This is a genomic window from Gottfriedia endophytica (genome assembly GCF_017814275.1).
Classification (GTDB): domain Bacteria; phylum Bacillota; class Bacilli; order Bacillales; family Bacillaceae_G; genus Gottfriedia; species Gottfriedia endophytica.
Map to the genome: position 1 here is coordinate 115,344 of NZ_JAGIYQ010000008.1, position 57,671 is coordinate 173,014.

Consider the following 57,671-nt stretch of genomic DNA (forward strand, 5'->3'; position numbering starts at 1 on the left):
TTATGAAATTAATTCATCCAGGATCAATCATCTTAATGCATACTGTTTCAAGGGATAATGCAGAAGCAATTGATGCCGTTATCACTCAGCTTCATAAAAGAGGGTATACCTTTAAAAGTTTAGATGATTTAATGCTTGAGAAAAGCGGGTTTAATCCGTATTTTTATATGCAAAAATAAAAAAAGGCTATTTCTTTAGGAAGGTGATTACACTCCCTAAAAGAAATAGTCTTTTCCTTTTGTTGTATCAGTTTATAGATTAACGATTTTTAATGGCTTCGTAATTTAATTTTGCATGTTGTTTTGGCGTTCTGATTACATAAGGATTATCTTTAGTATTTGACATAAATTCTTCGTCTTTGTTTACAAATTTTTGAATTCCTTTTAAAACTTGTTCTTCCTCTGTAACAACTTCACCAAATAGTAAGTCTTGTGTAATTGGCCCTTGATTATAGTGCTCATAATAGAAACGGTCGTAATCAAATTGGTAGAAGATTACTGGCTTTTCCATATAAGAAAAATCAAATGAAACTGTTGAATAATCCGTAATTAATAAATCTGAACGCTTTAATAATGACTGAACTGTTTCTTCCCCTTGACGAACAATCTTAATGCGAGGGTGGAAATCTGGAACTTCCTTCATATATCTTTGCGTCTCATAATGTGGATAGAACAACATTGTTAAATCATTTTCTTCTAACATGTGATGTAAATGTGGATTGCTCAGTAAAGACATGTAACGATTAAAATAGTCAGAACTCATCAATAGCGGAGTACTTTTATTCCAATTACGCCATGTCGGCATCAACAGAATGGTTTTTCCATTTCCAACGTCTTCTAACTGATCCCATCTTGCTAAACCAGTAATAGCAACCTCATTTTCATCATATCCAAACTCTGACACAATATGATCTTTCTCAAATTGTGAAGATACGATAAATAACGAATAATCCATTCTGTTTTTATTTAAGACATGGTTTACTCGACTAACTCCGATTACGCCATGTTGGAGGAAAATCTTTTGATTTTGTTGCCATTCTGGATGACATTTTAATACTTGAATGTATTCATTTGTATACATATTTGCACGTTCAGAATATGCGTTGATCGATTTGTCACATGTTAAAAGGTAAAGTGTATGACGTATACTACCATATTGAATGGCATTGCCTAAATCTTTAATTCGCTCATAATCTTTTGCGTTCTTATCGATTAAGTAGTAACAATTTTCCACAAGATTATTTTCACGAATGTATTTAAACAAATGATATGAATTATCTTGGGCTGTATCTTTTCGCTCTCCAATAAACCAAATATGCTTTTTACGTAAACGCGCTTGTGTTAGACGATACAAGTAAAAAATAAGAAATGCTTTCCATTCTCTTTTTAGAACAAGTAATCCAACTTCAAACATAAAATCTCGGGAAATTCTTTGGATGTTTGTCTGTAACTTTCCAAAAAGGCCAGCTTTTTTAATACGAATGTGCAAATTTTTCTTTGGAAAATATGGAACTATACTATGCGTACGTGTTGTAGATGGTTTCGTACTTGCTTTTGTTGAAAAATAAAAAATGTGAAGAGGTTTCTTTAGAACAACATCGCCCAATTGTACAACCAACAATACTTCATAGTCTCCATCAGGTAATATTTCTGATAGAGATAATGTTGTTGTTTTAAAGCCACTATGATCATAATCGACACTATTTTTTGAAAGCACGTAGGAAATATCAGATCGCACTAATGTTTCTAAAGGAGCCTTAATCACTTGTCCATTTGATTTATTTACAAAATGTAGCTCTTTGATTGAGCCAGTATTATTTAACTCTTCAATAAATGCATATCCACCTATTTGAAGCTTATCACCACGCAATGAAAGAATTTCCACTTTTTGATTAAGTTTAAATTCTGTAATTTGGACACATTTTTTATATTGTGGATAGTATTTTGCGAAATAGTTATAGTATTGATTATCCATTTTGAATGCAGTTTTGTTTAACTTTTTGTCGCGTAAAAGCTCAAAATAGGTTTGCATTTCAGTAAGTTGATTGTTTTTAAAAATGTGATATAAAATACCAGGCTCCATTTTTAATGCTGTTAATATGTCTTTTGTATAGACGCTTTCGACATACTCGTGACCTACTTCTAGAAATGATGCGATATCATAATCTGGAAGATGAGCAGCTTTTTTAAGAATAGACGCAACTAAGAACTCCCACTGTCTATTTTCGATCGGCTCAATTTTATTTAAAATCTCTTTTTCCTTGTAAAAACTAACTAATTCTTTTTGTGTTTCTAGTAAATCGCGAAAGAATCGGATACTACTACTTTGAATTAAGCTATCACCATTTGAAAGAACACGATAATTTAATACTGTTCTCTTATTAACAACTGTTTTATTTGAACAGATGAGTGCCTGTTGTGTGAACAACAAGTCCTCGCCAACACGTAATTCTTCATTAAATTGGATGTTATTATTAGTTAACATGCTTCTATTAAAGAGTTTGTTACTAGCTGAAGGACTAAAATTTAATTCAGGATTCTTCAGAATGTGTCTTACTTTCGGAAGCCCCTTCTTAAATAGTCTTTTCATGTAGGGTAATTTCCACTTTTTAGTTTCATTAAAACATTGGATATCTCCAACAAAAGTATCTGCCTGAGCTTTTTTCGCTTCACGATACATGAATTCATATGTGGTCGGATCAACTGTATCATCTCCATCAAGGAAAGCGACGTATTCACCTGTGGCATGACGTAAACCAGTATTTCGTGCAGCACTTGGTCCGCTATTTTCTTGTTCGATATAGATTAGTTGAGGGGATTTTTGAGTATACTCTTTTATAACTTCTTTACTATTATCAGTTGAACCATCATTTACAATGATTATTTCAATGTCATTTAATGACTGATTTAAAACGCTATCTAGTGTTTCGTGTAGTATATCTTCTTTGTTATAAACGATGACAACTACACTTACTTTCATACTTTTCATTGCAAAAATACTCCTCTGCAGTTTATCTCTTAAGCCTTCAAATAGTTTATCATAAGTTGAAATAAATTTGGCTGTTTTTAAGTAGATAGGATGTCTTCTTAGAATGGGAATGAAAAGTTAAATAAAGAGAGGTTCTCTATTAATTTGCTACATTTTCTCGATTATCCTCATTATGCTATAATATCACTCAGAGTATTCAGGGAGAGGAAGCGGGGATATGTGGAAAGTGGAAGTAAAGCTTGCATCGCCATATAAATGGAATGAAGTCATAAAGAGACTTGTTGATGAGCCAACCTTTTCGGTGTATTTAGAAGAGGAAATGATCAGTATCCCTTTACGAATCGATGGAGAAAAAGCGGTTGTAAAAGTAAAGCAATTAAATGAAGAACCTTGTTTATTTGAAATTACTTCATCTCATTTAAATAAAGAAACGATTTTAAAGAAGGTATCACATATTTTGCAATTAGATACATCATTTGAAAAAGTCAATCAATCACTTCAAGAAACTACGGTTGCACCTTTGCTAACATTATTTCAACATACACCTTTAACCGTTTCGAATGATCCATTTGCAACGTTGATTTCCTGTATTATTCACCAACAAATTCAGCGCTCATTTGCGATTCAGATTACAAAACGATTTATTCAAACATATGGTGAACAGGTTGAAAATGAATGGTTTTTTCCTACACCTGAAACAGTTGCCTCTCTAACTGTAGATGAATTACGAACGTTACAATTAAGTTTTCGAAAAGCTGAATATATGATTGGGATTGCCAAAGCATGGTGTGATGGTACGCTAAACCATCAAAACTATCAAACTTTGCCTACTAATGAGATTTTAAAAGAATTGATCGCATTAAAAGGTGTTGGCCCGTGGACAGTGGAAAACTTTCTATTGTTTGGTTTAGGTCATAAAGATGTGTTTCCAGTAGGAGATGTAGGTATCCAAATCGCTTTACAAAAATTATTAAAATTAGAAGAAAAACCATCTAAAGATATACTGGAGCAGGTAAAAGAACAAGTGTCACCGTTCGGAAGCTATGCGGCATTATATCTTTGGAAAAGCATAGAATAATGGAGCTGTATATATGAATAAACAAGATACAAATAGTTTAGAAGTTGGACAATCAATTCCTTTAACGATTAAACGAATTGGGATTAATGGTGAAGGAGTAGGATACTTTAAACGCCAAGTTGTTTTTGTTCCTGGGGCTCTTCCTGGTGAAGAGGTTGTTGCAGAAGTAACAAACATACGAAATGGATTTGCTGAGGGGAAAATTCAGCGTATTCGTAAAACTGCACCTGAACGAGTGGAATCACCTTGCTCAGTCTATGAACAATGTGGTGGATGTACATTATTACATGCCTCTTATGAAGGGCAGCTTGCATATAAAAAAGATATCGTCATCCAAGCGATGGAAAGACATGCAAGAGAGTTGCTAGAATCAACGCCAATCAAAGACACACTTGGCATGAAAGAGCCATGGAATTATCGAAACAAAAGTCAGCTACAAGCAGGACTACAAAAAAACAAAATTATTGCCGGCCTTTATGGTCAAAAATCTCATAATATTGTTGATATCGGCCACTGTCCAATTCAACATCAAGATTTAAATAAAGTGACTGGGAAAGTTAAAAAAATCCTTACACGTTTAAATATACCTGTTTACAATGATCGAAAAGGTTCTGGAATCATTCGTACAATTGTAACAAGAGTTGGTGTCCAAACAGGACAAATTCAATTAGTGTTAATCACAGGTAAAAAGGACTTCCCACAAAAAGATCAATTAGTAACTGAAATCCAAAGAAGAATTCCAGAAGTAACAAGTCTAGTGCTCAATGTGAACGGACAAAATACATCAACAATCTTTGGTAAAGAAACGGTATTTTTAGCAGGAGAAGAAGTGATCCAAGAAAACTTAGGTGATCTATCATTCGAGTTATCTGCAAGAGCATTCTTCCAATTAAATCCGATTCAAACTGTTACTTTATATGATGAAGTAAAAAAAGCAGCAGCACTAACAGGAACTGAAAATGTTGTCGATGCATACTGCGGTGTTGGTACAATAGGATTGTGGCTTGCAAAAGATGCAAAAGAAGTACGTGGTATGGAAATCATCGAAGAAGCTGTTGAAGACGCAAAACAAAATGCCCTACAAAACGGCTACACAAACGCATACTACGAAGCAGGAAAAGCAGAACAAGTTTTACCAAAATGGCTAAAACAAGGCTGGAAACCAGATGTTATCGTAACGGATCCACCTCGTACAGGTTGTGATCAACAGTTTATTGATACTGTTCTTCAAGTCAAACCTCAAAAAGTAGTTTATGTATCTTGTAATCCTTCTACTTTGGCTAGGGATTTGAAGACATTAAGTAAAGCTTATAAGATTGAGTATATTCAGCCTGTGGATATGTTTCCGCATACTGCGCATGTTGAGTGCTGTGCGTTGCTAATATTACGTTAAATTAAAGCAGATGGAACAGAGAATCTATAAAAGATTCTAGCTGAACCATCTGCTTTAATTTCAATCCTTTCAATTATTCGATGTAATAATTCAGGTGTTAAAGTATCAATCTTAGTAAATTAAGAAAGAATTTTTTGAAGAGTGCGGATTTGTTCACGTTTATTTGAATCAAATAAATTCTCTTCCTGCAACTTTCGCTTATCGAATTGCTGTATTTTCAGGCGGAATATTAAATGTAAAGGAAGTAACTGGCATCGAATGAACACGTTTGTCATTTATTTTCCATACAGTTAATATTGGTTTAACTGTATATGTTCCTGCAGGTACTCTCTTGCCATCATTCGTTTTGTAATTCCACGTACTTTTCCATTGAATTTGTTCCCCGCCGTTTAACGACTTATGTTGAATCACCTGTAAAAAAAATCTCCCTTTACTAAAATGATACACCGGTTCTCCTTGTGCATTATACACGGTATAATCATAAGCCTGGCTTGTTGGAAACTCTATAAGAATTGGCTGATCACTATTATTTTTAAACGTAAAAATAAATGTGGCTTGTTCCACATCTGCGATGACCTCTCCAACCCATATCCAATCTGTCATGCCTCTAACCTCCTTAGCTAAGATTAATCGATTCCCGCAAACAAAAATCATCCAAAAACAAAATTCTCAAAGGTGATACTCTTTCTTAATGTATAGAAGTATCCCTTTAATATTGCTTATTACTTTATAAAAAACAACAATCTGTCTAGTTAAAAGATAAAAATAACCTATCAATTAATTTGATCTATTCCTTCTATTCCTCCTAAGAAACACCAATATATCAATATTTTTTATTATTACTTGTATAATAAAAGTGCCAGGCAAAATACCTGACACTTTTTCATAACTATTTCTTACTTGGTTTGCAATTTACATATAGCTTTCCTACTGCCGTGGAACTTAATGAATTTCCATACATATCTTCTACTTTTACCACTATTTGTGCACCGTCTAATGTAAGCTTCTTAGTTGCTGTCCAGTAGCCCTCATAGTGTCCAGTGCCATTTCCCTTTGCATCCTTTACTTCTGACATAACTACGTCAAAGGTGCTTAAACTTGTTGTTGGCACAGATACTGCACTTGTTATGCCATTAATCGGAGCGTTAATTGTAAATACTGCCTTTTTTAATCCAGGCTCACTGTCGAACTCAACCTTTAATGTTTGATCTGACTTTATTATTACATCACTCGATGGCATTAAATTTTTAATTTCACGTATTGAGTATTTTACATTAACTGTTATGCTCTTAGCAGTTAAATTGCCAGCTTTGTCTCTAGCAACAACATTTATTACATTTTGCCCTTCCTTGGACATAAGCTTTACTGTCCAATTCCCATTTAAATCTATGTCAGCCTTTGTTCCATTAACATCAACATTATCTAAATAATTATCTTTAGCTGTTCCCGTTACAGTTATAACCTGATCATTTTTATTTGCGTTATTTTGTGGGCTTGTAATTTCTAAAACTGGTGCTGTCTTGTCTACTATAACCTTTACTTCACTCGAATAAGGAGTAGATCCGATATCTGTAATAGTTTTCGCCTTCAGAATATTAATTCCCTCTTGAAGTACAGCATCAATTGAGAAGCTTCCATCATCATTTGTCTTTCCAGTTGCTATATCTTTATCACCGCTAAATATATGAACGTCCATTCCTGGAGCTGCCATACCTTTTATTGTTACGTTTTCACTATTAGAATATGGAATGTTTACTGGTGAGGTTATAACTGGAGCCAGTGCTCCAAGCCTAACTGTTGCCCTAATCATCATGTTTCCATACTCTTTACCCGCTAAAGTGAATTGGCCATTTATAAACTGCCATGATCTTCCTGCTGCAATTGAATTTTTATCCAATTGAATTGCTGGGCTTATAGGAGCATACTGATCCTGTATTAAAACCATATAAAAATCACCTGTTACAACTATTTGCTGCGCGGATAAATCAACGACTGTCCATTTCCCTTTCTCATTAGAGGCAGTTGCTTTAAACGGCCCTGCTATCATTTTTCCAGGGGAGCCATCCTTTCCACTTGCATCATAAACTGCCGCCTTAAATGTTTTTCCAAATGTTGTATCAAGATTAAATAATCCAGAGGTTACTATTCCTGTAGTCTGTCCCGCCGGAAGTGACATTCTTACTGCATAGCCACCTCCTGGTTCCCATTGAGCCACTGAATATTCTGGTGTTCCATCATCATAACCTATCTCTGCTGTAAAATTTATAAATGGTTTTTGCTGAATATCATGTGTAACATTTTGATTACCCGTGATATCTACAGTAAAGCTCTCATCAAAATAGTTATCTGCTGTAACCTTTACTGTATATTTACCTTCATATGCATTTATTGAGTAATTACCCTCTGCATCAGTTGTAACTGGTGCTACTGCTGCGTCCTCAATTAAGTAGATTTTAGCGTTTGTCACAGGTTTTCCTGTTTGGGCATTAGTGATTTTTCCTGTCAATGTTCCCTTAGGTATTGGAACCATTGTAAAGTTTTGATTTTCAAGAACTTGGTTAGCTGCTACTTGAACCGTTTTATCCTGTGGATAGAATCCATATTGTTCAGCTCTTAATGTATAATTTCCTGCTGCAACCTTAAAACTATATGAGCCGTCTTGAGGATTTGTATTTGTTGAACGACCATTTTCAACAATAGATACTGTTGCTGATAATGGAATTGTTGCTATATTTGCATTAGGATTTATTATTTGTTGTTTTGGGCTGTTGCTTACAGGTAGATCTGTTAAGCTAATATGTTCTTTAGGGCCATTATTGCTTAAAACTGATGTATTACCTATTGCTGCAGATTTATCTGTTAATTTAAAATCATCTATAAACCATCCCTGATGATTGTTGGAGTTATTAGAATAAAATAGAAATGCGATATTTATTTTCTGTCCCGCATATTCGCTTAAATCTATTTCTTCATCTGAATATCCACCTGTCTTAGTGCCTGTATATTCTGCTACTTTATAAAAATCAGTGCCGTCAGTTGAAACCAAAACTTTTCCCTTGCCAATATTTTCTGCTATATCATACCAATTTTTAAACTGTAAATAAGCAGGTCCTTGCGGCAGGACAATAGTAGGCGATACCAATCCCATTATTTGATTTTCTGAATACGTTCCTTCAAGATTAGTAGCTAAAACCTTTTCTCCCGAGGCTGCTTTCATAGGTCCTGTCGTTGGTTTTCCCCACTGCCAATCAGAGGTCCCGAGGATTTGCCAACCTGTTATCTCTGTTTCAAAATCATTAGAGTATCCTATTGTAAGTGCATCTTTAACAATTATTGTATAAACATCACTTATAACCTCATTTTTTCCATAGTCAACTATTCTCCATCTGTAAGTTATATTTTTTCCAGATACTACTTTATCAGCTGGAATTACAGCTTCATAGCTTCCTGACTTGTAGTCCCCACTCTTCCTTTCAGTTGGAACTGTTGTCCAATCATCTGTTGGATTATTTTTATATTGAAGCTCAACTGAATCAACGCTTATATTATCTTGTACATCTATTTTTAATTTTTGATCCAATCCTGCGAATGTATCTGTAATAGGTATATGGTTAAATGTTGGTGGAACTGTATCCTGGGCATCTTGTGATACTTGGCCTTTAATATCAGAAAGTCCTTGCATAACTGATGTTACAGCCTTAAATGCATTTATAACACCATATCCATATCCGTTGTTAGGGGTTTGAGGATATTGAGAGTCAGTACAAGGAGTTGCTGTTTGCTCTATTATTTTTTCCATATCATCAACTTTTAAAGATGAATTGGCCTGTAGAAGTAATGCTACAAGTCCTGATACTTGTGGAGCTGCCATCGAAGTTCCATTCCATCCACCCTGATAATCACTTCCTGGAACTGAGGATCTTATATTAACTCCAGGTGCTGAAACTTCTGGCTTAAGTATTCCACCATATGCTGATGGCCCCCTTAATGAGAAATAGGCTAACTTGTTGTTTATGTCAGTTGCTCCTACTGTAAAGGATTCTGGATAGTTTCCTGGATTTGCAACTGATCCTGGCCCACCAGGATTGTAAGGGGTTGTATTTCCTGCTGAAAATACTGGGACTATATTTGCTGCTCTCCAGTTTGTTACAATAGTTCTATACCAGTCATTTACTTCAGGACCGCCTCCCCATGAGTTATTAATAACATTAGGAGCCAATTCTGGATGTGGTACTCCATTTTTATCCTTTGGAGCAAGCATCCATTCACCAGCTGCTATTAAATCAGCATCTGTTCCGCCATCTTTTGTAAATGCCTTAGCAGCTATCCACTTTGCTCCTGGCGCAACACCTATCTTATTTGTTCCATTTGGTTCTGAGCCAACCATAGTACCCGTTGTATGGGTTCCATGACCAAGATCATCGTAAGGTGCTGAACCATGAGTCGCGGTTGCATCAAACCAATTGCATTCATTATTTGGATTATTCGGATTATTTGGGTCATATCCTCTATATTTTGTCTTTAATGCAGGGTGATCCCACTGAACTCCTGTATCTAAGCTGCCAACAACTATTCCTGTACCATCTATTCCCAAACTCCAAACGTCAGGCGCCCCAATTTGTTTAAGACTCCATTCTACATTATCAGTCGCTGGAACAGTAGATTCAGTAGTTTTTTCAGGCTCAATTAATTTTGTAACTTCATTAGGTTTTATACTTTCAACCTCAGGCATAGCTGCTATGTTTCTCATAACTTCCTCTGTTGCTGTAACTGCCATACCATTTACTACGTAAAATGATTTAATATCCTTTACATTTCCGTTATTTTTTTCTTTTTCTAAATACTTCTTCAAATTACTCTGTGATGAATCTGCTTTAATTCTTAATTCAGAAACGATTGATGAACGAGCAATTAACTCTTTTTTTACATTTGATACTTGCTTATACTTAGCCTTAGCTTCATTAGCAACCTTTACTGTATCTACCTGATCCTTTAATTTAACAAGAAAGGTAGTTTGAGAGTTGTTGACAAATTCTTTTTCAAGTTCTGGACTTATTTTATTCTCTATTACATCTTTAGATTCTGGGTTATTGCTATTCGTAATATTTTCACTTGCATAAGCCTTACCATAATTTCCAGCTGGTGCAATAAATGAGCTTATGGTAAGTAAGGAAGCTGCTGAAAATGCAAGCAATTTTTTGGTGATTTTCATCATGTTTATTCCTCCATATTTAGATTGAATTTACCTAACTAATCCTTTTCGCTCCTTTCACTTAACTGCTTGAACCCATTAACTTATAAAATAGGTTTTGCGATGAGTCATACAACATTAACTGCATGTCCAAATGTTAAGAAATATCTTGAAGTAGGATTCATAGTTGAATAGGGTAAATTAAGAGATTGCTAACAAGATGAAAGGGCCACCTCCTAAACCAATTACCGATTCTGAATCAGAGTTATGCAGTTTCTAGCTGTATTTGAAATGAATAGGTAACATTGAAGTTTAAAAGAATTATATATTTGTAAGACTAGGTTGACAAATGGGGTTTTGTAAGGGAGGTACGACCTATTTTTTTTATAATTTTAATAATTTTGAATATTTAGACATAAAAAATTTATATTAATCGTACGATTAATATAGATTTTGACATGGGGTTATAAGTCAATATATAGACTTGGGGTTATAAGTCGATATGTTGACAATTAAGGTATTGTGTGATAAAGGGTATAAGAAGTGTAAATACGGAGCATTGGAAAGTATAAAAAAGGAGAGAGGATGCTTTTTTCTGCGTGAAAAACATATTTTCCTCATAAACGAATGTATAGGTGTTGTTACCACATATTTTTAAATCTCCCAGTGCCGTTTCATGAAGAGAACGCTTCAGCTTTTCTTTAGGCTTTTTTTGCATTGATAGTTGTTTTTGACTATAAAGTTTGTCCGTCGATTTCAGCTACAGGCACTTACTTTCACTGGGGAGGGATAGAGTTCCTCGGTGCTACCGTCTGTGGGGTAAAATGATTCCTCACGTGAATCATTTTACCTAGGTTTCCCATTTCCCTCTATTTCCCGAAGGAGTAAAGTGCCCTCCGCTACAATCAACTCTCATGATTAAAGCTACAAACTTTTCGAAAACAGCCTTTCTTTATAATGTACGTAGTAACACGACTTCCTTAAAGGTATTAGTTAAAAAATCAAGCAAATTTATCGTTTTTGCGGTATTTTTCCACGAGATACGCTGCATATTGATTTGCTTCTTCGACATTGCCTTTTTCCATGTGAAAGTCGAACAGCTTTATCGAATAATGTTCAAATAAGCGAATATGTGCCATTTTCTGATAATAAGGAAATGCTTCTTTTTCAAGGTAATGGTAGTAAAGCTCTTTTTCGTTTTGAAGATTATATTTATGTAAATAGAAGAAATGTATATAGATTGGCTCGGTTATTTCTTCAGAAAGAGCAATACCCTTTTCAACCAATTGGAGCAATTCTTCGGTTGATTTCAATCCTTGTCTCGTTAATGCATTTATATAGCCTTCCAAAGAGGCTATATGAAGGGCTGTATGAGGGTCTTTTATGTCCATAGATTGTTTATAGTATTCACAAGCTATATCATAATTTCCTTGGCGAACTTTCTGGTATGCGAGATTGTGGGTTAGCATTGCTCTTTGATGGTCTAATCCAATGTTTTCGGTCATCTCGATTAATCTTTGATATTCCGTATCTTTTGGATCGTAAAACTCATCCCTCTCTACTTGGACCAGCATAAGCATTTCTGCTTCAATCATTCGCGTAAGACTGCGCACTTCTGTGAAAAAGCGCAGGGACTTTTCGGCAAAATAATAAGCCAATACTCGTGAATTCAGAGAATGATAGGCAAAAGCCAAATGATAATAGTACTCTTGGTTGTTGTAATAGGTTAGATCGATTCCTTGAAAATGTGAAATTGCCTTATAAAATTCCTTATTCATTAATCTATTAATCCCTTTAATGTGAAGAAGCATGTTGTTTTCATATGGTGAAAGATCAGACCATTTTTCCATTTCATCGATTAGAGATTTAGCTTGGTGATCCAGCCCTATTAATAAATAATATCTCGTAAGTACGAGAGTATAGGAACGATAAATAACTGGCATTTGTAGAAGAGCAATAGCCTCTAATTGTTTCTTAATTCTCTTAGCCTTTGTTTTCATTTTAAAAATGATCGATTCATGCCATTCCTTTAAAAGGGAATCTAGGCCAAGGTAAGTTTTAATTTCTGTTTCCATATCAATGCAAAGGCGTCTTGACAACAAATTTATCGTTTCTTTAGAAACTTCTGTTAATCCTCGTTCAATTTTGCTAATATGTGTACTCGAACAGATGCCAATTCCTAAATCCTTCTGCATCATGCTCTGACGTTCACGATAGAATTTGATTATTTGTCCCTCTAGCATGGTGATCACCTCACTTTATCCCACCAATATGAAATTTTTGGTTCTTATTTTACTAAAGAGAACCCCACTCGAAATAATACAATTGAGTCTCTATGATTAATTTTAATAAAAAAATGTAATTTTTCAAATGTTTAAAAAATTTATAGCGAAATTAGGTTGAAAGTCCTGTGTGAAACCCAATTGCTAGCGTACTCTTTTTACCATAGGGAGTACGATATTAATTACACCCTTAGGCCACGTTTTTCTTATGGAAAACAAGAAACTTTGGATTCCTGTATTTCTTGGAATAGGCTTATTTTTATTGAATGCCATTAATCTATGTCAATGGTATTATAAGTTAACTCGATCGAGTGGTTTGAGTTGGTATAATAGAAGAGCAATTAATATAGAAAAAATCTATACTATCTGCTTTTTTGTTTATAAAATATCAATCAGGACCGATTTTCGTAAAAATTCACAAATTATAAATGTCAAATGTACTTGTGGTTGATAATAAGTTATTAAGCATGATATAAGTGTAAAAGAAGTCGGACATTTGGCTTTATATTTTTTGACCGAAAGTTTGAAGTTGTATCCATAATGAGAGGATTTGAGTTTGAAATGATAGATAATTTTTGGCGTGATTTACCACGACCATTTTTTGTACTTGCTCCAATGGAAGATGTGACGGATGTTGTTTTTCGTCATGTAGTAAGTAAAGCAGGTAGACCGGATGTATTCTTTACAGAGTTTACAAACTCGGATAGCTATTGTCATCCAGAGGGTATGAAAAGTGTACGTGGCCGTTTGATTTTTACAGAAGATGAACAGCCAATGGTGGCACATATTTGGGGGGATAATCCCGAATATTTCCGTCAAATGAGTATTGGGATGGCAGAGCTAGGATTTAAAGGCATCGATATTAATATGGGCTGCCCTGTACCGAATGTGGCATCGAGAGGAAAAGGTAGTGGCCTTATTCTGCGTCCAGACGTTGCGGCAGAACTTATTCAAGCAGCGAAAGCGGGCGGACTGCCTGTCAGTGTGAAAACACGACTTGGCTTTAAGGATGTAAATGAGTGGGAGGAGTGGCTAACGCATATTTTAAAACAGGATATTGCGAACCTTTCTATTCATTTACGTACAAGAGAGGAAATGAGCCAAGTAGATGCTCATTGGGAGCTAATTCCGGAAATAAAAAAATTACGTGACCGTATCGCACCAAATACGCTACTAACAATCAATGGAGACATTCCTGACCGTCAAACTGGGCTGCATCTTGCTGAACAATATGGTATTGATGGCGTTATGATCGGGCGAGGTATTTTTAAAAATCCTTTTGCTTTTGAAAAAGAGCCAAAAGAGCATAGCAGTAAAGAATACCTTGATCTTTTAAGAATGCAGCTTGATCTTCAAGATCAATATGCGGAAGTACTGCCACGTTCAATCACAGGGCTTCATCGATTTTTCAAAATTTATGTCAAAGGATTCCCTGGAGCTGCTGAATTAAGAAATCAATTGATGAACACTAAATCAACAGATGAAGTGCGTGCATTGCTTGATAACTTTGAAAAAGAATGTTGATGGGACGGGGAAAGAGATAGGATGTAACTCTCAAAAACTTAGAGAAATTAGCGGGGTTACAAACTGATAATGAGAAGTAAATTCCCATTTTTCATTTACAACAATTTTTAAGACAAAACTATTTAATATAGCAGGGGTTAATTGCTCTAATACTTGATATTTTTCAAATAATTTATGAGTCTTATCAATCATATTAATATGATTGTCAATATCTAATCTTTTTTGAAGTTCTGCTTGTTGATGAAGTAGAGCTTCAATTTTTTTATTTTCTTCACCGACAATGTAGTCGTATTCGACTTTGGCAATGGAATAATGATATTATAAATTTTTTTAATTTTAATTTATCATTTAAAAAGATATGGAAATTAGTAAAAGGATTTTCAAAAAAAATAAACTCCTTATTGAGGAGTTTATTTAAGAAATCTGAAAAAATAGAAAATTTATGTTATATTAGCCTTTTATCGTTAGATCCGAGAGAATAATTTAAGTTATAAAATCTATAGTTCGAAAGTCAATTCTGGAATGTATTCTTTTCAGACTTGACTAAAAAACAAATCTACAAATTTTCCTCTACTTTGGCTGCTTGTAAAGATACGACTCTCTTGGTCCATTTGAATCGCACTAAATAGTAAATGTAACATCCGACTACAAACGTGGTTGCCCAGTAGAATGAAGTTCTTTGAGCTGGATCTAATACAAGTGATAAAATAATCCCTACGCACATAATGAACGAAGCGACTGGAACAAATGGGAACCATTTTACACGAAATGGCAAATCCTCTAATTTTCCACCATTTTTAATGAATGTACGCCTGAAGTTTATGTGTGAAAGTGCAATGACTGCCCATGCAATAGTTGTTCCAATTCCGGATATTGCTAACAAAACAACGAACAGGCTATTTGCTGCTATAACGCTTGTCAAAAGGGATAATAGTGCAAACGCCAAGCTAACTAAAAGAGCGTTCATTGGTATTTGTCGCTTATTTAATTTACCGAACATTTTTGGAACTTGACCACTTTCGCTCATTGCGAAAAACATGCGTGAACATAGATATAATCCTGAATTTCCAACTGATAAAACAGCTGTTAAAATGACAAAGTTCATGATATCTGCTGCATAGGGAATTCCCACTTTATCAAACATCATTACAAATGGGCTTTCCACAAGTCCTGCTTTTCTCCACGGAACCATTGCACTTACAATTACGATGCTTGTAACATAAAATAGAAGGACTCGGAAAATAATATTTTTCGTCGCTTTAGGAATATCACGTTCCGGATTTTCTGATTCACCAGCAGTAATTCCCAATAATTCAGTTCCTTGGAATCCATAAAGTACTGATATCATGGTAATTAATATTGGAGTGAAGCCTTTTGGAAAAAATCCTCCGTTATTATATAGGTTTGAGAAGAAAGGGGCTGCTTGACCGCCTTTTAGTGGGATTATACCCAAAACTGCACATCCACCTATAATAATAAATAAAATGATCGCAACAATTTTAATACCTGCAAAATAATATTCTGTTTCAGCAAAACCTTTTGTAGTAAACGCATTTAATCCAAACAGTAAAATGATGAAAAATAAGCACCAGATCCAAGTAGGTGTATGAGGAAACCATCGTTTCATCAACAGACCAGCCGCTGTAAATTCAAGGCCGACTGTGGTTGCCCAACTCATCCAGTAAGCAATTCCAACCATGAAACCTGTTGAAGGACCAATATATTTCGTCGCATAGGCTTGAAACGAACCTGTTACCGGCATAGCAACCGCAAGCTCCCCGAGGCAAAGCATCACCAAATATGTCATTACCCCGCCAATCAGATAGGCAACAATCGCTCCACCGGCTCCTGCACTATTAATTGTTAATCCTGCACCTAAAAACAATCCTGTTCCAATTACGCCACCCATCGAAATCATCGATAGATGGCGTGTTTTTAATACTCGCTTTAACTGGTGCTTTTCCATTTACTTCACCTCAACTGTTAATGGAATATAGGCTTGCGCACTTTCAAGCGCATGTTGTACTAACAAATGAAAATGATGAACACAATTTTCCGTTAAAGAAAAACGTCCTTGTGTATAGCCTTTTGATTGGAGCCCTTGTTGAACGTTCTCGCAAATTACAAAATCCTCTTCACGAACTTGATCTAAAAATGCATAGAATTTTTTTTGTGCTTCTAGGTCGTTCAAGTCTAAAAAGTAAGTTGTATAAATCAATTTTGTCGTTTCGTGATCGATTGGAATCGACTGATTAACTGAAACATTAGGAAGTCCAGGATTTACACTAATCCACATATTTGGATAGATGAAATAATATTTTGCACTTTGCCCTAGTTTGTCTGGTTCACTTGTGCCCGATCGCAATGGTACACCTTGATATGAGTAATTATCAAATGTAGTAATTTCATAATTATCCATATCCAGCGTGTTCACAAATCCTTTATGGATAGTTGGACAGTGATCACATTCCAAATAATTATCCACGGTTACCTTCCAATTGCATTTCACAATGTCTTCCTGCACCCTTGCAATCTTTAATTCCTCTAGGGGATAATCTTTGAAACCATCGAATAGATTTCCAAACACTTCAGACATAGAGGAAGCGTTTTCATCTAAATTGATAAAAATAAAACTTGCTACAATTTCAAGTTTCGGTTGTTTTAAACAAAAATCTCCCACATTATACTCGAGCCCTTTCATATTTGGAGCTCGATGTAATTGACCATCCAAAGAAAACGTCCAAGCATGATACGGACATTGAAGCATTTTCTTATTTCCGCATTCCCTTTCTTCAAGTTTAGCTGCACGATGAGTACAAACGTTATAAAATGCTCGAATAACTCCGTCTATTCCTTTAGAAATTAGGATCGAATGTCCAGCAATATCTTTCGTAAAAAAGTCACCATTATTTTTAACCTGACTTACATGCCCAGCAAATAGCCATGTTTTTTCAAAGATTTTCTCCTGTTCAACATTCAATGCTTCTTTTGTAGTGTATAGACGAGATGGTAGGGTGTGCGATTTGCTTAACTCTGGATGAACTTTATGTTCCATATTTCATGACCTCACTTTTTATAAGATTAAAGTTAAATGATCCTAATTTTGAATTGAAATAACATACTAGTTTAGGAGTACAAAATAATTCACTATGTAATATTAATCCCTCCTCAATGAGACAATAAGTTCGATTAATTTTGAATGATAAGGAATTTCTTTAAATTATGATATCACGGTATACAAAAATAGTATACAATTAATTTTGTAATTTTCTGATAAAAATAAACTAATTAATTTTCGAATAAATTTACTTGAATTTAGCAATCTATTTCTAAGGTTGATAGTACAATGTTGAAAAGTTGAAAAAACACCATTTCTTCTAGTTGGTTGGAAATTAAAGGGAAAAATAATATAATGATAGGAAATGATGATTTAATATTCCTATCCGTCAGGTGGTTATAATATGAATGAGCAAAGTATTCAAAAAGTAAATATGGAGGAACTGGTTTATTCAAAACTTAAACTCTCAATTTATAACCGATTCATCCGTCCCGGAAGCCAACTCGTGGAAGCTGCAATTGCAAGTAAGCTAAATGTTAGCCGGACACCTGTAAGAGCGGCAATAAAAAAATTAGAGCATGAAGGATATGTGCAAGTCATCCCAAATAGAGGAGCTTTTGTCATTAAACCCACTGCAGAAGAGATGAAGGATGCATATTCAGTCAGGTTATTACTAGAAAAGCAATCTGCTGGATTAGCAGCAGAGAGGATAAGTAAAGAAGACATTGAAAGGCTTTACAAATTAATAGATGAAGAGAAACGGACATTTGATCACCTAGATACGGATAATTATTATAAAATGAATGATTCATTCCACTTCATTATTGCTGAAGCTTCGCAAAATAAACTATTGCTTGAATATGTTAAAGACATAGTAAGTAGAACAACGATTTACGTGGTATTATTCGACCCTCTGGACAAATTGAAAAAAAACCCTTCCATTGATGAACACATTGCTATAGTACGAGCCCTTGAATCAAGAAATAAACTAGAAGCGGAAAAAGCTATGGAAAAGCATTTAACAAGCGTGATTGCTGGATTGAAATTGGAAGATAGTGAGTTAAACGAGGATATTCTTTTTCTATAATAGGGTAATTGGTTTAAGGATGTTAAAATCATAAAAAATAGATGGTTCCTTTTGAGCATTCCTTAAATGATATAAAATTTTACCTGAAGAAGAGACAATAGTGCATTTTTCGATGAAATCACCCAGCTGGCTACAGCACTTCTTCACGCTTGTTCCATACTCAATGGACTGAACCAATTACTTACGAATTGCTAGAGAAGATCATTGAATTTAATATCAAGGATAAAGCTGAGAATTCGAATGTAAGGCAGCAATAGCACAGTATCGAAGGAGGAAGATATGGAAGTTTTTGCAAAATATTTGGCAGGTATCGATAACCCAGACCACCGCGACCGAACAGAGGAAATTTTGACGTGGGTTGCTAATAAATTCCCAAAATTGGAACCACAAATCAAGTGGAATACGCCAATGTTTACAGATCACGGCACATTTATCATCGGCTTTTCCACAGCGAAGCATCATTTGAGCATTTCACCCGAAGAAATAGGCATTGCGCACTTTGCCGATGGCATTGCACAAGCTGGCTACAGCGCTACTAAAGGCTTGTTTCGAATTCCGTGGAATGAGCCGGTAAATTACGAATTGCTTGAGAAAATGATTGAATTTAATATGCAGGATAAAGCAGAATATACGAATTTTTGGCGGAAATAATATTCATCACGCCTTATCAAAAAAAGCATGACACGAAAAAATGTCATGCTTTTTTGTAACTTAATTATTTCAATAATTTATTCCTCAGTTACTTCCTCGAAAACTTTACCTGCAATCATCATAGCTTGGCATGCTTTCGGAAAACCTACATAACCTGAACAATGAATAATAATTTCTTTAATTTCATCTTTAGTAAGTCCGACATTTAATGCAGCTCTTATGTGAAATTCAAGTTGTTCAAATGCTCCTTGCGTGATGAGTGAGGTTAAAGTAACTATTACTCTTTTAGTATTCGATAATCCTTCCCTTGAATAGAGATCACCATAACCAAAAGAAATAATCATTTCCCAAAAGTCAGGTGAAATAGTTTTCATTTGTTCTATGTTTTCAAGCGCTTCATTAGAAACCATTTTCTTGATTGTTGAAATACCTAAATCATATCTATTATTATTTTCCATTTTATTGCCTCCTCATAGTAGGTGGAATTTCATTTGGGTCCACTATTACTTCAACAACAACGGGTTTTTTAGTTTTTTCAATAAGTTCTAGAGAATGAATTAATGCGTCTTTTAAATCTAATGGATTAAAGCATTTATATGATTCTAATCCCATAGACTGAGCAAATAATGAAACATCTAATGGAGTATCATAAACTGCCCCAATAGATTTCCCAATCATCTTTCTCATTCCTTTTTCAACCATATCTAACATACCATTATTTAACACAATAAATAGTACTGGTGCTTCACTGTTTAAAGCTGTTGAAATTTCAGTTCCGTGCATTAACATACAACCGTCGCCAACTAAACAAACAATATTTTTATCTGGAGCAGCTATTTTTGCACCAATAGAATAACCTATGCCATGTCCCATAGCTCCAAATACATCATCAAAGAAGAAACTACCAGGTTCGTAAATGTCAAAATATTTAATGCCATAGAAAGTATGACTGCCATCATCTCCAAAAACGATCGAATGATCAGGGAGTGAATTTCTAATAACTTTTAACGTAGTTTCTGCAGACATTAGTTCATATTGGTTATTAATTTTTACTTCGCTAATTTGTTTTGGTACTAAAAATTCTGAGCTATTTTTTTCATTAATATTTTTCAGTATGTAGTTTAGATTTGAGCGAATATCTCCCAAAATTGGTGTAGTCGGTACGTCGATTGTTTTTCCGATAAAAGTTTGATCATAATCAAAATGAATAATCTGTTTCGGATACATTTCTTTTGTGAATCCCGCTACTGACATATCACTTAATTTTGTTCCAATAACTAACAATAAATCTACTTCTTGAAGTAAATAATCATTAGCTTTTTGGGTTCCCCCTAACCCAAATGGACCTAAAAAGAGTTTATGATTAGTAATAAATGTTCCTTTTCCTCCTGGTGTAGTTATGACTGGTATATTCCAATTTTCAGCCAGAAGCTGGACTTCTTTATATGCTTTACTTGAATGAACTCCTTTTCCTAAAAATAAAAGGGGACGTTCAGCTGTATTTAACATTTCAATTACTTTTTCATTTAAAGGTGAAATCATCTCATTAGTTGAAGGTAAATCGATTTCAAACGGAACAATCTCCTCCATTAAAATATCAAATGCTATAGATAAATGAACCGGACCCTTTATTCCTGTTAGTGCTTTTTCGAGAGCATGTTGTAAATAAATCTGTAACATATCAGCTCGTTCAACTCTAGCACTAAACTTAGTTACATGTTTGAACATCTCGACTAGATCCGTTCCGAAAATGGATGAATCCTGACCCATTGCTTTTCCGGTATCTGCAATAGACGGGTGCCCTGTAATAATTAAAATAGGTATATGTGACGCTTTAGCTTGTCCTGCTGCTGTAAGTAAGTTAGTTCCTCCAGGGCCTGAAGTCCCTATTGCTACACCTAGTTTGTGATTCATTAGAGAGTATCCAGCGGCTGAAAATCCAGCTCCGGACTCATGTTTACTAAGTACAAATTCAATATTATGTTGATCTGTTGCAAAAATTAATGGAGAAATAGCTTTACCTGGTATACCAAATATATGATTAATCCCCCATCTTTTAAAGTTTTTAACTAGTATTGAAGCGCAAGTTTCCATTAGTATCTTTAATCCTCTCTTATATCTATAATTTTATTAACTAATTAGTATAGTTTTCTTCAAATTGTTCAGCAGATATAGGTTTACTAAATAGATAGCCTTGAATTTCATCACATTTATATTTCTTTAAAAAATGTAATTGGTCTTTTGTTTCAACCCCTTCTGCAATTACCTTTAGGCCGAGATTGTGTGCTAAAGTTATAATCGCTTTCACGATGTTAACATCGTGATCATCAACCATAATATCGCTAACAAAAGATCGATCAATCTTTAAATAATCAATTGGAAAATTTTTGAGATAACTTAAAGAACTATATCCAGTTCCGAAATCATCGATGCTAATACAGACACCTATATCTTTCAATTGTCTTAGAACTTTTAGAGAATAATTAAAATCCATAGCCATAGATTCAGTTATTTCTAATGCTAAATATTCAGGAGCTAGTCCAGTTTGATCCAATACTTTCTTCACATATTCAACTAAATTCAATTTAAAAAATTGTTGAGTAGATAGATTAACTGCAATCTTAAATGGCTTTATTCCGGAATTTTGCCATTTTTTATTCTGTATACAAGCTTGCCTAATGACCCATTCTCCAATTTGTATGATTAATCCAGTCTCTTCGGCCAAATTTATAAACTTATCTGGATAAATTAAACCTAATTTTGGATGATTCCATCTAATTAATGCTTCTACTCCAACTATTCCTCCAGATTTATTACAAATTTGAGGCTGATAATGCAATAGAAACTCGTTATTGTCTAATGCTTTTCTTAAATCAGTTTCAAGTTTTAATTCCTCAATCGAATTATTTAGCATATCAGATGTATAAACAGCATATCCGTTTTTACCATGAGTTTTGACTTTATACATAGCATTGTCTGCATATATCATAAATTCTTCGAGTGTAATAGTGTGATTTGGATAAATAGCTATCCCAATGCTTACAGTTGTATGAAATTGATTTACATTAACGGAAAAAGGATCCTTAAATAGCTCCAACACACGTTCTGCAAATTGAATAACATAATCTTCATCTTCAAAATCTTTTAATAGGAAAATGAATTCATCTCCACCCAAACGAGCGAGCTTATCATTTTTCCCCAGACATCCTAGTAATCTTTTTGTTGCCTCTACTAGCAATAGATCCCCATTGGAATGGCCAAAGGTATCGTTTATTATTTTGAATCTATCTAAATCTAAAAATAGTATTGCCAACTTAGTTGTTTTTCCTTCTTGGCTACTCTTTATAAGTGAATCGATTTCCTTTTGTATATAACGCCTGTTTGGCAATCCTGTTAGATCATCATGGTAAGCTAAGTAGTTGTATTTTTCTTTAATTAAATATCGATCTGTTATATCTCTAAATTGACCAAATGCACCAACAACTCTATCATCTTCATATATCGGCTGTGCATCAAATAAACAAACTACTTGGTCCCCATTTTTATTTTTAAACTTAAGTTCTTCATTTTCATATTTTTCTTCATGCTCTAATACTCTTTTGAAATACTCTCCAGTTAAATCCGAATCATAAATTAACTTTCCAATTACAGAACTTCTACTTTTATTAGAAATTTGTTGAGCAAAATCATTAAATTCGGTTGTAATACCTTTTTCATCTGTGATAACTATTCCATTTCTAGTTCTACTTAACATAATTTGATTCATGATATTAAGTTTCTTGTTTTGCTTTCTTAGTAACAATTCTCTTTCAATTGAATCGACAGCCTGAGATAACATTGTTAAAAATAAAGGATTTTGAAAAGAAATTGGCATCATTATACAAACACTACCAAGTAAATTATCTTCATCCGTGTAATGAAATGCAGCACCGTAGCAAGCTACTCCATAAAGAAACTTATGATAATGATCTTCACCTATCAATGTTATAGGATGCCTTTGCTCTAAAGATAAACTTATAACATTTGTACCCGTATCTTCCTGCGTAAAAAGACTTCCCATTTCAATTCCAAATTTTTCAATGGTAGACTTGATTGTTTCGTCACCTACCATATCTAACAAGTACCCATCAGAATCAGAGATAACGACTAATATAGGCGTGCCTTTTAATGAATCTAAGAGTTTGTTTGAGAAATAACTGACAACAGATAAAATTTCACCATAGGACTTTCTTTTAATAGATAGTTCCTGATTCGTCATAAACTTTTTTGGTCTAGCTATCTTGTCTGGGTCCATATTACTTTCTCTACATAGTCTCTTAGATTTTGTTATGTAGAATGGTTCCGTATTACACATTTTTACACCTGCCCTAACTCGTTAGCAATAAAAAATTCATAATTTAATAATAATTCTAATATTACCCCGTTGCAAAATATTATTGATAAAATTCCCAATAATAAGACAATCGATCCTATTTTTCGACAATCTCCTTCTTTTTATCGGTAAATAATAAGAAATTATCAGGTATATTGTTGAATACTATGATCCATATCGTGTTGATCACTTTGAATTTGGATGAGTTTAGACAATGGATCCTTATGTTTGCCACGAAGTATTTGCTCACCTTGGGTAATAACGCCAGACTATTGGTATGAGATGATTGAATACTTGGATGAAAATGAAGAAATGACATTAGAATACTACTAATAAATTGTATGAACAGTTCATTTTAGGGGGAAAATTAAAGTGCATTACTTCATATTAAAAAAACTCAGCAATTTGCTTATTTACAAAAAAGATAAACAATGTGATAATTAAGAAAATTTTGAAGGAGGTAAGTAAGTTTATGATGCCATCTAATTGCTAATATTAATTTCTTTTCAAATTAATATGATTTTGTATTGAGTGTAAATTCACCTAATTTGTAGGTTTATTTGATATGCGCTCTTTATGGAATAAGGCAATTAAGAATGTAACTTACTTTACTAATAAAATCGAGATAATAATTTATTGGGAATTTCACGCCAGCTATAAAGGTGTGAAGTATATAGGCATAAAAATGTGCTTTTTTAAGTGTGCATTTTGCTTAGTGATACTTTCAATAATTTATATTCACTGATTATTTTAGACTGTAAGAAGAACCATCTTCTTACGGTCTTTTTATTTACAAATAAATAGTATTGAAGATCTTCTTTGCCTTGTCCATAAAGCCTAATTATGGATGAAAGAAGGAATGATTATGCTTGAATTATCGGTAAACAGGATTAAAAAATATATGGACGCTACTTTAGTTCTTAAAAATATAAGCTTTGAAGTCTTTACGGGAGAGAAGGTTGGAATCGTTGGGGAAAACGGAAGCGGAAAGAGCACGATTTTTAAAATAATCGCAGGAATCTTACCGATGAATTACTATCCGGGTTATCCTCAAACCTCTAGCCATGGATATGATGAGGGGATTATTAATTTACCGAAGGATTCGAATATTGTATACCTTGAACAAGTGCCGCACTATCCAGAAGGTTTAAAAGTTAAGGATGTTTTAAATTTAGCATTTGAGGAAATTCACGACATTGAGAGTCAAATGAGTTCAATAGAAGAACAAATGAAGATTTTAGAAGGGAAACCTTTAGAAAAAGCCTTAAAAAAGTATAGTGAATTGGTTCAATTATATGAAGTAAAGGGTGGATACGAAAAAGAAGAAAAATTTTCTAAAGTCTGTACAGGGCTGAAATTCGATGAACGCTTTTTAAATAAGGGTTTTGATTTATTAAGTGGGGGAGAAAAAACAACCGTAGGCCTTGGAAAGCTCTTAATGAATAATCCTGATATATTGTTACTAGATGAACCTAACAATCATTTAGATATGGACTCGATTGAATGGCTAGAAGGCTACCTTAAGAGCTATAAAGGAATTGTCATAATTGTATCCCATGATCGATATTTTCTAGATAATGTCGTAACAAAAATTGTTGAAATTGAGGATATGGAATCAATCACCTATAAGGGGAACTATTCGGCATTTGTTACCCAAAAAGAAGAAAATTTAAGGATTCAATATGAGCATTATAGAGAGCAACAAAAAAAGATAAATGCCATGGAAAAGACGGTAAAAGATTTAAGAGACTGGGCTATGAGAGCCGATAATAACAAGTTCTTTAGAAGAGCTGCGAGTATCCAGAAAAAGCTCGAAAAAATAGACAGAATTGATAAACCAGTTTTTGAAAAACAAAACATGAAACTTAATTTAAAAGCTACCGAGCGATCTGGAAATGAAACGATTAAGGCGATCGAACTTTCAAAAGGTTACGAGGATAAAGTGCTCTTTAAAGCTGCGAATTTAATGATTCATTATGGTGAAAGAGTAGGGCTAGTTGGTCCAAATGGAAGTGGGAAAACTTCCTTCCTTAAGATGCTGTTAGGTGAAGAACATCCGGATGGTGGTACGGTGGAATTAGGTGCTAGTGTAATTGCAGCGTATTTACCACAAAATATTACGTTTAAAAATGAAGAGTTCACAGTATTGGAATGTTTTAGGGAAGATATTTCTATTCTGGAAGGAAAAGAACGAGAATATTTATCTAAATTCATGTTTTATAAAAGTAGTGTCTTTAAAAAAGTAAAGCAATTGTCAGGGGGAGAAAGAATCAGATTAAAGCTTGGCATGCTTTTATACCAAGACATAAATTTATTAATACTCGATGAGCCTACAAATCATCTGGATATTGACTCCATCGAAACACTTGAGGAAGCTCTTGAAGATTTCAAAGGTACAATATTTTTTATTTCTCATGACAGATATTTTATTAATAAAATGAGTGAAAGAGTCATTGCTGTTGAGGAACATGTTTTTAAAAGCTATCTTGGAAATTACGATTACTATAAAAGTGAAAAAGAGAAGGTAAGTCTACAAGAAGTGAAAGAGCCTGATGAAAAAAGTAAGAAAAGTAAACCCCCAAAAAATAATAATGAAGGTAAAAGTCAGGAAACAGTTATGGCAAAGGCTTTAGTAAAGATAGAAAGGCTTGAAAAAGAAATAAAAGAGATCGATTTAGCTATGTCCGCAGGCCAAATGGGTTATGGTGAGCTTAATACGATATATTGTAAAAAACAAGAATTAAGCAAAGAACTTGATTCAGTGATGGAAATTTGGTTAAGTTGTAATAATTAACGAATGAATCATTTATTTAAGGCTATCCTGAAAATAACATCTTAAAAGACAATCCCAATAAGATGATTCCTTATTTTCATGCACCATGGTGCGAATTTTATTAGCATGTATGTTTCTTTTCTAATAGATTGTTGCTTTTGAGATTTTTAATTTTTAAACACAAAAGTTGTTTACAACGGAAGGTGCGAGACTCCTGTGGGAATAGCGGGAAGGCTGAGACCCCGCAGGCTTGCCGAGGAGGCTCAGGTCACGCCCCACGGAAAGGGAGCAACCTGGAGTTGTAATCAACTAACGCATTCTAAAATAGAAACAATATATACGAAAACAGCCTTATTAAAAAACGGCTGAAGTCCTTGATTAAAAGGATTTCAGCCGTTTAATTTTATTAGTAATTAATACTAGCAGATGGATATAATGTCGTTCCACCAATAGAAACTTTTATATCATTCGATAAAGGAACATTGTATTCATTAATAATTGTTCTCCACCACTCCCATGCAAGTCCTGTGCATTCTCTTGCTAAAATTCTTATATTTTTTGCATTAGGTGGAAGTGGTATAACTGTTGAGTAATGTGCAGTTTTGTTTTGACCGTTTCCTTCCCAAGTTTTATGCGTTAGGACTTCTTTTCCATTTTGGTCATATGAAAATTCATCCCATGATACGTCAAACTGAGCAACATATGCACCATGATGATCAAGAGTGATTTGTCCTTTAGAGTATTCTGTATAGGTAGTCTGTATATAATCAGTATTGTTATGAACAGCAGCAATTGCATCATCTTTTAAGAAAACACTTGTATATGAAATTGGATAGGCTGGGTTCTTTAAGCTAAATGTTGCATTATCTTTAATGACATTTCGTATTTCATTGAAGTCTTTTGTGACGACTTGGTTATGTGCTTGTGCATCGCCGCCTAATACTACTGCAGTAAAGGTGCTGTCTTCAAAAATATCTTTGTATTGCCCACTAGTGCTAACATTGTTGTTACCTTGAAGTAATGCTTTAAAGGCAGCTTGTACATCTTTACTCTTCGAAGTTGTTTCTAATTTCACGTAAATAGTCCTACCATACGCAACGTTTGATACCATAACAGGTGGGGATTGATTACTTACCCCTTTTCGTTTTAACTCATCGAAAGTAACACTATCATCAAAAAGATCTGATGGATTGTTAGGTAGTTCTGCACTTACTGTATAAAATATTTGTTTATAAGCCGCAACCATCACTTTTTTCTCACCACTAGCAATCGCATTAAAATCAATTCCTAGTGAATTATCCAGATAATTAGCGTTAACATTCAGAGTACTAGCTATTTGAGATTTACTATAAACCATGGATTCTGCATACTGTAGCCTAGCAGGTAAAGTATGAGTTGCTGAATATTTATCGCTCCAATTCGAAACAAGCTCATCTACTGCACCACACACATTACCATACGTTGGATTACTTACAGTGGTTGTATTTTCACTTTTTAAACCAGGCAAATCAATACTAATATTCAATGGTTTTCTTTTTGCTACTAATAAACTAGGTTGATTATCAGCAAAAGCTTGATTTGTAAGTTGTAATGCTCCCGGGTACGTACGATTTGCCATCGAATCAATAATAGAAATATCCACTGGTGAAGTAGTAAGTGATTTTTTTTCACGTTCAACAACGATGAATTTTCCATTTGAATTAACGCCTTCTTTTGGGACAAAACTATCAATCTTATCCCCATTTACAGCTAAAATTTCGCTATTATTATAGTTTAAGTTTGCTATACCGTTATCAATGTCATTCGGTATGCTTGTTTCGCTGACTGAACTAGTAGTAAGAGTTTCTGCAAATGAAATAAATGGATAATTAATAATACATAAACCTAGAGACAAACTTACTAATGATTTTGTTATTTTAGAATAATTTAGAATCTTCAAACAACCTCCTCCTTTCGCGAAATTATATCACAATCATTTTTGTCGATAATATAGGTACATAGATTTAATTTAGCTTAATAGAATGCAAGCTATTAATGAAGATTGAAGGTCGAATGAACTGTATTAATATAATTAAAAAACGGGAATTGAGTTCCATCCAGGTTTAGATGAGGTGGGGTAACTAGTAAAAATGGCATAAATAATTGTTCTTTTTAATTACTCTTTTTATGTAAAATGCGTCTCGAAGTTATGTTGAAATATTTATTCGGTTATTTTGTAACAAATGTTATGAAGTTTATAAAATATGTTTCTAGGAAGATATTGGAATCAATTTTTTTATTATACACTTCAAGGATTTTTATAAAATATGTCGAAAATATTATTAATTATATTTTTTTAAAAGGCAGGAATAAATCCATGGATAAAGACACTCTACGAACAAATTTAAGTAAAGAACATATCCACATGCAAGATTTACTTCAGTCTCTTGTCGAAACTACAACTGACGCTATTTCGATTAGAGACATGCAAGGAAATATACTTCTAATCAATAATGCCTTTGAACAAATTTATGGATGGACATATGAAGACCTGTTGAATGATCCGTACTGCCTTGTACCTGAACATTTAATAAACGAGACGAGAGAAATATTTCGTCCGATTAAATTCTTTGGAAAGAAGGTTTCAAGATATGAGACTATTCGAAGGAGAAAAGATGGACAGATTATTCATGTAAGTCTCTCAGCTTCCCCTGTAAGAGATACAGGAGGGAATATGGTTGGTACTTCTGTTATCGCCAGAGATATTACAGACCGTAAAAAAGCTGAAGAAGCATTACGGGAAAGTGATGCAAGGTACCGGGTATTAGTAGAAAATACGAACGATATTATCAGCACATACGATGTGAACATGAAAAAAATATTTGTATCGCCATCTATAGAGCTTCACTTAGGATATACCTTAGAAGAATATCTTCAGGCGGATACTTTTGATTTTATTCATCCTGATGATGTAGAAACAATCGTAAATCTCCGTCAAACAATTTCTATTCATAAAAAAATTGTGCAAATCGAAACTAGATTTAAACATAAAAATGGTTCATGGGTTTATTTGGAGACACGTTGTGTACCAATCTTATCTGAGAACGGTCAGATAGAGAAATATCTGCTTGTTTCACGTAACATTACAGAACGAATACAATCAGAAGAAGCCTTGCGTAAGAGTGAAGAACAATACAGGTTTATTGCTGAAAATACAGTAGATTTTATTTCTGTGATTAACCAAAATGGAGATGTATCTTATAGCTCACCTTCACATATGAAAAAACTAGGAACTGATCGAATTCACTTTGAAAAAATCCATCCAGATGATTCTCTTTTCGTATGTGAACGATTTTCATATATGCTAAAAGAAAAAATACCTATTATCTGTGAGTATCGATACATGCTTGAAAATGACAACTGGATTTATTTGGAATCAAGAGGGATCCCTTTTTTTGGCATTGATAGCGAATGTCGTCACTTTTTCAACATAACACGAGATATTACTGAGAGGAAACAAAACGAAGACCTTCTTATGAAGACAGAAAAGTTGTCAGTTATCGGAGAATTGGCTGCAAGTATTGCGCACGAAATAAGAAATCCACTAACCTCATTAAAAGGCTTTATTCAGTTTTTACAACCAGAGATTTCAGGAAACACCGTTATCACTGACGTCATGCTGTCTGAGTTAGAACGAATTAATTTTATCGTGAGCGAGCTACTGGTCTTAGCAAAACCACAAGATCTTCATGTGAAACCGATTCTTTTGCACAGTATTCTTGAAAATGTTGTCATGTTTCTTGAATCTGAAGCTAATTTAAAAAGTATAAATATTAATAAAGAATTTAGAGATACCTCAGTTGCAATTAACTGCGAAGAAAATCAGTTAAAACAAGTATTTATCAACATTATGAAGAATTCCTTGGATGCTACTTCAGAAAATGGTGAAATCAGTATTCAAACAAAACTACTAAATGACAATGAAGTTCTTATTCGCTTTTCTGATAACGGTTGTGGCATTTCAAAAGATTTGCTGGCTAGACTAGGGGAACCTTTTTACACGACAAAAGAGAAGGGAACAGGTTTAGGTTTACTGGTTAGTAACAAAATTATTAAAGATCATCAAGGTACTATCAACATCACAAGTGAAATCAACAAGGGGACAACTGTAGATATTACTTTACCTATTTCGATCTAATATCATTTGTAATAGTAAGTATAGAAAAGACACTATCAAAAAAATATTGATAGTGTCTTTGATTTTTTGTTACAAAATAAAATACTTTTAAATGTTTTTAAATAGAATATTATTCTACGATTAATTTTCCAGTCATATTCATATGTCCTGACCCACATACTACAGAACAGTGGTATTCAAATGTACCTTTTTTATTTGCTGTGAATTCAGCACTTTTATTTCCTTGAATGTTAACGTTGTAAGCTGGAATTGCAAGACCATGACCACCATCATCACTGTGAAGGGTGATCATTACTTTTTCTCCTTGCTTAACATGGATTTCTTTTTTATCATATTCGAAATCCTTTGCCTCTACTTTAATATTAACTACCTTTCCTGTTGACGCAGTTGTAGCAGTAGTTTTTTTTGTTGTAGTTGTTGTATCGGATTTTTTGCTAGATGCAGTCGTTGTTGCTGAAGACTTGTCCGTTGATTTTGTTGTGCTTCCACAAGCGCTTAGCATTGTTGTCATTAAAGCTACTGAGGTAAAAAAGAAAACCATTTTCTTTTTCATAAGTTAGATAGCTCCTCTCAAATTAGATTGCTTCCTTATAGTATCATTCAATTTCGCTATAAATTCTTAACTTTCATCTAGAGGTGAATAATAATTTTTTCATAAACCGCAGGGCAGGAAATAGGGAACAGGCTTGCCGCCTGCTCTGTGGAAAGCGAGTATTCTTGAGTGGAAATCAACTTATCTCATTGTTAAATGGCAACAAAGTTTACGAAAAGAACTTATAATTTTTTAGCTTATCTATAAATACGAGCGTGCCTTTTGATGGAATAATTCCTTTTTGTAAAACATATGAAAAATGACGAGTGTAATTCTGCGGAGTTTTTAAAATACAAATTTCTTTATTGTTTAATGCAGTTTCGGTAACTAGGGAGGAGATCATTGTAATTCCTAAGTTATTTTTAACTGCTTCTTTTACAGAATAATTACTTCCAAATACAATGACATTTTTAGCACTAATATTATTAGTAGATAAGAAAAGCTCTAAATATTCTCTTGTTCCAGATCCAACTTCTCTACTAATCCAAGTTTGATTTTGTACTGTTTCAATTGAAAAATCTTTGTTAGCTAGATCGTGATTATACGGAACAGCAATCTCCATTTTATCTTTATAGAAATGATTTGTTTCAAAGATGTTAGAAGGTACTGTGCCTTCAACTAATGCTATATCAACTTGAAAATTTTTAACCTTTTCACAAATGTTGTGCGTATTTTCAATAGCAACTTCTAGCTCTAAATCGGGATAGGCTTTAGTAAACTGCCCTAAAAAACCTGGTAGAAAATATTCTCCTATCGTAAAACTGGCTCCTATTCGTAATCGTCCCTTTACAGCATTTCCATAATCAAGTAATTCACTTTTTGTATCTTCTAATAACTTAATTATTTGTTTTGAACGTTCATATAGTAAATTTCCTGAGTCAGTTATATAAATCGTCTTTTGTTTAATTGAACGTTGGATCAATGATGCCTTAAAATATTCTTCAAGATGCTTAATATGTAAACTAACACTAGGTTGAGATAAATTAATCGCTTCAGCAGCTTTCGTGAAATTCTTATGTTCAACAACTGCAATAAATGTTTTAAGCTCATCAATCATACTGTTTCATCCTTTTTTAATCATTAATAATTTTAATGGTTATTATGATAAATATATATTTTTCTTATGATTATATCCATATTATACTCAAACTATAAAAAATTCACATCAGAGAAGGGTTTACTTTGAAAGGATGATTTCAGGTGGAACTAGAATTAGCGAAGTCAACGAGAAGAATCGTAAAAAAAAGTAAAGTTGTTCGCATTTTACCAGGATTATTTGCATGTATGTTGATTGCTTGGATAGCAAAATTTATAGGAAACTATGTACCTAGTTTAGGTGGTGCTTCGATCGCAATCTTTTTAGGTATGGCAGTTGGAAATACATTTGGAAACAAAGAAATCTTTGCAACAGGAACAAAATTTGCTGAAAGTGATCTATTATCTTATTCTATCGTTCTACTTGGTGGAACATTGAGTGCTCAAACTCTCCTTAAATTAGGAGGATCCGGGGTCCTTTTTATCGTATTACAAATGCTGATTACAATTGTCTTTGCACTTATATTAGGAAAAAAACTTGGGTATTCAGAAAACTTTCGATTTTTAATGGCAAGTGGTAATGCCGTATGTGGCTCTTCTGCTATTGCTGCTACGGCTCCTGTTGTCGAAGCAAATGATGATGAAAGAGGCATAGCGATTACAATTGTTAATGTTACTGGGACAGTTTTAATGTTCGTCCTTCCATTCATTGCCGGGCTAATTTACTCAACAGATACAATAAAAACATCTGCACTAATAGGCGGTGTCCTTCAGTCTGTTGGGCAAGTTGTTGCAAGTGGTAGTTTAGTAAATGAGCATGTCAAAGACTTAGCGACGATCTTTAAAATAGTGCGAATCATTTTTCTAGTTTTTGTTGTATTAAGCTTCGGAACAATGAAGAAGAAGTCTTCCAAGCAAAATAGTGGAAAGTCAGGTTCAAAGATAAAAGTACCATGGTATGTAATCGGCTTCTTTATTATGTGTACTTTATTTTCAGTAGGAGTATTTTCAACTGAGGTTTCTAAAGTATTTAAATTAATAAGCAATAACTTTGAAATAATTGCTCTTGCCGGTATAGGAATGAGAGTAAATTTTAGACACCTGATTAAACAAGGTGCAAAAGCTTCAATCTACGCTGGAGGGATTGCTATAATTCAGATTATATCTGCTGTTGTACTTATAAAGGTTCTTTTATAAAAGTGTTTAAACATTTTTTCAAAAGTATAAATAAATTTTCTCGATTTTAAAAAAAGTAATTAAAAATAATCTTTTTCATCAAAAGTTCAACTTTAGTAAAAGGAAGTAAATTTTTTAAGAAAGCTGAAATTTCAGATTTAGTTCTCGTCATTATTTTACATTTTCTGTAAAATATATGTAGTTTATTACATTAGTATTGCTGAAAATATAAAGAAATAGTCAGTGGATTTGATGGTTATATAAAATATGAGCTCTTTTATATTTTATTGTTGTTTTTTAGAAAGTTGTTTTGACAGTATATCTCTATGACTCTCTTGCGGAAAAAATGGACTACTGAGACCCTGAATAGGAATCTTGGTAGTTCTGCTGCTGAAATGGAGCGAATTTTTGAAAATACCAACAATGTTGTGTAATGAACTAAAATATAAAAAAAGCATGAAGGAGATTTAAATGATTCGCATAGCATTAATTGATGATGAAGAACATGCTCTTGATATGTTAGAAATTCTTTTGCTCGATATAGGGATTGTGAATATTATTGGTAAATTTACTAATCCATTTCATGCATTAGATGAAATGGATCGAATGGACGTTGATGCGGTTTTTCTAGATATCGAAATGCCAGGAATGAAGGGATTGGAACTGGCAAGAAAAATTCGTGAACTTCATAAAGACATACAAATTATCTTTACGACCGCTCATTCTGACCATGCTGTTGAAGCATTTGATATCCAATCAACGGATTATTTGTTAAAACCAATCTCAAGAGAAAGATTAAAAAAAGCAGTTAGTCGATTAAAGGAACGCCCTACATCTAAGATACTACGTTATGTTTATGGACAATGTTTAAATAGATTTCAAATACATATTTCTGGTGATGTACATAAGCCTGTGCAGTGGAGAACATCGAAAGAAAAAGAACTTTGTGCTTTTTTTATCCATCATTATGGAAAAGTAATCGATCGAGAAGTAATTATTAACGAGCTATGGCCAGAGTTAAATTATGAGAAAGCTAGAGCGTATTTATATACGTGTATTTCTTATTTGCGAAAAACATTCCAAGCTCACGATATACTCGCAGAGATTAAAAAAGTTGGGAAAGGATATATTTTAGAAATTGAGCATTTCATTTGTGATGTGAATGTATTCGAGGAAAAAATAGAAACCGTTTTATTAAATGAGTCTATAGACGAAGATACGTATAATCAATTGGATTTGTTATATAGGGGTGAGTATATGGCAGAAGACGATTATTTATGGTCAGTGCAAAAAAGCATAGAACTACGTAAAAAATATAAGCACTCTCTTCAGAAGCTGTATGATATTTCAAAAAAAGAAAATTCACCGTTTGCGTTAGTTGTTTTGCAAAAACTATTTAACATTTCTCCAGACTCAGAGAAATATGGAAGAGAGCTTATAAAGTTATATATACAAATGGGAAATCGTTCAGAAGCGATAAAAGTATATTTTCAATTAGAAAAAGCTATATATGAAGAATTAGGAGTTTCGTTGGAAGATGAGACAGTCAAACTATATGAAACGCTTATAATTCAGCCCACTTTTTCAAGGACTGACTGATTAAATTAGTAAATCTTTAATAACCCCAAGAACAGATAAGGGATTCGACGATTTTTAGATTTTGTTAAGAGTCTACTAGTTATAGTAAAAACGAAGATTACATTGTTAAGATAGATTAAGTTTTTACTATAATATTTTGAAAATATGAGGAACAAGAAATGAAAAAGAAGCTTATTATAGCTTTCACTTGTCTAGTTATATTAATTAATGTGTATGGACTCGTGATAGGATTGCTTTCTAACAAGAAGGCGAATACGCCAATTGCGGTAAATGGCATCCTGGATGTATCTATGTGGGATTTTAAAGTAGATGGTGTGATTCCGTTAGATGGTGAATGGGAATTTTATAAAGGTCGTATTTTGTATCCAGACGATTTCAAAAAGTTTCCAGCACTTTCTCCTAAGATTATTAAGGTTCCAAGTGGGTGGAATCATTTTGGAAGTGCAACGTACCGTTTAAAAATAAATATACGAGATGGTAGTCCAATTTACGGTATTAAAACAACGAATATTCAAATGTCGAATCGAATGATCGTGAATGGAAAAACGATTGGCGAAAGTGGAATTCCGAAAAACGATAAGTCTTATACAGCAAAAAACACACCGTATGTCAGCTATATTAAACTTAATCCAGGAATAAATGAACTAATTGTTCAAGTAGCTAACTATCATTACTCAGCTGGTGGAGGAATCAAGCAGTCCATTTTTCTAGGAAAATATGAAGATATTATGAAGTTAAGAGAAAAAGCAATTATACATGAGTGGATTATGGTGACTGGATTTTTCATCATGGGACTTTATTTTATCGGCTTATACCCTCAACGCAAAGAGGATTTATCAATTCTATTTTTCGGACTATTTTCTATTGTACTCTCTTTGTACATTGCGTCCCATGGTGAAAAAGTAATTTATATGTTATTTCCAAGTATTTCGTATTCCACTTTTACCCGAATTCAATTTTCGACTGCACCATTAAATCTCACGCTACTGAATATTTACATATATTTATCGTTCAAGCAGTTTTATTATAAACGTTTTATGAAAATAAGTGTTGCCATAGGACTACTTGCAACAGTTTTTGAACTCTTTTTTCATACTGTATCAAGTCCACTTCTTTATGCCCAGCTTATAATTGGTACGATGATTTGTTTATATATGATCTACGTTTTAGTAACAGCAATCTTTCATAAAGTAGAGGGAAGTGTGTATATATTTTTCGCTATACTTTCTATAATGGAATACAGTGCCTATCAAGGAGTGCAGCAATTTTGGAAAACCTCTGAAACAGCATTACCACCAGTGGAACCATTTGTTTTCCTATTAATGTTTGCTTTGCAAATGTCACTTCGTCTATCAAATACGTATAAACAGATTAGTGAACTATCGGTTCAATTAATTAAGACAGATAAGCTGAAGGATGATTTTTTGACGAGGGTATCGCATGAGTTTAAAACACCACTTCATGGAATTATGAATATTTCACAATCTATGATGGAAACATCGGCAACAAAGCTTCATCCAGACCATAAAGAAAGATTAGAGCTACTTACAAGTATATCGAGTCGATTATCACAACTTGTATACGACATTCTTGACTTTTCTAAATTAAAACAAGGGATGTTATCTACACATCCAACGGGTGTCGATGTACATTCAGCAACAACGGTGATGCTCAAAATCTTTTCATTTATGACAAAGGAAAAGGATATTCAGCTAGTAAACGAAGTTCCAAAAGAGCTTTCATATGTGTTTGTAGATGAAATTCGATTTCAACAAATTTTAAGTAATTTGATTGACAATGCGATTAAACATACAGAGAACGGATATGTCGCCGTTTTAGCAAAAGAACTGGATGACGTCATTGAAATTTCGGTTAAAGATACGGGGAAAGGAATTGAACCCCATTATCTTCACTCTATATTTGAACCATTCTATTCCTTAGAAACGACTAATTATCAAGGGTTTGGGCTTGGACTAAGCATCGTGAAGCAACTTATTCAGCTACAAGGTGGGGATATTTCAGTGCAATCTGAGATAGGGAAAGGAACAATCTTTACGTTCACTCTTCCTGCTGCGACAAATAGAGATGTCCAAGCACCTGCAAAGAAAATGGATGAAATCGTTGTGAAAGAAAGTGGCTACTCCTTCACGACTCCGTATTATGTTAGAAATAATGGACGTTATACGATCCTCATAGTCGATGACCAATATTCTAATTTAAAAGTATTACTAGATGCATTGGAATCATCCGAATACAATGTCATTGCAGTCAAAAACGGCTACGAAGCGATAGAGCAATTGAAAAAACATCGCTCAATTGATTTAGTCATTTTAGATTTGATGATGCCAGGGATGTCAGGATATGAAGTCTGTCAATGGATAAGAAAACAGTACAATTTAGTGGAACTTCCTATTTTACTCGTAACAGCAGCAATTCAACAGCAAGATAAACTAGCTGCTTTTCAAATAGGTGCAAATGACTTTTTACAAAAGCCCTTTGATTTAGCAGAATTAAAGGCACGTGTTCAAAGTCTATTATCTATGAAGGAAGCAGTTACGAAATCACTAGAAATGGAGAGTGCATTCCTTCAATCACAAATTAAGCCGCACTTTTTATACAATGTGTTGAATACAATTATGGCGTTAAGCTATAAAGATGTGGAGAAATCACGTAAACTAACGATCGATTTTTCTGATTATTTAAGAAGAAGCTTTGATTTTAGTAATACAAACAAATATATTTTGTTTGAAAAAGAGATTTCTCTTATTCGTTCCTATGTCGAAATTGAGAAGACCAGATTCAAAGAGAGAATACAAATAGATTATGAGATTGAAGCTTCGATGATGGATGTAAGAATACCTCCTTTACTCATTCAGCCCCTTGTAGAGAATGCGATTCGTCACGGGATTGGTAGTCTTTTAGAAGGAGGAACCGTGAAGATTAGGGCGTATAAAGATGAGCTGTTTGCTTATTATCGCATTGAAGATAATGGTGTTGGGATGGATAAGAAACGAATAGAAGAGTTGTTTATAAGAGACTCTACTACCAAGAGCGTTGGATTGAAAAATATTCAGCAGAGACTTAAAAATTTGTATGGTACAGAACTGAAAATTGAAAGTAAGGTTGGAGAAGGGACTAACGTAACACTTCAAATACCACTTTCGAATCAAATGAGAAATATAGATTAAGGAAAGACGATGTGTCGATTATCGGAGTAATTTTTTGTCCTAAATAATGGCATTCTTTCTAGAATAGTTGATGAATTTACTAGTGACTCAATAAGGGCGATTTCCGCTTTTATGAGTCACTTTTTCTTTTGAAGAGTAATTTGGAAGATATAAAAGATAGGTTTCGTTGTTTAGATTTTGTTAAGTTGTTATATGTTACGTTGAAATAACTAATAAAAAAATAGAATAGGGGTTAATGAATGAAGAAAAAGTCAAAAAGACACCATTTTTTTAGTATGAAAGTTATGAGCTTACCCTTGCTTCTCATCACAACTGTGGTAGAACCATCGGTTAGTAATGCAGTGTCATCTTCTCTTAGTATAAAAGGAGACGTTATATTAGCAAGTGATGTAAGTTGGATGAAACCAGGCTTATCGACTAATCAAAATGTACTTTCAATTGACCTTAGTCAACATTTTAGTTTTCTAGATTCTAATTCTATCAGTCTATCAGCTTCCTCAAGTAATGTAGGCGTTGCTGATAGTTCAATTTCAGGGAGTAAACTTAACTTAACTCTCATATCAAATGGAGTGACTACTATTAAGGCGACTGCAACAGATAGTAGTGGGAGAATAATAAACGACCAGTTTAAAGTAAATATAACAAAAATAGGAGATATTGACGGCGATGGATCTCTTTCACCATCAGATGCTCTATTGGTTTATCAAGTAATCAATGGAAAGGTTACGTTAAGTGAAGACAAAAAGAAATTGCTGGATGTAGATGGCGACGGTCAAATAACGTCAAAAGATGCTACTGAAATCTTGAATGCTTATTCAGGTAAACCGAGTGTAATAAAAAATAATGAGTATTTTGTAACAATAAGTGATGAAAATGATACTCCAGTTGCTTCTGATGTGAAAATATCAGGCATTGCTAAAGTTAATCAAACAATAAGTGGTTCATACCATTATTTTGATATTGAAAACGATGCTGAGGGAACACCAAAATTCCAATGGTATCGTAGTGATGATGAAAATGGTCAGAATAAAGTTGCTATTCAAGGAGCTACAGCATCTTCATACACGATTCAAAACGAAGACGTAGGTAAATATTTATTCTTTGGAGTAAAACCAGTTGCTTTAAGTGGTAATGTGAATGGATCTGAAGTTATAAGTAGTGCAAGTACAAAGGTTGTAGATTTTGCTCCAACTCTTCAAGGATTCACATGGGAAAAGGGAAGTGCCTCTGGAACAACTAAAGCAATCGTAGTTCCACAAGGAAAGTTAAAATATGTAGTCGGTGATGCTGGACAATATCCTCACCCATATTTAGGAGATGATGCCAGTGATTATCAGAACTCTTTAAATACAGGTGCCGATATTTCTATTAAAGCAGGTCAACAACTATTTATAGTTTCTGTTGATGATCAGAATCATATTATTGGTTGGGTAAACGAAACGGTAGATAAAGATGCTATTAAATTAGAAACACCGCCAGAGTTAAGTGCCGACAATTCTGTGAATCATCTTGGTACGGATATTGAAATTACTTTTAATGATGATCCTACATGGCAAGCTGCTATAGAGGATGTTTTACTGGATGGCGTCTCTTTAAATGACAACTACAGTTTATCTGATGGCAAAATTACTTTAAATAAAAATCTTTTTAATGTAGCGAAAAATTATCAAATAAAAGTTGTTGCTAAAGGTTATGAGGATGCAAGTGTTTTACAAGAAATAAAAGTTAATGAAGCACCTTCAGCTAGTCAAGTGAAGATTTCTGGTGATACACAAGTAGGTAATGTACTGACAGGTATGTACCAGTATTCTGACATCGAAAATGATCCAGAAGGAAATACAAAGTTTCAATGGTACAGATCTGATTCAGTGGATGGATCTGATAAAGTAGCTATTCCAGAGGCAACTACACAAACATATACGATTCAAAATGAAGATGAGAATAAATATATTTTCTTTGAAGTAGTACCAGTTGCTTCAAGTGGACTAACTACTGGCACTTCTGTATTAAGCGATGGTACCCAAAAGATAACAACAGCTACTCATACTGTGACATTAACGGCACTAACAGATCCGCAAGACTTAAGAGAGGATAACTTAGACGGTGCATTAGTAACGTTGTCACTTACAGGAGCAGAGTTTAAAGATGATCTTAGTACGGATGATTTCAAACTTAACAATGCTCCATCTGCTTTGAATTATTATGTTGCAAGAATGGATGATACAACCGCAATGTTGATATTTGAATATGATGGTCCTGATTTTGATGCAGATATTCCAAATTTCAGCGTAACGGTTAAAGCTAGTGCTTTGAAAAGTGGAGAAGAAATGACCACTAACAATATCCCTATTACTGCAATAAAGGAACCAACAACACCAGTTTTGGTTATTTCTGAATATTTACAAGGATTGGGTGGCAAAAGAGCTATTGAGTTATATTATGCAGGGGGTTCTTTACAACAATTGGGTACAGATTATGTGTTAGAGGTTCATAAATACGATAAAATTACCCACCAAAACAGTACAACTAATTTATCTATTAATAATAAAAATAATTTTAGTATGTCATATATCATCATAGATTCAATTTTTTATGATTATTTTGATGTTACAAATAATTTGTATTTCAACGATGAAACTCCATTAAGTGTTAATGACAAGATGAATCGGAATCCTATTACAGTCACTGCATTAGTATTGAAACGAAATGGTGAAGTGGTCGATGTATTAGGAGATCCGAATTCAATTAACCCAATACTACCAGAAGACAAAGAAGAGACTATCATTCGGAAAAAGTCATTTATTGGGGGCTCTTCTACGTATATGAAGTACCAATGGAAAATGTATGATAAGAATGTATATCAATACATTGGTAAATATACACCATGACAAATAGTTTAAGTAGATTTCTAGAACATGAGATTCGTAATCTAGGAGGAAATATCGCGTGAAAATGAAAAAAGTAATAAGAAAGACTATATATTATATAGCTACAATTATCTTTTTTTTGGCCAGTGTAACTTTTAATCCGCTTAGTTCAAAAGCTAGTGTAGGTCAAGAAAATACAAGTATTTTAATTGGGAATGTTGAAGGGGTACGTGGCCAAATAATTGATATTCCTGTTACTGTTCAACAACAGACCGCTGGCATTTCATCTTATGGCATGAAGGTTGGTTTTGATCCTAATGCATTAGAGGTGGTTAGCATAACTCCATCACACGGAAGTGCTGACGAAACAAACTGTCCGGATAATAGAGATGGTTGTTTTGTATCGAACTATAACAATAATGACGGGTGGATTACAGCGGCATGGGTAGATACTTTGGGTGGTGATCACCCGATTATTGGTGAAAAATCACTTTACTCTATAAAGTTTAAAATTAAATCATCTAGTTTATATGGAGAAACCCCTTTAAAAATTATAAATGCAAATAGTTCAGATTTAATTTTTACTGATAGTTCTAATCAAATAATAGAAACAAAAGTTACTGATGGGAAGATTACAGTAATTAATGACAGTTCGTCAAATGGTTCATCGAATAATGGATCATCGGATAATGGTTCATCGAATAATGGTTCATCGAATAATGGATCATCGGATAATGGTTCATCGAATAATGGATCATCGGATAATGGTTCATCGAATAATGGTGGATCATCGGATAATGGTTCATCGAATAATGGATCATCGGATAATGGTTCATCGAATAATGGTTCATCGAATAATGGATCATCGAATAATGGATCATCGAATAATGGTTCATCGAATAATGGATCATCGGATAATGGTTCATCGAATAATGGATCATCGGATAATGGATCATCGAATAATGGTTCATCTAATAACGGCTCGTCTAATAATAACTCATCTGATACAGGATCAAATATAGATGGTCAAATAAGTTTACCGTTGAATCGTACAACTGACCAGAATGGTAAAGTAACTGATGAAGTAAATATTACTCATGATCTTATTCAAGAATCAGTACAAAAATTAAAACAAGTTGGCGGAAATACATCTAGAATTTTTTTACCGGATAAACAGGATAATGTTTCGGTGATAAAAGTCAATATTCCGAAAAATTCAGTAGATACTCTTGGCGTTAATAATATGAATCTAGAGATTTCTACAGAATCAGCTAAAATTACAATACCTAATAAATCATTAGTGGATTCTCAGGATGATCTCTATTTTAGAATCATGCCAGTAAGAAAAGAAGATGAGAAACAAGTAATAAAAGACCGAGCATTGAACGAAAAAATTGTTAAAGAAGTTGTTGGTGGGAAAGATGTAAAAGTCTTAGGTATACCGATGAATATTGAGACAAATATGGAAAATCATCCTGTCACAATTACATTACCATTACCTAATGGACTTCAAGTTAGTGAAAAAGAAAAAGTGGACATGCTTAACCATTTAGTTATTTATATTGAGCATCATGATGGAACAAAAGAAATTGTAAAAGGGAATATGATTGAGTATGCTAATGGAAAACAAGGAATAGCTTTTAATATTAATAAATTCAGTACATTTACAATGTTATATATGCAAAATATGAACAACAATATTCCGAATAAGGCTCCGACAGCTGATAAAGTAAGAGTCATTGGTAATACAATTGTTAATACAACTCTTAATGGCCAATATATCTATAGAGATCAAAATAACGACCAACAAGGACATTCTATTTATAGATGGTATCGTGCAAGCGATGCAAAAGGTACGGATAAAAAGGTTATATTGGGTGCAACAAAATCCAGTTACAAGTTAACGTTAGCAGATCAAGGTAAATTTATTAGTTTTGAAGTAGAACCTATAGCTAAAACGGGAGAAATAAAGGGAAGTAGAGTAATGAGTGCGTTTGTAGGACCTGTCATTACTATGAATGCTGCACCGATTATTAAAAATGCTAAAGTAATCGGAAATACAATAGAGAATGCTACTTTAAAAGCATATTACGTATACCAAGATACTGAAGGAGATCTTAAAGGGGCACCTATCATAAAATGGTATCGCGTGGATCCGAAAACATATGTGAAAAAATTGATTTCTAATGAAACAAAGAGTTCATATGTATTGACTAAGAAAGATATAGGAAAATCTATTCTATATGAAATTACACCTACGGCTAAAACGGGAACTAAATTTGGAAAAACAGTATTTAGTTTACCGACTACAGTTATCAAAGCTGCTGTTAAATATAGCGGTCATTTAAAACTAGGTGCTATCAAAAATAAATCGTATGTAAATAAGTTAGCATTAGCGATAAAGAACAATTATAAAGGTGCGAATGTAATTGTCAAAAAAGAAGGTTCTATCTACCGTATTTATGCAGATTTCATTGACAAGAAACAGGCTGAACAAGTAGGAAAAGAGATGAAAAAAAGAAATCTAATCGTTAACTATTATGTTTATTGATTTTTCATGTAGACTAATTAGATACTAATATTCAGACCATAAAAGAAAAAAGTGGCTGTCCAAAAAATCAGTATTTCTGATTTGTGGGCAGCCATTTTAATAAAGTGAAACTACCTTCAGTGGTTACCTGTTAATGCGGGATAAATTATCTTATAGAATATATAAAAACTAATTCCAGAAGCATTGGTTTTCAAGATGACATTAATTGTTTATTTATTGGATGATTAATTCCCTAGCAACCTCTAATGCTTTATCAACTTGCCTTGTCTTATTGTAGAAATTAAATAATTCCTTTTTTGAGCGTTGAATTAAAAAAGAAAAACCAAATTTATTATACATAGGCAACGCTTCTTCCTGCAGGTATTGATGATATTCTTGTTCTTTCGATTGAATTAACAAAGAGTGAAGAGTGAATAAGTGTTTATATAATAATTGATTATCTTTAATAGCGGTTTCTAATCCTTCTTCAGCAAGTTGTAGTAATTCCGCTTTTGAAAGAAGATTTCCATCAAATGAACTATGGATATAGCCTTCCAAAGAGATTAAGTAAGTGTCAGAACCTTTTTCCTTAAGACTCATAGATTCTTTATAAAACTTACTTGCTTGCTCATAATTTCCCCTTCGAAATAGTTCGTAAGCTAAGTTATGTTTAACTTTTGCTTTTCGTTCAGGTGCATTACATAAGTCACAGCTGTGTATTAAGCTTTCAAATCGTTTTATTATTTCATTATCATAGACATCTTTCACTTGAATAGTCATAATCATTTCCGCATCAATTACCCGTAGATAGCTATTTATTTCTTTAAAAAATTGACGGGATTTTTCAGCATAAAAATAAGCCAAAGCAGGTGATTCGATTGTATGATATGCCATAGATAGATGGTAATAATATTCAGGATTATTATAAATTTCAATTTGTATTTCTTTTAATATTTGAATTGCTTTGAGGAAATCTTTTTGTTCTAAATAATACATACCTAATACATGTTTTAGTAGATTACTTTCATAGGAAGTTAGCTTATGTTCGATTTTTTGGATCTCATTAATGATAATTAATGCTTCCTTGGTTTTCCTATGCATAAGTAGATATCTAGCTCGAAGTAATTTATACAAATACATATAATCAGAGATTTGGATTAAATCTTCATTTTCTAGTTCATTATTAATACGATCCATTTCGTCAAATAATTGCATAATAATAGCATCGTGCCAATCAGATAAGCGTTTCTTTATGTTAAAAAGGTTTTGTATTTCTTCATGAATGTTTATTTCTAATTTCTTTGATAAAAGGGTGATGATTTCTGGGGCATATTCAGTTTGTAATCTTTCAATTTTACTAATATGTGTCGTAGAACAAATTCCTTTTCCAAGTTGTTCTTGTGTAAGCTGTTTCTTTTCACGATAATATTTAATGATTTTCCCCTCATACATTTCTTACTCCCCCTTTATATTGAAATTTTGATTAATTTAAACTCTAAATTCCCCCAAGTATATAGAAGATATTTTTAAGATAGGTAGTGTAATAATAGTATAATACTGAAATCTTTTTTTGTATTTTATAAAATTCTATATTTTCTGACAAGTGAGTATGTTCCCTTTGTCAATATGTGTTGAAGAGAGGAAAAATTCCTATAATAAATTCCCCCAAGTTACTATAGGCTGTTTTCGTATACATTGTTGCTATTAAAGAAGGTGTTAGTTGATTACAACTCCAGGATACTCGCTTTCCGCGTGGCGTGAGCTAGCCTCCTCGGCAAGCCTGCGGGGTCTCAGCCTTCACGCTATTCCCACAGGAGTCTCGCACCTTCCATTGTAATCAACTTCTGTCTTTATACCCAAAAGCAACAATCTTTTAGAAAAGAGCCTTACTATAAGTACTATATAAAATAATCCCCTAAAATGAACCTTAAATAAGTGATCATTTTAGGGGAGCTATATAAAAAGAAAAATCTATTTATCTATTAAACTACTTTAATTTACACTCTCAATTGCATTTATTAACATTTTGGTAAATACTTTTGCACCTGTTGGCTTTAAATGGACATCGTCTTCTGTAAAGTATGAATCGTGATTAGCACTTACTGCATACCAATTGACTACTTTTGTATTAGGGAATTCAGATGAAACTTCGTTTAAAGTTGTATTTACTAACGATCTCCATGGTCTTGGGACGCGAGTATTGACAAATAGGATTTTTTTGTCAGTCCCAATTGTTTTTATAAGTGATCTCATTTGATTTTTTGAAAAAGCACCGTTTGTACCTAATTCGATAACGACAGTATCTCCTAGACAATTCATGCTTTTAAATTTTTGGACAATTTTATTTGCTTCTATAAATTGTCTTCCAATTCGAGCATCTACAGCTAGATTTGGATATGTCTCTTTCAGGTAAGGGACCGCATCAATTGCAATGGAATCTCCAATAATTGAAATGTTTTTATTCGATTTTGTATTTGTGTTCGTGTTTGTATTTGCTGAAGCTTTCTTTTCGTTTTTATTAGGTAATCCTTCATTTGATGTTGAATTTGTATCATTATGCTTAGTTGAAGCTTTACTCTCATCAGATTTTTGAGAAGATTGTTGTTGATCTTTCAACTTCTCGTTTACGTGAGGTGATTGGGCTGTAGCACTATTTTTATCAACTTTATTAGAAGGATTTAAAGGTTCTACATTCTTTTTCGTACTATTAGAAGGAGTATTTGGTAATGTACTAATAGCATCGACTTCAGAGCTAGCTTTTGCATTTTTTGGACCATGGATACTAGTCATTCCAAAAAGGGCTACTGTAATTATTACAATTGCTGAAGTAATCATTCCAATATGTTTAAAATAAACTTCCTTCATGCTGCATTGACCTAAACGTACTTTTTTGAAAAGTAATCCTAATTTGCCTTTGCGAATTGGATCTTCGATAAAACGGTAAGAAAGTCCAGCAAGAACAAATATGACGATTAACTGGAAAATTGATAGAAATAAATTAAATTCACCAGTATTTACTTTTGGGCTCAATAATACAATGACAGGATAATGCCATAAATAAATTCCATATGAGCGTAAACCAACCCATTTTAAAGGTTTCATTGCTAAAAATCTACTAACATTACTCGAAGGATGTGCTAGGGATGCAATCAACACCGCCGTAGAAACTGACAGTAGAACCATTTTGCCTTGGTAAACAGAGCTGTCATATTGATTTGTATTATTAACCATTATAAAAAAGATAACTAAACCTAAAATACCCATCAAGTCGATCGTAGTACGACCAAGTTTCTCGATTTTAGTTGAAAGTTTTCTACTCGGCCAAATAAAGGATAAAGCTGCTCCGATTAGAAGGGAGAAGGCTCGAGTATCTGTTCCGTAGTAAACTCTACTTGGATCAGTTCCCGGTTCATACATAGCAGCCATTAAAATAGCAGAAATAGCTGCACCTACAATAGTAATTAAAAATAGTACACTTTTTCGTTTGGTAAAACGAAGTCCAACTAATATAAATATTGGCCAGATAAGGTAAAATTGTTCTTCTACAGCCAAGGACCAAAAATGATTCAGTAAAGAAGGTGTTCCGAATGATTCGAAATAAGATACGTGATGAAATATGTACCACCAATTACTGTAATAAAAAATAGCAGCTACCGAATCTTGACGTAATTTTGGTAATAAAGATGACTCGAAAAGTGAGACACATGCAATCAATACGATTAACAAGGTAAACATTCCAGGTAAAAGTCTTCTAGCACGACGGATCCAAAAGCTTTTTAAGTCAATTGTTTTATTTCTGCTCCATTCCGAAAACAATAGATCAGTAATTAAATAACCAGAGAGGACAAAAAATACAGTAACGCCTAAAAATCCACCTTGTGCCCAAGGAATATTTAAATGGTAGGCTATTACGGAAAGGACAGCTAGTGCCCTAAGACCATCTAATCCTGGCATATAACGAAAATTGTTTTTCCCAGGATTAGACATAATCGTAACCTCTTTTCTCTTTACACGTTGTATTGAAATGATTGTTTTCATTTTTGTGTCCTGAAGGCATAATTGTAAAAAAATTAATGTGTTGAACAAACGGATAATTCATTTCTAGCTGTCCCTTTCCATAATCAGGTTTCTTTATTTATATAGTAATATTACCGACTGAAGAGCCACTTCATTAGATGAAAATGGCTCAGTTTTTTATTATTTAATATATTCATTACCTACTAAATCTTTAGAAATAACGTCTGTAGGAATAACGAATTCTACAACTCCCATATAACCTGGAGCAACTTCATACTTGTCAAATGAAATAACTAATTTGTGATCTTTGTTAATATAGAAGCTTTGATTTGCTTTAATTTTTTCAAATGGGTCAAAGGAGTCTGGCCCTTTAATCCAGTACGTTTTATCCTTATCTTTTTTCATTTGTTCTTTCATTTGTTGAATGATATTATCACTAATTATATTGATGTAACTGTTATCTTTAAATAGACTTGGTAAAGTTAATTCGACTTCTTTTTTCTTGTCGATTGTGTCATATTTCATCGTTGTAGATGATGAACCAACTGTATTTACGTTATATCTACCGATGGATAAAATTTGATCATTATCTGTCTTAACTTCATAACCACTTTCGACCCCTAAGTGGCCATCTACATTATTTTTCTTCATATCTTTCATATCTTTATTAAAATCATTATAAAGTTGTTTGCCTTCATTTAGATACTTTTCATTTAAACTATTTTCAAGCTTTTTATTCTTTAAATTTGATACAGAAGGAACATCTATTTTTGCATTAAATGTAGATTCATTTACAGTATATTCCGTGAAGGTTAGTACTTTTACTACACTTTTTAAACCTGGTACCTTCTCTAAAGTTTGTGCAAAACTTGGACTTACATTTATAGATAATACAAAGATTGCTGCTGCTGTTAATCCACTTACTGTTTTGTAAGGGAAATTTCTTTTTTTAGAACGCTTTATTGCTTTAGTGACAATAGAATCTAAGTTATTAGGAATAGGTGTATTTTTATATTCTAATTTTAATTCGTTTAATTTTTCATCTATAATAAATTCTTCTAATTTTTTATCCATTTTAAATTTCCTCCTAAAAGGGATTTTATGTCATTTTAATCCGGAGTAATTCTAAAGCTTTGTATAACCTTGTTTTAATTGTACTTGGGCTTTCTTGCAAAATCTCTGCTACTTCTTCTATTTTTAAATCTTCAAAAAAACGAAGAACAATTATACTTCGATATTTATGAGGTAAAGATTCAAGCGATCTTTCTAAGTCGATGTTTGGGTAAACATCATCCTTTCCCGAACAATATAATTCAATTGTTTCTTCATCCACTACTTCTAATTTTTTCTTTTTTCTTAAGAAGTCTAATGCTGTATTAACAACGATTCGATAAAACCAACTTTTTATAGATGATTCGTTATTTAAACGATCTTTTGATGTTATTGCTTTTTGTATCGCATCTTGAAATATATCTATCGCATCATTTGAATTTTTAACGTAGCTGTATGCTAGCCGATAAAAATCTTCTTTGTTATTCATTATAAAATCTACTATTTCTTTTTCTAAGTTTGGTTTCTCCTTCATGTTTAAAGCTCCTTTTTTGAGATACGTATCCTAAAAGGTTGTACATATAAATGACGTGTCAGGATAAAAAAAAGTTTTAATAAAATGAAAATAATTATTTTTTTCTTATGTTTTTATTTTATTTATATAATAATGAGCAGACTTGGCTTAGTATACATAGGGTTTAGGTTTTAGTAAACAGGAAAAAAGAATTTCATTAAAATAATTTTAGTGATTAGAAAAGTGTAAAGAAAAGGGGGAGGAAACGAGAGAGATAGTAAATAAAAAATTATTATTTAATTGGTTTTAATTTGAAAAAATATAAATTTAGTAATAAAATTATTACTAAATTCGAGGAGGAGTGTTAATGAATGAAGGCATTGCTAAAGAATATATCGCTTTAATACCAAATTTATTTGGTAGTTTTAGTGAATTAAATAAAGAGTTGGTAGAGTTATCTCATATACAAAATCACATAATTGAATTTATGTATATGCAGCAAAGGGCTTTGAATATAAAAGAAATCAGCACTGGTTTAAATATAGCAAAACAACAACTAACGAATATCATAAAAGATTTAGAAATTGATGGCTATTTGGTTAAGGTGCCTGACACTAAGGATAAACGTGCAGTTTTAGTATCATTAACACCTAAGGGGAAAGAGATTGAAGAGAAAAAATGGACTAAGATTTATCAACGATTTGTCCACAATCTAACTAAATTAAGTGATGAAGAGAAAATAGATTTAAACTATGCTCTTCATAAAGTGAATGTATTGTTGCATAAAATGGAGGGGGAAGAATGAGTCAAAGAGAACGGATTTCAATCATATGTTTAGGTGTGATAATTGGAGTAGTCTTTGGATTAATCTTTAAGGATCTGTACAAATGTCTGATTACTGGTACCGTAGTAGCGTCAGTAATTATGGTAAAGTTAAGCCAACAAGCTAAAAAGACATCTCATTAAATAATTGGTTGGGTATTGTAAGGTGAAAAAAATTCTATAAAAGGGGGCATGAAAATGGCTGATTCAAAAAAAGATCTAAGAATTTGCGAGAAAGGGCACAAATATACTAAAAGTAGTGATTGTCCATCTTGCCCAAAATGTGAAGAAGAACGCAAACCTGAGACCGGCTTTCTTTCACTGCTTTCGGGACCAGCAAGACGGGCATTAGAAAACAATAAGATCACTTCTTTAGAGGAGCTATCAAAATATAGTGAAAAAGAGATTTTGAAATTTCATGGTATGGGACCAGCTTCTATCCCTAAGCTTAATTCAGCTTTGGAGGAAAAAGGATTATCGTTTAGAAACTAAACTCAAACAATTATGATCCTTACAAGAATGGGGAATAGGTAAATAAATATACGTTTAAAAAAAGTGCTCAGAGTGTTTACTTCTCTGAGCACTTTTGATGATTGGTGTTTAATTTTTTTCTAAAAATTGATTTTATCTTAACCCTATTTTTAATGAATTCCAAAAATTTTTATCTTCCATTCCAATCGCATAAATTGAAATGCCGGCAAGATTATATTTTACAGTAAAATGAGCTTTTTGGATAATGCTGAAGGAGTCATCATACCAAACCTCATGGGTCTCTCCATTTGAATCTACATATGTAAAATGCATCGAGTTCCAAGTAGTATTTCGTTCTGGCTTTCCACTTGTATTTTTAAGAAGTTGTGGAATTTCGCTCAATGGAAGTTGTCGATTATCCTCTATATTTCCACTAGTAATATTCCAATCATTACCGTAAGCACCTAATCCCATAAGAATTTTTTTAGGCTCAATTACGCTAACTGCATATTTTAAAGAAGCATCTAACCATGGAGTACTTGTAACAGCACCAGGAAGATTCCACCATGGTCCAGTCTCATCGTAGGTCATTATCTGAATGAAATTTGCACTTTTTCCAAGTGATTTATAGTCGAACGCCCCTGACCAAGAATCAGAAAGAACATCCTTTTGTTTTGCAGGTACTGATACCATTGTTAAAAGTCCGTACTTAGTCAGAGTTTTTGATAACTCTTGAATAAATTTACTAAATAAGTCCCGATCATTTGGAGAAAGTGATTCAAAATCGATATTTATTCCTTTGTAATGTTGAGTTCTTGCTATGTTTAATAAATTGGAAATAAATTTCTTTTTAATGGTAGTACTAGATAATATGTTATGAGCAATAGTAGCATCCCAATCATCTTTTCCGTAATTTGATACGGCTGCATATGTAAGGATATGATTTGAATTAGCAAGTGCGATTGAACTGACTGGAGTGTTACCAAGTATTTTACCATTTGCATCAACTTTAAACGTATCAGTTGCCATTTGATTCATAGATTTATAATTTGCACGAAACGATTGAATCGAGCTTTGATCACTTGTAAGATACCCAAGGATAATTTTATTACTTGCTGCTGATGAAAAATTAGGAAAAAGTGCTAAGCTAAGTGTTAAAGTTAGGAGAAATGATAATAACTTATGGTTCATAAAATGCCATCCTCTCAATCTATCGATGTATTCTAATTAATTTCCTTTATAGAAATATCGACACAATCTTGAAGAAATATAGTATTCACTAATAAGATTTAAGACTATTAAATTGGTTTTTTTCTAAATGAATGTTGTTATTAAATAGATTATTTAAAAGCAAAATGGTGACAAATAAGTTGATTGGAACGGAAGGTGCGAGACTCCTGTGGGAATAGTCGGACAGGTGGGACCCCGCAGGAGCGATAGCGACGAGGAGGCTCACCGTCCGCCCCACGGAAAGCGAGCAACCCTACGTTCCAATCAACTTATCTCACTGTTAACAACAAACATTATTAAAAAAGCCATTAAATTTAATCACTTAAATATTTTCTCGCTGCAAAAAAGGAAACACCCTTAAAAATTACAACTAAGTAATTGATAAGGGTGTATAGAGAATATAGGTTATTAAAGAGTTTACTACATTTTAGGGTAATAGAATTATCCTAAGATCTTATCGTATATTGCTCTTGCTCTAGTAGGATCATTTGTACCGTGAATAATGGCTCTACCATCCTTAAATAGAACAATTCGATTTTCTTCAAATGTGAATGAAATCAAATAAGGATTGATAATTAAATCATCAGCTAATCCTTTCAAGCTTTCAGCTAATGTTTCAAGTGAAATCGTTCGAGATGCCCCTGATCGAAGCTGGATTGCATCTCTACCACATAAAATATCTGTTTTCGTCTGATTTTCAACAGTTAGATATGGAAAGGTAGCATGATTACCACATGTTGGACAATTTTCATTCTTTAATCGATCTACGTTTATTTCAATGTTTTCATTTTTCCAAACATCAATAGAATGTAAGATTGGTAATAACTCAGTTCCTGTTAATAGCTTTAATACATGAGTAACTTGAAAAGAAGCGATGATTTGAACGATCGGACTAATAACGCCAACAGTATCACATGTCATACCTTGAGTTGGTAAATGATTAATTAAGCAATGTAGACAAGGAGTCTTACCAGGAATAATTGGAAAAGTAAGTCCATAGCTCGCAACACATGCACCATAAATAAAAGGAATTCCATGCTTTACTGCTGCATCATTAATAATCATTCTAGTTTCAAAGTTATCCGTTGCATCGATAATAACTGATTGATCTTTTATTAATTCTTCTATATTAAGACCATTAATATCAGAAACATGGCTAGTTATATTAATCTCACTATTAATCTGGCTTAATCGGTTTTTAGCTGCAATCGCTTTCGGTAATTTATTTTTAGCATCGTCCTCAGTGTATAGAACTTGCCTTTGTAAATTACTCCATTCGACATAATCCCGGTCAACAAGTGTAATATGTCCAATTCCTGCTCTTACTAGCATTTCAGAAATAGAGGATCCTAGAGCACCAAGTCCAATAATGATCGCATGAGCATTTTGTAATTTTAACCGTGAATCTTTTCCTAAAAACAATTCTTGTTTTAAATACCGGTTACTCAAGAACCCACCATCCCAGTTAATGGACTACTTGCTACTGCATAATTTTTTTCTTCAATTCGACCCGCTTCAAAACCGAGTTTACCTGCCTCAATTGCCATCTTCATCGCAAGAGCCATTTTTATAGGATCTTTTGCTCCAGATACTGCAGTGTTCAGTAATACGCCATCAGCTCCTAGTTCCATTGCATATGCAGCATCTTTTGGTGAACCAATGCCAGCATCTACAATAACTGGAACGGATGATTGCTCAATAATAAATTGTAAATTTAATGGATTTAAAATTCCTTTTCCGGAACCAATTGGTGAAGCACCAGGCATAATTGCATGTACCCCAAGTTCTTCAAGACGTTTTGCTAAAACAACATCATCAGAAGTGTAAGGTAAAACGATGAATCCTTCTTCCAGTAACATTTCTGAAGCCTTCAGTGTTTCGACAGGGTCAGGTAAAAGTGATTTGTCGCAACCGATTACTTCAACTTTGATCATGTCACATAAACCTGAAGCTTTAGCTAGTTTAGCAATTCTAACTGCTTCTTCAGCCGTTTTTGCCCCAGCTGTGTTTGGTAGAAGCTTATATTTTGTTAAATCTAGTTGTTCAAGAAAGTTAGGTTGTGACTCTTCAAAAATATTCATTCTTCTAACAGCGAAAGTTAAGATTTCTGATCCTGATACTTCAACGGCTTCCTTTTGAATTTCAAAAGATGGATATTTACCTGTTCCTAATAAAAGTCTTGAATGAAATGAGTGATGTCCAATTTTTAACATAATTATCCTCCTCCAACAAAATGAATGATTTCAATTTTATCTTTATCTGACAGCATTGATGAAGAATACTGTTCTTTGTAAACAATGTCCTTATTTTGCTCAACAATCACAATTCGATTTTCTAATTGATAATGAGTTAGTAAATCTTGTATGGAAGTTACTTCGCTTGGCAGCTGAACTGATTTTCCATTTAACAGAATAGTCATATGTGTTCACCTCCTGAATAAGGTATTTTTTATTTGGCTGGTTTCGTATACATTGTGCTATTTCAGAACGTGTAAGTTGATTGGAACGTAGGGGTGCTCGCTTTCCTTGGAGCGTGAGCTGAGCCTCCTCGTCGCTATCGCTCCTTTGGGGTCTCAGCCTTCCCGCATCTCCCACAGGAGCCCGGCACCCTTCCGTTCCAATCAACTTCTGCCATAAAATTTTCAAAAAATAAAGCAACAATCTTTAAAAAAGATCCTTTTATTTAACAGGTAGTAACACTGGTAGAAGTTCCACATGAACGATTAATTTTAAAAGCTTCCACCCAGTCTTTTCTGATTTCTTTTTTCAGAATAAAGTCTCGAATCATTTTGGCAGTTGCAGGAGCCAAGAGAATCCCGTTTCGATAGTGGCCTGTGGCAAATAATATATTTTCATCATTTGGATGTGGACCTATAAAGGGTCTTTGATCAACTGTTTGTGGACGAAGGCCTGCCCAAAATGACTCTAATTTCATGTCTGTTACAGCTGGAAGCATTGTTTTTGCCTTTGCAATTAGAGACTCAACTCCGCTAAGAGTTGGCTTTTCGTTCCACTCATTTACAATTTGCGTTGCACCAATTACAAGTCTTCCGTTATTTCTTGGAACGATACAGCTATGATCATGGAATAAAGTATGTTTCAGCGAGATATTTTCACTATAAACAGATAGGCATTCCCCTTTGACAGGAGTAAGTTGATGCTCTAAACCAAGCTCTTTAAAAAATGAGCTACTCCAAACGCCATTGGCTACTACAACATAATTAGCTTCAAAAATTCCTTTTGTTGTGTTGATTAAGTAGGAACTACCATTTTTTTGAATGCTAATTACAGTTGTAAATTCGAAGAGTGATGTACCAAATAATTGTGCACTTCTACTAAATCCGTGACATACAGAAGTAGGTAAGACCGTAACATCATCTTCAATATAAGCAGCTCCAATAATATCAGGAGAGATACCCGGTATTTCTTTTTTTACATCTTCTGCTCTGTACCATTTAACAGTAGGTAAAGCGAGAATTTCATTAAGGGATCTTTTTTCTGATTCAGTATAAGCTAGCTTCAGTAAACCGCCTTTTCTATGTTCGATGTCAATTCCACTAAGTTCTTTAATTTCTTCTTGAACCTGTATATAAGTTTTTTGACTATCTCTTGCAAATGGATAAAAGATCTCAAGATCATTGCATTCAGAGTGAGCACCAAGCATTCCAGCAGCTGCTCCAGTTGCCTTATTTCCAATTTGTTGGCTTTCCATAACAGCAACATTTAGCTTTTCTTTTGCCAAATAATAGGCAATTGAACAGCCAATAATTCCTCCTCCAATGACGACTACATCAAATTTATTTTTCATTGTTGTTCTAAACACCTTTCATAAAATTGAATGGCCGAAGCTAATGGATCACTTGATGAAAAGATTCCTGACATAACTGCAATCCCATCTGCTTTTGCTTGGCGTATTTCTTTTACAAGATCTGGCGTTATTCCACCTATTGCATAAACAGGAATTTGAAGTTCCTTTTTCATCTCTATTAGATTATTAATTCCGTTAGGAGCTTTTCCTTTTTTACAATTTGTTTCATAGCAATGACCATAAAGAACATAATCTGCTTTTTCTCTTTCTGCTTGTTTCGCTTCTTCTATCGAGTGAACTGAACGCCCAACCTGAATAGTTGGAAATTTTTCTTTTACATCTTTACTAGGAAGGCTGTGACCAGGTAATTGAACGTTTGCAATATTCATAAGTAGTGCTACATCTAGCCGGTCATTTAGTACGATTTTTTCCATCATGACATTTCCTTCTTTTAAAAGATTTAGAAGTGAAATGATTTCGCTACATGTTTTCGTTCGTTCTCTAATATGTACGTAGTCCACAACATCTTTAATTTGAATAATGATGGAAGCTAGTTCTTCGACGGAATGTGAGTCATCCGTAACTGCAATGAGCTTCATAGTTTCTCCTCCTTCATAGAATGAGTAGGAAAGGTTTCCTGTCTTTTATGTAAAAGAGGTCTATAAGAAATTCTAAATTTAATAGCTTAGTATAATAAAAAAGACCACTCTCCCAGACAGGAAAGTGGTCTTGTAATTTGCAGGATAAATGCACAAAAACAATGCGCCACTTCCCTACGCAGGTACGAACCTGTTCAGGTTTTGAGGGTTTAAAAGTAACTACTTTATTCTCAGCCCTTATCAAGGGTTCCCCTAGTGTTAAATAAAAATATCGGTATTATATGAAATTAATCACATCATACCATAAAATTTAAAATATACAATAATAATTTATATTCTAGGTTATGTTTAGCTATACACAAAATAAAAAAATTTCCTTCAATTTCTGAAATTTTATTAAAACTAGCGATAGAGGTTGAGCTTTTTTAAAATCTTATGGAATAATAGGTAAAAGATAGAACTATTCGGAGAAGGTGTATATAAATGCAGAAAATAATTGTAGTAGGAGCAGGAATCCTTGGCGCTTCCACAGCTTACCATCTTGCAAAATCAGGTGCAGATGTTACTTTGGTTGACCGATTCGACCTGGGACAAGCTACTGACGCCGCAGCGGGAATTGTTTGCCCTTGGATTTCGCAAAGACGAAATAAAGCATGGTATCAGCTAGCAAAAGGAGGGGCACGATACTATCCAACTCTGATTGAGCAATTAAAAGCTGATGGTGAAACAGAAACTGGATATGGCCAGGTCGGAGCGATTAGTTTACATACGGATACAAATAAACTAGAAAAAATGGTAGAAAGAGCACTTAAACGACGTGAGGATGCGCCTGAAATAGGGGAGATTAAGATTTTATCTCCTGACGAAACAAAGAAATTGTTTCCGCCATTAGCAGAGGAATATAGTTCTGTATACATAGGCGGGGCAGCTCGTGTAAATGGAAGAGAATTACGAAATGCTTTGATAAATGCTTCTAAAAAGCATGGAGTTAAGGTTCTTCAAGGAGATGTAACTTTAATTCATAAAAATAATCAGGTCACTGGAATAAAATTAAATGATCGTACTTTGATGGCAGACAAGGTGATTGTTACAGGAGGTGCTTGGTCAAGCGAACTATTAGAGCCTCTTGGTATCAATTTTTTAGTGACACATCAGAAAGGGCAGATTATTCACTTAGAAATAAATGATGTTGATACGAGTCAATGGCCAGTTGTTATGCCTCCAAATGATCAATATATTCTCTCTTTTGGAAAGGGGAGGATAGTTGTAGGAGGAACCCATGAAAATAATGTTGGATTTGACCATCGAGTTACAGCAGGGGGGATGAATGAAGTATTAGGTAAGGCTTTAGAAGTAGCACCGGGATTAACAAATAGCACTTTCATTGAAACTAGAGTAGGCTTTCGTCCGTTTACACCAGGTTTTCTCCCTGTTATCGGAGCGCTCCCGAATTATGAAGGATTATTAATTGCTAATGGATTAGGGGCTTCAGGTTTAACAAGTGGACCTTATCTCGGATCTGAACTTGCGAAGCTGGCACTTGGTATTGAAACAGAGCTTGATATTAGTCAATATGAGGTTGCAGGAGCGATTGAACCTG

The 57,671-nt window shown here is 33.6% G+C and carries 41 protein-coding genes and 1 riboswitch (2 of these 42 cut by a window edge); of the genes, 17 read left to right on the forward strand and 24 right to left on the reverse strand.

Annotated elements, in window-relative coordinates:
• Positions 1-179, forward strand: partial view of a delta-lactam-biosynthetic de-N-acetylase gene (gene pdaA / locus J5Y03_RS12990; RefSeq protein WP_209406342.1) — the final stretch only. The gene continues 628 nt to the left of window position 1, outside the view; 179 of the gene's 807 nt are visible here — the last part of the coding sequence; the start codon falls outside the window, past its left edge; the stop codon is at positions 177-179.
• A 79-nt stretch (positions 180-258) separates the two neighbouring features.
• Here the strand turns inward: pdaA and J5Y03_RS12995 are convergent, their stop codons facing one another.
• Entirely contained in the window at positions 259-2,988 is a 2,730-nt protein-coding gene (locus J5Y03_RS12995; protein WP_209406344.1) for a bifunctional glycosyltransferase/CDP-glycerol:glycerophosphate glycerophosphotransferase, read from the reverse strand.
• Positions 2,989-3,214: 226 nt separating this feature from the next.
• Between J5Y03_RS12995 and J5Y03_RS13000 the strand changes: the two genes are divergently transcribed.
• A complete protein-coding gene (locus tag J5Y03_RS13000) occupies positions 3,215-4,066 on the forward strand; it encodes a DNA-3-methyladenine glycosylase family protein (RefSeq protein WP_209406346.1) in 852 nt (283 codons plus the stop codon).
• Between the two features lie 13 nt (positions 4,067-4,079).
• The gene (gene rlmD / locus J5Y03_RS13005; RefSeq protein ID WP_209406348.1) at positions 4,080-5,459 is read left to right on the forward strand and encodes a 23S rRNA (uracil(1939)-C(5))-methyltransferase RlmD; all 1,380 of its coding nucleotides are present in this window, start codon (positions 4,080-4,082) and stop codon (positions 5,457-5,459) included.
• Here the strand turns inward: rlmD and J5Y03_RS20200 are convergent.
• The 4 genes from J5Y03_RS20200 to J5Y03_RS13020 form a co-directional block, all read right to left on the reverse strand.
• On the reverse strand, positions 5,456-5,569 hold the full coding sequence (locus tag J5Y03_RS20200; RefSeq protein WP_407648433.1) for a hypothetical protein: 114 nt from the start codon (positions 5,567-5,569) through the stop codon (positions 5,456-5,458). The genes rlmD and J5Y03_RS20200 overlap by 4 nt on opposite strands.
• Before the next feature lie 88 nt (positions 5,570-5,657).
• On the reverse strand, positions 5,658-6,062 hold the full coding sequence (locus tag J5Y03_RS13010) for a BsuPI-related putative proteinase inhibitor (RefSeq protein ID WP_209406351.1): 405 nt from the start codon (positions 6,060-6,062) through the stop codon (positions 5,658-5,660).
• A gap of 286 nt (positions 6,063-6,348) precedes the next feature.
• The gene (locus tag J5Y03_RS13015; protein ID WP_209406353.1) at positions 6,349-10,674 is read right to left on the reverse strand and encodes a S8 family peptidase; all 4,326 of its coding nucleotides are present in this window, start codon (positions 10,672-10,674) and stop codon (positions 6,349-6,351) included.
• A 977-nt stretch (positions 10,675-11,651) separates the two neighbouring features.
• Positions 11,652-12,893 carry a helix-turn-helix domain-containing protein gene (locus tag J5Y03_RS13020; protein ID WP_209406355.1) on the reverse strand — a complete coding sequence of 414 codons (1,242 nt, stop codon included), beginning with the start codon at positions 12,891-12,893 and terminating at the stop codon, positions 11,652-11,654.
• Positions 12,894-13,472: 579 nt separating this feature from the next.
• Between J5Y03_RS13020 and J5Y03_RS13025 the strand changes: the two genes are divergently transcribed.
• Positions 13,473-14,456 carry a tRNA dihydrouridine synthase gene (locus tag J5Y03_RS13025; RefSeq protein ID WP_280850193.1) on the forward strand — a complete coding sequence of 328 codons (984 nt, stop codon included), beginning with the start codon at positions 13,473-13,475 and terminating at the stop codon, positions 14,454-14,456.
• Between the two features lie 30 nt (positions 14,457-14,486).
• Here the strand turns inward: J5Y03_RS13025 and J5Y03_RS20205 are convergent, their stop codons facing one another.
• The 3 genes from J5Y03_RS20205 to J5Y03_RS13040 form a co-directional block, all read right to left on the reverse strand.
• Positions 14,487-14,648 (reverse strand): DUF4368 domain-containing protein, encoded by a 162-nt coding sequence (locus tag J5Y03_RS20205; RefSeq protein WP_209406359.1) that lies wholly within the window; start codon positions 14,646-14,648, stop codon positions 14,487-14,489.
• Between the two features lie 364 nt (positions 14,649-15,012).
• On the reverse strand, positions 15,013-16,422 hold the full coding sequence (locus J5Y03_RS13035; RefSeq protein WP_209406361.1) for an amino acid permease: 1,410 nt from the start codon (positions 16,420-16,422) through the stop codon (positions 15,013-15,015).
• Positions 16,423-17,511, reverse strand: coding sequence for an aromatic ring-hydroxylating oxygenase subunit alpha (locus tag J5Y03_RS13040; RefSeq protein WP_209406363.1), 1,089 nt, complete (start codon positions 17,509-17,511; stop codon positions 16,423-16,425).
• Positions 17,512-17,917: 406 nt separating this feature from the next.
• Between J5Y03_RS13040 and J5Y03_RS13045 the strand changes: the two genes are divergently transcribed.
• Together J5Y03_RS13045 and J5Y03_RS13050 are read left to right on the forward strand one after the other, a co-directional pair.
• On the forward strand, positions 17,918-18,601 hold the full coding sequence (locus J5Y03_RS13045) for a GntR family transcriptional regulator (RefSeq protein WP_209406365.1): 684 nt from the start codon (positions 17,918-17,920) through the stop codon (positions 18,599-18,601).
• A 279-nt stretch (positions 18,602-18,880) separates the two neighbouring features.
• Positions 18,881-19,252: an iron chaperone gene (locus tag J5Y03_RS13050; RefSeq protein ID WP_209406368.1), complete on the forward strand. Its 372-nt coding sequence runs from the start codon at positions 18,881-18,883 to the stop codon at positions 19,250-19,252.
• Between the two features lie 77 nt (positions 19,253-19,329).
• Here J5Y03_RS13050 and J5Y03_RS13055 read toward each other — a convergent pair whose 3' ends face one another.
• From J5Y03_RS13055 to J5Y03_RS13065, 3 genes are read right to left on the reverse strand one after another with little or no spacing between them, the layout of a single operon-like run.
• Positions 19,330-19,710 carry a carboxymuconolactone decarboxylase family protein gene (locus J5Y03_RS13055; protein ID WP_209406370.1) on the reverse strand — a complete coding sequence of 127 codons (381 nt, stop codon included), beginning with the start codon at positions 19,708-19,710 and terminating at the stop codon, positions 19,330-19,332.
• Between the two features lies 1 nt (position 19,711).
• The gene (locus J5Y03_RS13060) at positions 19,712-21,346 is read right to left on the reverse strand and encodes a thiamine pyrophosphate-binding protein (protein WP_209406372.1); all 1,635 of its coding nucleotides are present in this window, start codon (positions 21,344-21,346) and stop codon (positions 19,712-19,714) included.
• Between the two features lie 40 nt (positions 21,347-21,386).
• The gene (locus J5Y03_RS13065) at positions 21,387-23,606 is read right to left on the reverse strand and encodes an EAL domain-containing protein (RefSeq protein ID WP_209406374.1); all 2,220 of its coding nucleotides are present in this window, start codon (positions 23,604-23,606) and stop codon (positions 21,387-21,389) included.
• A gap of 883 nt (positions 23,607-24,489) precedes the next feature.
• Between J5Y03_RS13065 and abc-f the strand changes: the two genes are divergently transcribed.
• Positions 24,490-26,418, forward strand: a complete 1,929-nt coding sequence (gene abc-f / locus J5Y03_RS13070) for a ribosomal protection-like ABC-F family protein (RefSeq protein WP_209406376.1) — start codon at positions 24,490-24,492, stop codon at positions 26,416-26,418.
• Between the two features lie 385 nt (positions 26,419-26,803).
• Here abc-f and J5Y03_RS13075 read toward each other — a convergent pair whose 3' ends face one another.
• Positions 26,804-28,336 carry a thiol-activated cytolysin family protein gene (locus J5Y03_RS13075; RefSeq protein ID WP_245208887.1) on the reverse strand — a complete coding sequence of 511 codons (1,533 nt, stop codon included), beginning with the start codon at positions 28,334-28,336 and terminating at the stop codon, positions 26,804-26,806.
• A gap of 417 nt (positions 28,337-28,753) precedes the next feature.
• Here J5Y03_RS13075 and J5Y03_RS13080 point away from each other — a divergent pair, with 417 nt between their 5' ends.
• On the forward strand, positions 28,754-30,574 hold the full coding sequence (locus tag J5Y03_RS13080; RefSeq protein ID WP_209406378.1) for a PAS domain S-box protein: 1,821 nt from the start codon (positions 28,754-28,756) through the stop codon (positions 30,572-30,574).
• A gap of 109 nt (positions 30,575-30,683) precedes the next feature.
• Here J5Y03_RS13080 and J5Y03_RS13085 read toward each other — a convergent pair whose 3' ends face one another.
• Together J5Y03_RS13085 and J5Y03_RS13090 are read right to left on the reverse strand one after the other, a co-directional pair.
• On the reverse strand, positions 30,684-31,127 hold the full coding sequence (locus J5Y03_RS13085) for a cupredoxin domain-containing protein (protein WP_209406380.1): 444 nt from the start codon (positions 31,125-31,127) through the stop codon (positions 30,684-30,686).
• A 208-nt stretch (positions 31,128-31,335) separates the two neighbouring features.
• Positions 31,336-32,223 carry a LysR substrate-binding domain-containing protein gene (locus tag J5Y03_RS13090; RefSeq protein WP_209406383.1) on the reverse strand — a complete coding sequence of 296 codons (888 nt, stop codon included), beginning with the start codon at positions 32,221-32,223 and terminating at the stop codon, positions 31,336-31,338.
• Between the two features lie 143 nt (positions 32,224-32,366).
• Here J5Y03_RS13090 and J5Y03_RS13095 point away from each other — a divergent pair, with 143 nt between their 5' ends.
• The 5 genes from J5Y03_RS13095 to J5Y03_RS13115 all read left to right on the forward strand — a co-directional run bounded on the left by J5Y03_RS13095 (position 32,367) and on the right by J5Y03_RS13115 (position 43,582).
• Positions 32,367-33,398 carry a YeiH family protein gene (locus J5Y03_RS13095; protein WP_322099581.1) on the forward strand — a complete coding sequence of 344 codons (1,032 nt, stop codon included), beginning with the start codon at positions 32,367-32,369 and terminating at the stop codon, positions 33,396-33,398.
• A gap of 450 nt (positions 33,399-33,848) precedes the next feature.
• The gene (locus J5Y03_RS13100; RefSeq protein WP_209406385.1) at positions 33,849-34,976 is read left to right on the forward strand and encodes a response regulator; all 1,128 of its coding nucleotides are present in this window, start codon (positions 33,849-33,851) and stop codon (positions 34,974-34,976) included.
• Between the two features lie 158 nt (positions 34,977-35,134).
• Entirely contained in the window at positions 35,135-38,164 is a 3,030-nt protein-coding gene (locus J5Y03_RS13105; protein WP_209406387.1) for an ATP-binding protein, read from the forward strand.
• A gap of 239 nt (positions 38,165-38,403) precedes the next feature.
• The gene (locus tag J5Y03_RS13110) at positions 38,404-41,052 is read left to right on the forward strand and encodes a hemoblobin-interacting domain-containing protein (RefSeq protein WP_209406389.1); all 2,649 of its coding nucleotides are present in this window, start codon (positions 38,404-38,406) and stop codon (positions 41,050-41,052) included.
• Positions 41,053-41,116: 64 nt separating this feature from the next.
• On the forward strand, positions 41,117-43,582 hold the full coding sequence (locus J5Y03_RS13115; protein ID WP_245208896.1) for a cohesin domain-containing protein: 2,466 nt from the start codon (positions 41,117-41,119) through the stop codon (positions 43,580-43,582).
• A gap of 213 nt (positions 43,583-43,795) precedes the next feature.
• Here J5Y03_RS13115 and J5Y03_RS13120 read toward each other — a convergent pair whose 3' ends face one another.
• The 4 genes from J5Y03_RS13120 to J5Y03_RS13135 all read right to left on the reverse strand — a co-directional run bounded on the left by J5Y03_RS13120 (position 43,796) and on the right by J5Y03_RS13135 (position 49,163).
• Entirely contained in the window at positions 43,796-45,013 is a 1,218-nt protein-coding gene (locus J5Y03_RS13120; RefSeq protein ID WP_209406394.1) for a helix-turn-helix domain-containing protein, read from the reverse strand.
• Between the two features lie 540 nt (positions 45,014-45,553).
• A complete protein-coding gene (locus tag J5Y03_RS13125) occupies positions 45,554-47,599 on the reverse strand; it encodes an acyltransferase family protein (protein ID WP_245208888.1) in 2,046 nt (681 codons plus the stop codon).
• A gap of 159 nt (positions 47,600-47,758) precedes the next feature.
• On the reverse strand, positions 47,759-48,652 hold the full coding sequence (locus J5Y03_RS13130; protein ID WP_245208889.1) for a DUF3298 and DUF4163 domain-containing protein: 894 nt from the start codon (positions 48,650-48,652) through the stop codon (positions 47,759-47,761).
• Between the two features lie 25 nt (positions 48,653-48,677).
• Positions 48,678-49,163, reverse strand: coding sequence for an RNA polymerase sigma factor (locus tag J5Y03_RS13135; protein WP_209406396.1), 486 nt, complete (start codon positions 49,161-49,163; stop codon positions 48,678-48,680).
• A 346-nt stretch (positions 49,164-49,509) separates the two neighbouring features.
• Here J5Y03_RS13135 and J5Y03_RS13140 point away from each other — a divergent pair, with 346 nt between their 5' ends.
• The 3 genes from J5Y03_RS13140 to J5Y03_RS13150 are packed head-to-tail and all read left to right on the forward strand — an operon-like array spanning position 49,510 to position 50,456.
• A complete protein-coding gene (locus tag J5Y03_RS13140; RefSeq protein ID WP_209406398.1) occupies positions 49,510-49,947 on the forward strand; it encodes a MarR family winged helix-turn-helix transcriptional regulator in 438 nt (145 codons plus the stop codon).
• On the forward strand, positions 49,944-50,108 hold the full coding sequence (locus J5Y03_RS13145; RefSeq protein WP_209406400.1) for a hypothetical protein: 165 nt from the start codon (positions 49,944-49,946) through the stop codon (positions 50,106-50,108). The genes J5Y03_RS13140 and J5Y03_RS13145 overlap by 4 nt, the downstream gene beginning before the upstream one ends.
• Positions 50,109-50,162: 54 nt before the next feature.
• Positions 50,163-50,456 (forward strand): RNA polymerase alpha subunit C-terminal domain-containing protein, encoded by a 294-nt coding sequence (locus tag J5Y03_RS13150; RefSeq protein WP_209406402.1) that lies wholly within the window; start codon positions 50,163-50,165, stop codon positions 50,454-50,456.
• A 132-nt stretch (positions 50,457-50,588) separates the two neighbouring features.
• On the opposite strand, the gene J5Y03_RS13155 is transcribed toward J5Y03_RS13150, so the two are convergent.
• The 6 genes from J5Y03_RS13155 to tenI form a co-directional block, all read right to left on the reverse strand.
• Positions 50,589-51,626 carry a glycosyl hydrolase family 18 protein gene (locus J5Y03_RS13155; protein ID WP_209406404.1) on the reverse strand — a complete coding sequence of 346 codons (1,038 nt, stop codon included), beginning with the start codon at positions 51,624-51,626 and terminating at the stop codon, positions 50,589-50,591.
• A 480-nt stretch (positions 51,627-52,106) separates the two neighbouring features.
• Positions 52,107-53,114, reverse strand: coding sequence for a ThiF family adenylyltransferase (locus J5Y03_RS13160; protein WP_209406406.1), 1,008 nt, complete (start codon positions 53,112-53,114; stop codon positions 52,107-52,109).
• The gene (locus J5Y03_RS13165; RefSeq protein WP_209406436.1) at positions 53,111-53,884 is read right to left on the reverse strand and encodes a thiazole synthase; all 774 of its coding nucleotides are present in this window, start codon (positions 53,882-53,884) and stop codon (positions 53,111-53,113) included. Before J5Y03_RS13165 ends, J5Y03_RS13160 begins: the two co-directional genes overlap by 4 nt.
• Positions 53,881-54,084 carry a sulfur carrier protein ThiS gene (gene thiS / locus J5Y03_RS13170; RefSeq protein ID WP_209406409.1) on the reverse strand — a complete coding sequence of 68 codons (204 nt, stop codon included), beginning with the start codon at positions 54,082-54,084 and terminating at the stop codon, positions 53,881-53,883. Before thiS ends, J5Y03_RS13165 begins: the two co-directional genes overlap by 4 nt.
• A gap of 263 nt (positions 54,085-54,347) precedes the next feature.
• Positions 54,348-55,472: a glycine oxidase ThiO gene (thiO, locus tag J5Y03_RS13175; RefSeq protein WP_209406411.1), complete on the reverse strand. Its 1,125-nt coding sequence runs from the start codon at positions 55,470-55,472 to the stop codon at positions 54,348-54,350.
• Entirely contained in the window at positions 55,469-56,071 is a 603-nt protein-coding gene (tenI, locus tag J5Y03_RS13180) for a thiazole tautomerase TenI (protein ID WP_209406413.1), read from the reverse strand. Before tenI ends, thiO begins: the two co-directional genes overlap by 4 nt.
• A gap of 154 nt (positions 56,072-56,225) precedes the next feature.
• Positions 56,226-56,335, reverse strand: a riboswitch (TPP riboswitch).
• Positions 56,336-56,554: 219 nt separating this feature from the next.
• On the opposite strand from tenI, the gene J5Y03_RS13185 reads away from it, so the two are divergent.
• Positions 56,555-57,671, forward strand: partial view of an NAD(P)/FAD-dependent oxidoreductase gene (locus tag J5Y03_RS13185; protein ID WP_209406415.1) — the 5' portion only. 14 nt of this gene lie beyond the right edge of the window; only the first 1,117 of its 1,131 coding nucleotides appear in the window; it begins with the start codon at positions 56,555-56,557; its stop codon lies beyond the right edge, outside the window.

Excerpts from the sequence above, each read along its gene's own strand:
- J5Y03_RS13130 (WP_245208889.1), bottom strand. The coding sequence starts at position 48,652 with ATGGATAAAAAATTAGAAGAATTTATTATAGATGAAAAATTAAACGAA.
- J5Y03_RS13055 (WP_209406370.1), bottom strand. The coding sequence starts at position 19,710 with ATGGAAAATAATAATAGATATGATTTAGGTATTTCAACAATCAAGAAA.
- J5Y03_RS13040 (WP_209406363.1), bottom strand. The coding sequence starts at position 17,511 with ATGGAACATAAAGTTCATCCAGAGTTAAGCAAATCGCACACCCTACCA.
- J5Y03_RS13105 (WP_209406387.1), top strand. The coding sequence starts at position 35,135 with ATGAAAAAGAAGCTTATTATAGCTTTCACTTGTCTAGTTATATTAATT.
- J5Y03_RS13090 (WP_209406383.1), bottom strand. The coding sequence starts at position 32,223 with ATGATTGATGAGCTTAAAACATTTATTGCAGTTGTTGAACATAAGAAT.
- J5Y03_RS13035 (WP_209406361.1), bottom strand. The coding sequence starts at position 16,422 with ATGGAAAAGCACCAGTTAAAGCGAGTATTAAAAACACGCCATCTATCG.
- thiO (WP_209406411.1), bottom strand. The coding sequence starts at position 55,472 with ATGAAAAATAAATTTGATGTAGTCGTCATTGGAGGAGGAATTATTGGC.
- J5Y03_RS13125 (WP_245208888.1), bottom strand. The coding sequence starts at position 47,599 with ATGAAAACAATCATTTCAATACAACGTGTAAAGAGAAAAGAGGTTACG.
- J5Y03_RS13155 (WP_209406404.1), bottom strand. The coding sequence starts at position 51,626 with ATGAACCATAAGTTATTATCATTTCTCCTAACTTTAACACTTAGCTTA.
- J5Y03_RS13145 (WP_209406400.1), top strand. The coding sequence starts at position 49,944 with ATGAGTCAAAGAGAACGGATTTCAATCATATGTTTAGGTGTGATAATT.
- rlmD (WP_209406348.1), top strand. The coding sequence starts at position 4,080 with ATGAATAAACAAGATACAAATAGTTTAGAAGTTGGACAATCAATTCCT.
- J5Y03_RS13080 (WP_209406378.1), top strand. The coding sequence starts at position 28,754 with ATGGATAAAGACACTCTACGAACAAATTTAAGTAAAGAACATATCCAC.
- tenI (WP_209406413.1), bottom strand. The coding sequence starts at position 56,071 with ATGAAGCTCATTGCAGTTACGGATGACTCACATTCCGTCGAAGAACTA.
- J5Y03_RS13025 (WP_280850193.1), top strand. The coding sequence starts at position 13,473 with ATGAGAGGATTTGAGTTTGAAATGATAGATAATTTTTGGCGTGATTTA.
- J5Y03_RS13050 (WP_209406368.1), top strand. The coding sequence starts at position 18,881 with ATGGAAGTTTTTGCAAAATATTTGGCAGGTATCGATAACCCAGACCAC.
- J5Y03_RS13135 (WP_209406396.1), bottom strand. The coding sequence starts at position 49,163 with ATGAAGGAGAAACCAAACTTAGAAAAAGAAATAGTAGATTTTATAATG.
- J5Y03_RS13110 (WP_209406389.1), top strand. The coding sequence starts at position 38,404 with ATGAAGAAAAAGTCAAAAAGACACCATTTTTTTAGTATGAAAGTTATG.
- J5Y03_RS13140 (WP_209406398.1), top strand. The coding sequence starts at position 49,510 with ATGAATGAAGGCATTGCTAAAGAATATATCGCTTTAATACCAAATTTA.
- J5Y03_RS13120 (WP_209406394.1), bottom strand. The coding sequence starts at position 45,013 with ATGTATGAGGGGAAAATCATTAAATATTATCGTGAAAAGAAACAGCTT.
- J5Y03_RS12995 (WP_209406344.1), bottom strand. The coding sequence starts at position 2,988 with ATGAAAAGTATGAAAGTAAGTGTAGTTGTCATCGTTTATAACAAAGAA.
- J5Y03_RS13115 (WP_245208896.1), top strand. The coding sequence starts at position 41,117 with ATGAAAAAAGTAATAAGAAAGACTATATATTATATAGCTACAATTATC.
- J5Y03_RS13045 (WP_209406365.1), top strand. The coding sequence starts at position 17,918 with ATGAATGAGCAAAGTATTCAAAAAGTAAATATGGAGGAACTGGTTTAT.
- thiS (WP_209406409.1), bottom strand. The coding sequence starts at position 54,084 with ATGACTATTCTGTTAAATGGAAAATCAGTTCAGCTGCCAAGCGAAGTA.
- J5Y03_RS13020 (WP_209406355.1), bottom strand. The coding sequence starts at position 12,893 with ATGCTAGAGGGACAAATAATCAAATTCTATCGTGAACGTCAGAGCATG.
- J5Y03_RS13065 (WP_209406374.1), bottom strand. The coding sequence starts at position 23,606 with ATGTGTAATACGGAACCATTCTACATAACAAAATCTAAGAGACTATGT.
- J5Y03_RS13010 (WP_209406351.1), bottom strand. The coding sequence starts at position 6,062 with ATGACAGATTGGATATGGGTTGGAGAGGTCATCGCAGATGTGGAACAA.
- J5Y03_RS13150 (WP_209406402.1), top strand. The coding sequence starts at position 50,163 with ATGGCTGATTCAAAAAAAGATCTAAGAATTTGCGAGAAAGGGCACAAA.
- J5Y03_RS13015 (WP_209406353.1), bottom strand. The coding sequence starts at position 10,674 with ATGATGAAAATCACCAAAAAATTGCTTGCATTTTCAGCAGCTTCCTTA.
- J5Y03_RS13100 (WP_209406385.1), top strand. The coding sequence starts at position 33,849 with ATGATTCGCATAGCATTAATTGATGATGAAGAACATGCTCTTGATATG.
- J5Y03_RS20205 (WP_209406359.1), bottom strand. The coding sequence starts at position 14,648 with ATGATTGATAAGACTCATAAATTATTTGAAAAATATCAAGTATTAGAG.
- J5Y03_RS13060 (WP_209406372.1), bottom strand. The coding sequence starts at position 21,346 with ATGGAAACTTGCGCTTCAATACTAGTTAAAAACTTTAAAAGATGGGGG.
- abc-f (WP_209406376.1), top strand. The coding sequence starts at position 24,490 with ATGCTTGAATTATCGGTAAACAGGATTAAAAAATATATGGACGCTACT.
- J5Y03_RS13085 (WP_209406380.1), bottom strand. The coding sequence starts at position 31,127 with ATGAAAAAGAAAATGGTTTTCTTTTTTACCTCAGTAGCTTTAATGACA.